The following is a 41,922-nucleotide window of genomic DNA, read 5'->3' as shown; positions in this document are numbered from 1 at the left end:
GATCGGCTGCCAGCTGCCTTGGCGTGGGGACCGTCAGCAGCGGCCTGTGATACTTGCGCCCGCGATTGCGTTGGATCGGCAGAGGAGCCCGAGTCAAGGTCGGCAGGCTGAGTCGGGCCGTCACCACCAGCAGGCTGCGACGACTGCATCCGCGACAGCAGCGCCTGCTCCGAGAGCAGGTCCTCGAGGCGGCTGCCATCGGGCCGCCGCATATCGCCCAGCTCGCCAGCTCCGCCTCCGAGCCCCCTCACCAGTCGGCCGCCGATCATGATTCCGGCGCCGATCCCGCTGTCGAGGAAGAGGAAGGCGAACACCTCGTCCGGATGACCCTGTCCTGCGTCATACTCGGCCAGAGCTGCGAGATTGACGTCATTGTCCGTGACGACCGGAGCGGGGAAGCGACGCCTAAGCGCCTCGCGAGCGAGCGCGGCTTCGCATCCCCGCAGGTCGGAGACGAGCATCGAGACTTCGCCTGTAGCGGAGACGACGCCAGGGATGGCGACAGAGACGCTGCCGATCTGCTCCCATTCCACGCTTGCCTGTGCCAGCAGTTGGTTGCACTCGGCCCGGATCGCCTCCAGCAACTGCTCCGGGTCGTCGGTCATGCTGCGGATATCCAGCTCCCGCTCGGCGGCTGGTTGCGCTTGCAGATCGGTCAGCAACAGGCGGGCACGATCAGCGCCGAGCTGGATGCCGATGACATAACGGTACGTCATGGCGAATCGGACGAGCGTCGGCTTCCGGCCCGGTCCGGCTTCGCCGGGTCCGATCTCCTCGACCAGACCATAGTCGAGCAACGACTTGACGGCAGCGGAGACCGTGGGCTTGCTAAGACCGGTTATGCGGCTGATCTCTGCGCGCGAGAGCGGGGCTTGCTGGAAGATCAGCTCCAGGACGCGACGTTCATTCAGGCTGCGGATCATCTGGGGGCTGCCGAGCGATTCATGCATGGGAGCGGCTCCTTTTTAAACGTATAATGTTGATTATATAGTTAGTAAGACTTCCTAACTAATTATAGGAGGGAGCAGGACGGTCCGTCAAGTGATAACGCAATACAAAAAGCTTCCACCCGAGCTCCAAGGGGAGCAGGGGTGGAAGCTGTGTCATTGGCTACTGTCTGCGGTGAACGCCAACCGATTCAAGCACATTGCCGAGAATATGAATCGGGACCTCGGTCGTCTTGACGACGCCATTGGCATATTCCACGGTGAACCGAATGTGCTGCGCCCCCTTGGGCAGCCCCTCCGTGACAGAGCTCCAGCGCTCGTCGTACAGCTCGCCGTCATACTGCAGTGTCGTACCCACTCGGCTGAGCGTCGTTGTCGTCAGCAGTCTGCGGCGGTCCAGGCCTTGCGTATCCAGGACAGCCGTGACGGTCCGTACCGGAGCAGGGGAGACGGTCGCCTGAAGGACGAAGATCTCGCCCGCATAGAAGTCCTTGGGCACCTCGACCGTCTCATGGCCAGCATCGCGGTGTCGCTCCAGCCAGAGCGGCGTGTGATGGACCTCGGCGGTGATCGAGAGCGGCAGCACAGTGATCGTCTTGCTCGTCGAAGCGGTCGCTGTGCCGTCAGATACGGTCAACGTCGCTGGATACGAACCAGGCGCGACGCCCGCAAGCTCCGGAGAGGCCAGCGTCGAGGTGAAGGTGGTGCCGTTCGGTCGCCCGATCCGCCAGCTGTAGGTAAGCCGATCGCCATCCGGGTCGCTGGAGCGGTCGATCAGCCGCAGTCGATCGCCTTCATATACCGGCTTCGGCGACCAGTCGAAGTCAGCGACCGGCGGCCGATTCGTGACGATCCGGAAGTACTTCGGCGCACTCCATTCGCCCCATACATAGCCGTCATAGGCGCGCACCTCGACGTACATGTCGACGTTCTCCGGCAGATCGACGGTCGGCACGTGGAACTTGTCGCTGCTGGCGATCTCGGCCGTGTTATACTGATGCACGCCGCCATAACGGTAGATCCGCAGCTGATACCTCGCTTGCTCATCGCCATCATCGTGGTAGTTCCAGGTCAAGTTTGGCCGCAGCTCCGTCAGGATCGTCGGACGATTCTGGTTGGTGCTGGACGGATTCGTGATGTTCGTCGTCGGTGGGGCATTGGCGATAGTGACGACCCGTTGTACGGTCGCCCGCAGACCACCCGAGTCCTCAACGACTTGACGGATGTAGAAGCGTCCGAGCGAGCTGAAGGTCTTGGTCCAGCTCGTCCGCGAGTTGCTCGCCAGCACCTCAGCTTCACCAGCCTGGTCTTTCTGGATATAGTACCAGTGCTTCAGATTCTCCCTCGCTCCGTCCTCCGCATCGTAAGCCGTCGAATCGAACGTAATCTCTACGCCCCGGAACGTATTCGTGTGGCTCTGCGTGAAGCCCGGCACTGGCGGCGTGTTAGGCGGCTCTCCGTCAAGGAACAGCTCCTGCTCGTACCAGTCCGACCATGCGCCGTACTCGTCTCGTACGCTCAGACGCAGCGTGTACAGGCCCGCATAGCTTGGCCGGCGCAGCTGGCCGTCGAACTTCTCGCCCTTCGGATCGATATATTCATACGTATAGCTCGTAATGCCGCGTGTCCGGCAATAGTCGATGCCGGTATTCTCCCGCGAGCAGGTGCCGTTCGGCAGATAGCGGTCCGGATCGTAGCTTGTATCCGTGTAAGTGACGAGATAATCCGCTGCCTGCTTGACCGTGAACTTGGCGATCGGCCTGCGATGGATCGTCACGAACTGCGTATACGCATCCGCCTGCTGAATGTACTCGGCAAAGGTCGGATCGGGATGCTTGTACCCTTCGGGGGTCGGATCGTCCTTGGCAGCGTACGTAATGGAATATACGCCGACTTTATCCAGACTTTGCCGTGGCGTGCTATACGTCCGTTCATGGTGGCTCGACCGTCCGGAGTAGCCGTCCCCGCTATCGAGGAACTTGTCCGGATCGGTGTGCACATAGGTCCATTCATCGTCCGCCTCAATGCGTTCATCCTTTTCCACATCGTCGAAGGTGGTCGTGTAGTTCAGCTTCTCACCGACCAGACCGATGTTGTCCAGCTCATTGTTTGCCTCGATTGGCACGCCGACGATCAGGTTGCGGAAGTTGGAGCCATAGGCGTTCATGAAGAAGCCGTACGTTCCTTCCTCGAAGGTGGAGTCGCTGACCTCGAATAACGGCAGTCCCTTGTACCGCACCTTAATTTTGTTGCCGCGTGTTGATACCTTGACGGTGCTGAATTCCTCGGCATTCAGCGCGATAGCGGCTGATCCGAGCTGCGTCCGTTGTCCGTTCACAATCTTGGACACCGCCATGCGTCGATCCGAGATTTCCAGACGGTACATGTTGCGATGATCTTGAGCCCGGAAGTTCAGACCGGATGGATTTAGCGTCATCGGATTGAGGAAACTCTGCTGCACATCAAAGGTATAATCCGCATTTTTGATTGTTGTGTCTTTCTTCAGCACTTGACCGATTTCATTCGACCCGTAAGGTCGCGTAGGCAAGCTTTGCTCCATCGCGTAGGTATAGACATCCATGTAAGAGCCACTTGTATCGGCAAGACGGGCCACATCATAGATTTCAGCCAAGCGGAGCACAAATTTTCCGTCATCCTTCAAGCCCAAGTCAAGGACGACATATTGGTACTTGGTCGTATACCCGCCATCACACTTATAGTTATAGGTGGGGTATTTATTAAGCGTGTCGAACTCCTTCAGTTTCGTTCCATGCTTGTCTATTACATGTACTTTTTTGAAGGACTCCACAGCGTAAATCGTGCCATCTCTTGAAACGGAAAACTCCACATCCACCACCGGGATCGAAGTATAGATGGAGCCGCCGCCCCACCAGCAGCTCCCTGTCCCTCCATGCGACTCGTTTGCGCTACGGTTCACTAGAATCGGATATTTCGTTTCTGTGCCTGTCTGTTTATTGACTGATGACACATGTTGATTGATGGTCCGTCTGTAGTTGGGGTAAGAATCTTTCTCCGTGAGCGTAGTGCGAACCGATTTGACAAGTACATCGTCATCTTCGTACAGCGTGTATGTTTCCGTACGAACACCGTCCCAGTCTGAAAAATCTGTCACAGGCAAGGTGTACGGTACGGCATTGGATACAGGGTCCAACGTCTCGATATCAAACCATTTTGTAAAGGTGTATGAGCTGTTACCATCCCATCGTTCGTTAAAGCCGATTTTTGTACCATCGGCGCTAATGGTCATGAAGCCACCGGAGGGTTGACCAGAATACATGTCCCTCCGCACCGCCAAGGAATACGGCATCTCATTGGATAAGCCTTGAACATTTTGGTACCGCGGTCCCTGATGCGTCCAACTGACTTCTCCATTTTGGTCGGTCCGGGTAATCTGACAATCGAAGTTATAGTAATCCCCGGAATCCGATGTCGAACTCAGCATGCGGATACACTTATACGAGTATGAGCCGCCTTTAATGTCGTGGGCGAGATACAAGCGGACGTAATTTCTATTTTGCGGTGTCATCTCGGTGCCCATCTGTTTCTCCTGCCAATACGTCCCCGCCGACGTTTTCAGTCTCCCACTATTATTATAGTCGTACTGACCGCTTATCTCTTCATACGGTACCCGACCAAAAATGAAGGGGACATTCTCGTCGCCCAATATGCCCGGCCTGACCAATGTGAGATCTCTTGGATTGTCCGCCCCCTCCCTTCGGAGGAGCTCATACCCTTCTATTCGTTTCGTCTCCGTCCTGACCACGCTCTCCGGCGCAGGCGATAGATACGGATTCAACGCTCTGCCTGCCGTAAAAGCGCCTCGGAAGGTGTTATACGTCAGGTTCAGCTCCTTATAGAGATCCAGATTAGGAGTCGCGAGCGTCGATCCTTGCCAGCTGTCGCCGAGTGCCATCAAGAGTGTATTTTCATTCGTAATATCGAATTGCGGCGGCTCCGGATTTTCGCCTTTCAACGAAAAGCCGACCGCTGGCATTTCATTGACGATTTCGAGGTAAAAGGAGTCCTTGTGCTTCAGTCCCCAATCTTCCTCGACTTCAATATCAAAACGATATTTACCGACTTTTAAGGGTTTGAAACTCCTTGATTCCCCGACTGACAAGACGAAAGGATGCGCCGGTTCATCATCGAAGCTGCCATCGTTATTGCTGTCGTAACGGTAACGTATCGTGCTGCGAATGATGATGTCGCCATCCGGACTCTCGGACGTATTGGTGATCTCGAACCCTTCCCGTAACGCTCGTTCTGGAAGTTCCAGCCGTGCAATTGGCGGCAGATCGGGCACAACGTTAATTTGCTTGACCGCCTTCATCTCAGGAAGGTTCCGTACGCCGTAGTTGTCGGTAACTTCGAGCTCGACCGTTTCTACGCCGACGTTGGGATAGGAGTCTCTTTTATTGGTCCAGTGATAGTCGCGGATCGTTCGTTCAGGTGCAGCATAGCTCAACTTCCCGTTGATGCCATCCGCAGGGATCGGTCGATTCTGCACGACGCGAGCCGGCACCGTAATGACAGGTGTAGGCTCAGGAGAGACGACGTTAAGCACCGCTGTGCGCGTACTGCTTGCCCCTCGGCTATCGATGGCCATCGCCGTAATTTGATGACTGCCTACTTGAGAAGTTAACAGATTCGTGAAGCCCATCAGCGTCGGATCTAACCCGTACTGATCGGGCAGGCCCCTGATCCATTCACTGGAGCTATCTCCGAATTGCCAAAAATAGCTGATTTCATCGCCATCTGGATCGTAAGGCATTCCGCCTCCGGGAATCTCAGGTGGCAAAGGATTGACGATGACGCGAAGATTGACTTGCTCCCCGCGCAAGACGATTTGCGCATCTGGCTCCCAGCCGTACAGATTGCCCGCCTTAAACCAGCCGATGTTGAAAATCGGCGGTCGGTTGGTGGGATCGCTGATGACTTGAACCGATTTGGTCATGCTACCCGTCAACCCGCAGCTCGTCGTGACATCAAGCGTTATCGTGATTGTGCCAAGCCCCATGCCATCATAGGGCGGCGTCAGCCAGAACGGCTGGCTCATGGCATTGGATGGACCATAGGACTTGGAGATTGCCCCTTGATTGAAGGTCCAGGTATGATCCCGGTAAGAGCAGCCTGCTCCTGTGACCGCAATGCTCGGCGTGAGCTTGTTCTGATCGCCGAAGTACATCGTCGGCTGCTTTTCGATATCAAAATCAACGAAAAGCCCAGGTGGTCCGGTTTGTTCTTTGTCATAGTAGAACACGACGTAGGCCGTCGGCTTGCTCGCGGTCAGCTCCAGCGTGAAGCTGCTCTTTCCGCTGATGGCCGAGGTCGGCCGACTGCTATACGAATAATTGCCCGCTGTCACCTTACCATGGCTCGTCTTGGAGAGCGCTGTTATCGAGCCCGGTAATTTCGAGACAAACAGCGTTTCTTCCTCCGTCAGTACTAAAGTTGTACTTGGCGCCGTTCGTACCATGTGATAGACGATGACTTTTCCAGCGCCTGTCGACGGTTGCGTCTTGCGGTCATAATAGAAGTTTACTTTGTAATCAAAGCCGCCGTTAAAGTTAAAGCCTGGCGGATCGGAAAGTGAAACGAGATTGCTGATCGAAGGTTCAGCTCCGGTTGTCGTCTTGGCATGACCTACGAAGGTGTAGTCCGGATGAACTTGGCGCTTGTACGCGTAGCTGTTTCCCTTCACCATCGTCTCGGGTGCCGGATTGGGCATCTCGGGGATACTCTTGCCGTCCCGCGTCATGTACTTGATGGTGGCCTTGTGGCCAGTATTACCGGATGTCGGCTCGTAATAGTAGTTGACGATGTATTTCTCGAAGCTGCCGTTATAGGTGAAGCTTGGGACGCCGGACGAGATTTGTTGGTCTTGAAGCTTCTTTTCATCGCCAGTATCCGTCTTCTTATAGCCGACATATTTATAATTGGCGTTGCTTCGTGGCGCAGACGGGTAGGACTGGCCCGCGATCATGTCACCACTTTTGTTCGTGAAGACGCTATTCAGCGATTGTCCCGAAGTAGTAAAATGACGAATTTCATATTGCCCATTCAGTTCAAATTCGAAGACAATCGGGAAATAATAGCGCAAGCCTTGTACATTGGGACTGCAGTAGGCGCAGGAGCCTCCTAGCCTTATAAGATCATATGGTTCTGTAGCAGTTAGGGTGCCTGTCATTTTTACATCAAGTGTAACGTTAGATGTACCTTCCCCTGACTTTGTAAAAGAAGGATTCGATGGATTTTTTCCAACCCACTTTTCGTACGTAAAGTAAGATACCCTTTCTGCCCTGGACTCTACAAAGTAGTACATATCAGTGGAATCGTTTGAAATGAAGTTCCTAACTTTCACGCTTTTTACAGTGCGACCTGGAAACGAGAAGGTATACGAATTATTAATAGGTACATTCGGTTGTCCAGGCTGATATGTCTGCCATTGTCCAGATGAATTGCTCCAGATATCAATATATGCAAAGCCTACTGCATACCTTTTGGTTGAGAAAGGTTTTCCCATTTCCTTCACAGGCTGAACACTCGCATTTCCTGGCGTAGAAGCATGGGCATACAGGAAGAACGAAGCGGACATTCCAACAATTAAGAAGGCGATGAGAAGTATCTGGATTTTTGATTTATAGAGCCATCTCACGTATTATTTCCTCCATTTGTTCTTAATTAATATTGCACCCTCAAGATCTTCCCCCAGCCCAATATAGTCTACCTTTTTGAGATTGAACCCACTTGGCGAAGGATGATTTCGGTTTCTGTCATATCTCTCATCCTTGAAGGTTGTATATCTGACTCTGATCCAATTATCAAAAGATTCCATAAGAAATGCATTTTCAGGTCTGGAACGAGCCTCCTCATCTTTTGCTAGTAAATAAGTTAACATTCCGGCTGAACCGGTGAGTGTTGTTGAAAATCTTAAGTATTCAGCATTAGTTTGGTCGTAAGCCATGTCCATTCTTAAATAGTCCACATCTCGAACTTTAAATGGCAAATCTTTATCTTCAATAACGTATGCTTGGGTATATTTTTTTCCTAAGAACGTCATCAAATACTCTCTATTTTTGTAGTAATGCTCATAAGGCTTAATATCCACCGGCTTCACAATATCGACCAACAACGGCACTTCCTTCGATCCAATCCACACAAACTTGTTCACGCCATCCCACTCCACCGCGGTCCCCAAGCCCTCACTCACCGCACGCAGCGGCACCAGGGTACGGCCGTTCTCGACCATGGCCGGCTGTGCCAGTGTCACCGCTGTTCCGTTGAAGGACGCCGCCTTCGAATTCATCGTCAGCTTCAAGGTTCGGTTGCCCTTGACGATCGTAATGTCCTTGCCGCTCACGGTCAGTTGACCGCCCAGCTTATCGGACACGAACCGGATCGGCACCAGGACACTGCCGCTGACCATTTTTGGCTTTACATCAAAGATAATTTTCCGAGCGTCGTATAACACTTCGATCGGCATGTCCGAACGGACGATTTTTGCCTGCGCTGCTCCAGCTGATGGAGCGAGTACGCCAGTAAGGAGTGTGGTTGTAACCAGTGCGGTAGCGATCATTTTTTTCATCATTATCTATTCCTCCAAGGGGTGTGGTTTTTAGTTCATTAGGTCAAACGTCCTATTCATAAATAATATCGGTGCGTATACCTCCTAACTGAATGCTATGAATGCTAGATATAGTCAGTTTAATGGGTGGCATTTGATAATGCTTAGTAATACTAAGTCGTGCCTTGATGACGTATGAAGGGTAGAGGCCACAAAAAAAGCACCCCAAAACAGCAATTACGCTGTAGAGGGGTGCTTCCCGTCCAAAGGCTAATATTGGTTTTAGTATAAGATATCCATGCTGATGGTGCAAGAAGAAATATCCATTCCTTCAAGTCGATGTCGTTCATATCAAGCCTCAGTCGGCTTGCTTGATCGCGCAGACACGCAGCCGTCGGTAGTCTGCAATCCATTGGCCTTGGCGATAATGCTCCGGGCGCAGCCGTTGCTCAACCATCTGGTAGATCGCTGCTTTGTCCTCCGCGTTGACGTCGTGGAAGAAGTCGTCGGCCATCATGTCCAGCCAGTCGCGGACGCCGCTCTCGCCATGCAACGGCGTCGGTCGGTCGAAGTGCTGGGCCAGCGTGACCAGGAAGCCTTGCTCCTCGAGCACGGCTGCATATTGGCCGACGGTCGGGAAGTACCACGGATTCCGTCCTTGTGGATCATAGCCATGTGTGGCCAGCGCAGCCTCAGTCGCTTCGACGAGAGCAGCGACATTGCGGTAGCCGCCGAACTCGGCGACGAATCGCCCGCCGATCCGCAATGCGCGCGCTACGGTCGCTGCGACTGCATGGGCGTCTTTCATCCAGTGCAGCGCCGCATTGGAGAACACGGCGTCGAAGTGTCCGTCCGGCTGATACGTGTATGCATTCTCGACGCTCAGACTCAGATGAGGGTGTTTGTCGCGACCGCGCGCGATCATCTCGGGCGACAGATCGATGCCGACCGCCTCTGCGCCAGCCGCCGCGATCTCGGCCGTCAGGTCGGCCGTCCCGCAGCCGATATCCAGCACGCGCTCGCCGGGCTGCGGCTGCAGCAACGAGAGTATGCCGCCCCCCATCTTGGAGACAAAGTCCAGCTTATCATCATACGTGTCCGCCTGCCATTGGTTATTGGAAGTCGAGTGAGTCATCTGCTTCCCCTCCTTTGAACTCAGTATAGCTACGCAGGACTTATATGTGAAATATATGGATCTAATATTATTTATAGTTTTGGGCTATAAGACGGCGAGCCTCACGCGACCATATTCTCTCCATGCTCTTATTTCCCCCAACAGTAGGAGTGGTGTAGAATGAAGGAGTGAAGTTCAGAAGTCAGAGCAATCAATCGGCATTGTAATCCTATGGAGGTGGCTAAAGATGAAAGCGCTATTTATCGGAGGGACAGGCACGATCAGCAACGCCATTACACGTCAACTGGCCGAGCAGGGCTGCGAGCTGTATGTGTTGAATCGCGGCAATCGCAAGGAGGGACTGCCGGACGGGGTGCGGGTGCTGGAGGCCGATATTAAGGACGAGGCGCGCGTGGCCGAGCTGGTCGCCGATCTGAAGTTTGATGTAGTGGCGGACTTTATCGCTTTTGTGCCCGAGCACCTGGAACGGGACTATCGGCTGTTCGCAGATAAGACCAAGCAGTTTATCTTCATCAGCTCCGCGTCCGCCTACCAGACGCCGCTCAGCGACTACCGAATCACCGAGGGTACGCCATTGTCCAATCCGTACTGGGAATACTCGCGCAACAAGATCGCATGCGAGGACTATCTGATGCGCCAATACCGCGAGCAGGGCTTCCCGGTAACGATCGTGCGGCCAAGCCATACCTATGACGAGCGCTCGATCCCGCTGGGCGTCCATGGCGCTCGCGGCTCCTGGTCCGTAGCGAAGCGGATGCTGGCAGGCAAGCCGGTCATCATCCACGGCGACGGCACCTCGCTGTGGACGATGACGCATAGCCGCGACTTCGCCAAGGGCTTCATCGGATTGATGGGCAACATCCACGCGATCGGCGAAGCGGTCAACATCACCTCGGACGAGTCCGTCACCTGGAATCAGATCTACAGCATCATCGCGGATGCGCTCGGGGTCGAGCTGGAAGCGATCCACGTGTCCTCGAGCTTCCTCGATGCATGCAGCGATTACGACTTCCGGGGCGGGCTGCTCGGGGATAAGGCGAACACCGTCGTCTTCGACAACGCCAAGCTGAAGCGGCTGGTGCCGGACTTCGTAGCGACGACGCGGCTCGATCAGGGGATGCGCGAGACCGTGGCCCACATCCTGGCTCACCCGGAGCTGCAGCAGGAGGACCCTGACTTCGATCAGTGGTGCGACCGCGTCGCTCAAGCGATGGAGACGGCTGTCCGACTGGTCAGAGGCTGATACGTCCCGCCCGGCTTAAGCCGTAAGAGCTGCCGCCGCGCGTTGCGTCTCCAGCATGTTGGCGTAGTCGCGCATCAGCTCGCCGAAGATATGGTCACAGGACCGCAGCAGCGCCGACTGCCGTTCTCGGCGTTTCGAACAAGTCGAGCCTCAGTTATTCGGCAGATGGGGGCCGTAGCGTCTTCTTCATCACCAGATGGGGGATACCCTCCTCCATGAATACCTCAGAGGCGGGATGGTAGCCCAGCTTGGCGTAAAAGCCCTGCGCCTGCTCCTGCGCGTGCAGCTTGGCCTCGGTCCATCCGTTGTCCAGCGCCATCTGTTCGAGCTCGGCGATGATCTGACGACCGAAGCCGGACTGGCGGTAGGCTGGCAGCAGGCAGATGCGCTCCAGCTTGGCGACCCCGGAGACCTGCCGCAGTCTGGCGGCGCCTACCGGCTGGCCGTCCGCGTAAACGAGCAGGTGCTCGGCTTCGTCTTCGTAGGCATCCAGCTCCTCCTCCTGCGGTACGCCTTGCTCCTCTACGAATACCGCGATTCGGATCCGGTAGGCCTCCTCGAGTTGGGCAGGCGTTGTGACACGTATGATTTGCATGTGGTCCATCCTTTCATCATACCAAGTGCGCGGGTCAGGCCCGTGCCAATAGCTTCGATTATAGGGTATACTGGGACAATAGAGAAGAGGCGCGACGCAGGGAGGTTGTGGCAGACCGATCTGGCCCGCCAGAAGGAGCAGGGATGATGGAAGTATTGGCGCTTGGATTGACATTGCTCGTCGCACTGGAGCATCTGTATATTATGGGACTGGAGATGTTCGCCTCAGGCAGTCGGACCGCTCAGCGGACGTTTAATCTGCCGCCGGAATTTCTGTCCGATCGACGGGTGAAGACGCTGTTTGCCAATCAGGGGTTGTACAATGGCTTCCTGGCGGCGGGTCTGATCTGGGGGGCGCTGATCGCCCCGGAGGCATATGCTTTCCAATTGCAGGTCTTCTTCCTCGGCTGCGTCATCGTCGCGGCGGCCTATGGGGCGGTTACCTCGAACAAAGGGATACTGATCAAGCAAGGCTTGCCCGCCATCGTGGCGCTTATCGTCGTGCTGCTGGCCGGTTGACTTGCTGACTTGCAAGGCGGGAACACGGCTCAGGTCCTTGATAGGTAGCCCCATAAGAGCAGAAGAGCAGAGGATTAAGAAGGTTTTCGAGTTATTGGGTAGACCTCAACAGGCATGCGGATCAAACCATTCGCCCCCAAGTGGGCGGCAGGTGGCGATCCGCATGCTTTTTTCTTCGGAATGATACGTATTACGCTGCCAAAGGACGTCGTAGTCGTTCACCTTGGCGGGACTGTTACGTCAAGCAGGCGATGTCGGGACTTGCGCACTGGCATCGCCTGTCTGCTATTGGCCGGCTACAGCCGATACACCGCGAACGGTTGGCCGTAGCGTGTCTGCTCGCTCAGCTCGTCGAGCGCGAGGATCAGCTCATCGTCGAGCTCCAGCTCGATACTGGCGAGATTGTCCAGCAGCTGCTCGGGACGGGTCGCGCCGACGATCACCGAGCCGACGACTGGCTGGTGCATCAGCCAGGCCAGCGCCAGCGCGCTCGGCGAGCAGCCCCGTTCGGTAGCCAGCTCGGCAACCTCGCGGCCGAGCTGCAGCGCGCCGTCTGACAGGAAACGGCCGAAGCCGGGGTCCGTGTCAGCCCGCGAGCCGGACGGGATCGACTCGGAAGAGAGGTACTTGCCGCTGAGGATGCCGCCGGCCAACGGGAAGTAAGGGATGATGCCGACGCCCTGATCCAGGCAGAGCGGCACCAGCTCCTGCTCCGGCGTCCGGTCGGCGAGCGAATAGCTCGTCTGCACCGATACATAGCGGGGCAGGCCGAGCCGCTCGCTGATGCCGAGCGCCTTCATCAGCTCCCAGGCGGCATAGTTGGACGCGCCGATGTAGCGGACCTTGCCGGAGCGGACCATGTCCTCGAGCGCTCGCAGCGTCTCCTCCAGCGGCGTCTCGGGATCGAAGGTATGGATCTGGTACAGATCGATGTAGTCGGTCTGCAGCCGTTGCAGACTGCCCTCGAGCTCGCGCATCAGATGATGGCGCGAGGAGCCGCGGTCGTACGGTCCGTCTCCTGTCGGCAGGCCGGCCTTGGTAGCGAGCACGACATGGTCGCGGCGGCCTCGCAGCGCCTCGCCGAGGATCGACTCGGAGGCGGTGCGGGCATAGATGTTGGCGGTGTCGAGGAAGGTGACGCCGTGCTCCAGCGCCGTATCGATGACGCGTCGGGACGTCTTGGCGTCGGCGCGCTTGCCGAAGGCGTTGGTCCCCAGGCCAAGCGCCGAGAGCTTCAGCCCGCTCCCGCCCAATCTGCGATAGTACATCTGGATCAGCTCCTTGTGTATGGTGTGAGATGTAGCTTATTATACTCGGTTGTCTGCGAGCAGGACAAATCGCAGCTTCGAGGAGGTATGACGTTAGATGTCCGCCTAGTATCGGCGATGCTGCATCACGTCAGACAGCCCCACCGGGGCCATAGCCGTCCAACGCATCGGAGTAACGATCCCGTGACCGTAGGCTCCGCTTTGAGGGCAGCCTGATGATTAAGCTTGCCTGGCTGACCAGTCTCTCATAAATGCTCGGCGCGTAGTCCATACTAGCCAGGGAATACAAGGAAGATCGCTAGAGGAGGAGACTAGAGGATGGCTGGCAGATTCAAGGACAAGATTATCGTCATCACCGGAGCGGGCTCCGGGCTGGGTCAGGCGGCGGCGCTGCGCCTGACAGGCGAGGGCGCGCACCTGTCGCTTGTCGATATCAAGATGGAGGGACTGGAGGCGACCAAGCAGCAGCTTGCAGAAGCAGGGGGAGCAGGAGAAATGCTCTTGCTGACCGCCGATGTCTCGGACGAAAATGCGGTGCAGCGGTACGTCAGCGAGACGATGGAGCGATTCGGCCGGATCGACGGTTTTTTTAACAATGCGGGCATCGAGGGCAAGCAGGCGCTCACCGAGGATTATGACAGCCAGGTGTTCGACAAGGTGATCGACATCAATCTCAAAGGCGTCTTCTATGGTCTGAAGCATGTGCTGCCGGTGATGAAGCAGCAGGGCAGCGGCTCGATCGTCAATACGTCGTCGGTCGGCGGCATCCGAGCTGTGATGAACCAGATCGCTTATGGCGCGAGCAAGCATGCGGTGGCCGGGATGACCAAGGACGCCGCGATCGAATACGCCGAGCATGGCGTCATCGTTAATGCAATCGCCCCGGGTGCGATCCTGACCGAGATGGTCATCGGCTCGTTCAAGCAGATCAATCCCCAAGATTGGCAATCGGCCGCCAAGGAATTCGTCAAGGACAATCCCGCCAAGCGGCTCGGCAAGCCGGAGGAGGTGGCGAGCCTGGTCGCTTACCTGCTCTCCGGCGAAGCGCCGTTTTTGACGGGGGCTATCATCCCGATTGACGGGGCCCAGTCTGCCAAATATTAAGCTGCAACGAAATGTAATGAAGCTGCAACTGAATTTTCAGCTTCCTTTAAGATACGGGGTCTATACTAAATATCGACCCCCCTTTATGATATATACTTGTTAGACCCGCAGCTTCTGGCTTGCGGGTCTCTTTCTGTTCATTGGATGTTGCGGGGTCTCTCTTTTCTTGGGTAGCGCAAGGCTTATCCGCCCAGGAGAAGGCAGATTGTGGTATGATGAGCAAAGGTTTTCAAGTATCGCCCGTTGTATTTTTCTCTAAAGGGGTGGTGTCATGTATTGTCCGTCATGCGGGTATGAGGTCGAACGGGATGCCCGGTTCTGCGGGGGCTGCGGCAGCAAGCTGATGCCGGCGGAAGCGGCGGCTGCCTCGGAGACCGTCGATTCGCGGCCCAGGTCGGAGAATGGCGCAGGCGGCGACTCGTCGCGCTCGCCCTCGAGCGGCGGCATGCTGCAGGATTTCGCCGATCGGCTGCATCGGGTGGCGGGGTTCGAGGAGCGAGTGGAGATCAAGCTGAAGGATATTTTCTCGGATACGTTCAAGCGTCATTCGGAGACCGATGCCGAGCGTCTGTTCATCGTTGGCACCTCGACGACGACGCCGACGATGGATCAGTTGATCGAAACCTGGCCCAAGCCATGGCTGTTTATGCGGATATTTATCGTCGCCATGATTGGCTTCCTCGGTTTTTATCTCGGGTTTATGTTTTTTGAGAATGCGAATCTCCTGCCGGGGCTCATCATGGTCGGCTCCTTCGTCGTGCCGATCTCGCTCCTGATCTTCTTCTGGGAGATCAACGCGCCGCAAAATATCCCGTTGTACCGGGTCATGTACTACGTCTTCATCGGAGGGATGCTGTCGCTTGTTATTGCGCTGCTGTTCTTCGAGACGGTCGGCAGGCTGGGCATCCATGCGATCATCGTTGGCGTCATCGAGGAGACGGCCAAGGTGCTGGCGGTCCTCTGGTGTCTGCGCAAGCGCCCGCAGGAGCATTATATTCTGAACGGTCTGCTCGTCGGCGCGGCGGTCGGCACCGGCTTCGCGGCCTTCGAGTCGGCGGGTTATGCGCTGCGGATGGGCGCGGGCAGCTTCAATGAGATGTTCACGACGATCTTCTGGCGCGGCTTGCTGGCGCCGGGCGGCCATATCGTCTGGGCGGCGCTTTCAGGCGCGGCGATCTGTATGGTCAAAGGCCGCAAGCCGTGGAGCTGGTCGATGCTGCAGGACCCGCGTTTTCTGCGGATCTTCATTATTGTTGTGGGGCTGCATGCGGCTTGGAACTCCAGCTTTAGCGCTACCCTGTTCCCGCTCAGCTATCTGCTGCTTACGGCTATCTCCTGGATTTTTGCTTTTGCGATGATCCACGCCGGTCTGCAGCAGGTGAGCCAGCTCAAGCAACAGTATATCAAGGACCGGGAGCAAGCGCTCGCGGACGGGCTGGGGGCGTCGGCAGCCTCCGGCGATATGCGGCAGGTGGATTACGAGCCTGAGCGCTCTGATGGCGTTGGCTGATCATTCGTTCGGCCTGGTAGCGGCCTCCTCTTGTGCTCGCAGCAGAAATTTGGGACAATAGGCGTGAATGCATCGGGGATGCGGCAGCGCTATGGTCGCTGGAGCTACCACCCCGTTCCGAAGAGAGGACTAGGATTTATGATGAACAAACCATCCATCTATGGACTGACGCAAGACCGGCTGAGCGCATGGCTGGGCGAGCGCGGACATAAGCCATATCGGGCCTCCCGGGTATGGGAGGCATTGTATAGAGAGCGGCATACGGCATTCGAGGACATGACGGATGTCCATAAGGACTGCGTGGCGCTGCTCGCCGAGCACTTCGTCATCTCGACGCTGGACGAACATACGCGTCAGGAGTCGGCGGACGGCACGGTCAAGTTCCTGTTCCGTTTGTCGGACGGCAATCTGATCGAGACGGTGCTGATGCGGCATAAGTTCGGCCTGTCGGTATGCGTGACAACGCAGGTCGGCTGCAATATTGGCTGCAGCTTTTGCGCGAGCGGGCTGCTGCCCAAGAGCCGGGACCTGACGGCAGGCGAGATTACGGAGCAGGTCGTCAAGGTGCAGCTCTATCTGGATGCAGCAGGCAAGGACGAACGGGTCACTCACCTCGTCGTCATGGGGATTGGCGAGCCGTTCGACAACTACGAGCATATGAGCGATTTCCTGCGCACGATCAAGGATCACAAAGGTCTGGCCATCGGTGCCCGGCACATCACTGTCTCCACCAGTGGATTAGCGGATAAGATTCGAGAGTTCGCTGACAGCGACCTTCAGGTGAATCTGGCGATCTCGCTGCATGCGCCGAACAATGAGCTGCGGACGCGCATCATGAAGATTAACCGAGCCATCCCGATTGAGAAGCTGATGGACGCCATCGACTACTACCTGGAGCGGACCAACCGGCGCCTGACGCTGGAGTACATCCTGCTCAAGGGGATCAACGATGGCGAAGCGCAGGCGCTGGAGCTCGCCGAGCTGATCGGCGATCGGCGGCCACTCGTCAACGTCAATCTCATTCCGTACAATCCGGTCGACGAGCACGGGCAGTACCAGCGCCCGGAGCAGGCATCAGTGCGGCAGTTCTTCGATGTCCTGAAGAAGCAGCGGGTCAGCGTCAGCGTCCGCCTGGAGCATGGCGCCGACATCGATGCCGCATGCGGCCAGCTGCGCAGCAAGCAGGTCAAGGCCGACCGGGATTCCGAGCGGCGAGGTGCTACAGTCAGCGGATAGACACACATCAAGATTCAGAGCGGCGCCTACCTTGTAGTGGGCGTCGTTATTTGTGTAGAGGGGGGAGTCTGTGAGAAAACGCCGATTGCATATCATGCTGGTGTATTGCGTAGTAGTTGTAATGGTTATGATTTTTATTCAGTCCTACTCGCCCACTGATATCGAGGTCACGCATTCGGCAATCGCGTATCCGTTGGATGATAAAGCATCGGCTGTAATCACATCCATTTCGGTTCATGGAAAGTATTATCAACAGTGGTTTCGAAAGAAAAGGTTTGAGGGACAGATTACGGTAGCTGATTGGCCTTACACGGAAGAGAATAACATGATGGACCTTTATGTTTCATGGAGCTCTGATGAAATGCACTTTGGCATAGCGACCTATGAGCGCAAAGCTGAATTTCGTGAAGACCCCATCAGCCCAGTACTTGTCTGGTTTGATGATTCATTCTCGCAAGTAAATATGCAGCTGATCGCAAATGAAGAATCGTATTTCGCTGCATCTGGTGTCGATACGTTGGAGCAGGCGGCGGCTATACACCAGACTATGTTGGCTATTATGAGAAGTAGTAGTGAATAAATACAGAAAATATTGGGACGGTACTAACGCTTGTGAGGAGCTCTGTTAGCTCTCAAGCGTTAGAATGGCAGAGGGAGCATTTTGCCCGCTAAGTCCGTGTGACGAGCGTTAGCAGTTAAGCCGACCCAATTCAGGACGTGGGAGCAATGTCATGGAACGTTTGAAGCAAGCAGCAGAGTTTGTAACGGTCTCTCTTGTCATCTTGGCCGCCATCTATTTGGCGCCCATCCTCACGACTAAGGAAATCGATGTAACACGTCAAGCTATCATATACAAAATAGGGGACGAAGCTTCAGCAGTAGAGACTGCGATTAAGATTAGAGGGGAACTTCACAAGCCCTGGAACAAAGTGGGGGAGTTCCGGGGAAGAATTATGATCGAAGAATTGCCAAATACCATAGCGTACGAGCTTAGTCCGTTGATGATTTATCATAAGGAGAAAGGCATGAATACTAGTGTCCTTTTTTACTTCAGTAATAGCAAGGACTTTCTTCAAAATCAATTATATGTATCCGGCATCATCCAGTTCGATAATAAGTTCTCAAAAATCATCATGTGGGTAACCCAAGACGGCGAGCGGTACGAAGTTGTGGCCGAAGCCAGAACGGTGGAGGAAGCCCTAGCGTTACGTCAGCAATACGAGTTGAAAGACTAATGTTGATCGAAATTGATTATTTCGCACACAAATGATCACGACGTATGGTATAGTGAAAAGAAAAAAAGGAAACGGTGCTATGACCAACATGCGCGAAGAACGAATCCTTGCTTTTCTGCAAGAGAAGTCGCCGCTGACGGTGGAAGAGCTGGCCGTGCTGCTGCAGGTGTCGGAGCCGACCGTGAGGCGCGACCTGGCTGCGATGGAACAGGATGGGGTAATTCTGCGGCAGCGGGGCGGGGCGTCACTGCCTGGACTGGGCTTTGAACCGCTGTTCAATCAGCGTTCCCGACACAACCAGGATGATAAGAAACGGATCGCTCAGTATGCGGCCAGTCAGATTGCGGAAGGCGAGGTGATTGCGCTCGACGCTGGGACGACGAATGCGGAGCTGGCCAAAGAGCTGCTGAAAATGTCCAATCTGACCGTGTTTACCTACTCTCTTCAAATTGCCTTTATTCTCTCCCGTAGCCAGCATAACGTCTACATCATCGGCGGCCGCTTCCGCAAATCGGAGCAGTCGATGGTGGGGACGCTAGCCAAGGAAACGATACGCCAGTTCAACTTTGACCGCTTCTTCATGGGGCTGGCAGGCTTTAATGCCGAGCAAGGTCCGACGGATTTTAACTTGGAAGAGGTTGAGATTAAGCGTCATATGATCGAACGATCAAAGAAGGTGATTGCACTGGCGGATGGCTCCAAATATGGCGGCGCCTCGCTGGTGAAGGTGTGCGACTACAATGAGATCGACGAGTTAGTGACAACGGCGATTCCGACTTCCGGCGAAGAGTTGGGCTTCCACGGCCGTTTAACGATTGTGTAGAAGGATTAGTTGAGTCTAGCTTGCTTAGCTGCACGGTGCAGCCAGGCAGGCTTTTTTGTTATGTTTGAGTTAGATAATATGACGTTACCGTCGTTGTGTCGGCATTGTGCCCGATTATATTTGATCAAAACTTGATTGAATAAAGATCATTATGTGATTATAGTTGACACATATTCAAAATCGTTCTATAATCGGAACTACTAAAGCTAGTTTGCCTAGCAAATGTGTTAGAATATATAACATAAAATTGGTGGGAGGCTGAAGTACGGATGACGACAAGCCAAGCGAGTCCGGAGCAGCGTGAGACCAACCGAACCGAGACCGTCCCGATTATCGACACGGACGTGCATGAACGGTTCGCATCGATCCAGGAATTGCTCCCTTACATGAAGGAGCCGTTCCTGAGCTACATGGAGCATTGGACGGGGTGGGGAGAGCTGAAGTATATTCACCCAATCGGCGGCTCCAAGCTCGATTCGCTGCTTCCGAACGGCAATGTGCCGGGCTCGGATCTGGGCGTGCTGCAGGAGCAGCTCATGGACAAGTACGATATTCACAAGGCGATGCTGACAGGATTGTTCTATCCGGCGACGATGGAGGCCCAGTTCGAGCTGGCGGCAGCGCTGGCCTCAGCCTATAACGATTGGATGGTCGAGCATTGGCTGGATAAGGATGAGCGTTTCCTCGGCTCCATTCACGTTGCGCCCCAGATTCCAGAGCTGGCTGTACGGGAGATTGAACGGATGGCCGATCATCCGCGCATGGTGCAGGTGCTGCTGCCGATCGGCACGGCGGCTTACGGCGATCCTTTCTACCACGGTATCTACGAAGCCGCCGAGCGCAAAGGATTGGTCGTCGCTATGCATCAGGGCAACTCGGTTCGCAGTCCATTCGGGCAGCCGCGCTACTATATCGAGTGGCATACGATTTTGTCGCAAGCGTTCATGGCCTCCGTCGTTAATCTGATCGTGAACGGCGTGTTCGACAAGTATCCGGGGACAAGGATTGCGATGCTGGAGGGCGGCTTCTCCTGGGTACCGTCGCTGATGTGGCGGATGGATCAAAACTACAAATCGCTGCGGCTCGAGGTTCCGTGGGTCAAGCGGCTGCCGAGCGAATATGTGAAGGAGCATTTCCGCTTTGCGACGCAGCCCATCGAAGACCCTGATCCGATGCACATGCTCAAGATGGTGGAGCTGATGGACAGCGACGAGCTGTTGATGTTCTCGACGGATTATCCGCATTGGGACTTTGACTCGCCGCTGCGTTCCCTGCCGACTAGCTTCAGCAAGGAGCTGAAACGCAAGATTTTCTACGAAAATGCCGCCAAGTTCTACGGATTGACTTAAGGTGGTCAGTGAATAGCGGGCCAAGCATTGTGCATTTATTTTATTCTGAATATTCAGAATAGTATGTCGGAGGATTGGGCTTAGCGTGTTTGAAAAGGAGGAAGCCGCAGGTGAAGAAGCATATCGTGTGCAGGGAAGAGGAGATGAACCCAGGGAGCAAGCGTTGTGTGGAAGTCGGCAAACGAGCTTTTGTGCTGGTGCGGACCCCGGACGGCAGTTACCAGGCTCTGCGGGATGTCTGCCCGCATCAGGGGGCCCGGTTGTCCGACGGGGAGCTAACGGGGACCAATCTTCCTTCTTGCGTGGGGGAATATGACTATGGGCGCAAAGGCGAGATTCTTCGCTGCCCCTGGCATAGGTGGGAGTTCGATGTCACCAGTGGCGATGCGCTGGTCGCGGACCGGCAGAGCCGGGTGAAGCATTACGAGGTGACGGTAGAGGATGGGTATGTGGTACTTCATTGTTAATCTGACTCAAAAGGAGAGAGATACCATGTCTGCGATGGCTGCCAAACACCTGCCTTCCATCCCGGAGGCGCGGGAGACCGCACTGGAATTCGTCAATATCGGCAAGGAATATCAACGGCATACCAAGGAGAAAGTGAAGGTCGTTCGGGAAGTGAATCTGAAGCTGGAGCGGGGCGGCTTTCTCTGCGTGCTCGGTCCAAGCGGCTGCGGCAAAACAACGCTGATGAACATGGTCGCGGGCTTCGAGGAGCCGAGCGAGGGTGAGATCCGGATGAATGGCAAGGCGATCAAGGGACCTGGCCCGGAGCGGGGAGTTGTGTTCCAGAGCGATACGGCCTTGTTCCCGTGGCTGACGGTGGAAGAGAATATCGCCTATGGCTTGAAGATGAAGCGGCTGCCCAAGGCCGAGATGAAGGAGCGCATTCACTATTGGATGAAGCAGGTCGGCCTGGAGCAGCACGGCGCCAAATTTCCCGGCGAGCTATCCGGCGGCATGAAGCAGCGGGTGCAGATTGCCCGGGTTCTGGCAGGCGATCCTGACATTCTGCTCATGGATGAGCCATTCGCAGCGTTAGATGCGCAGACGCGCACGTATTTGCAGCAGGAGCTCTCTGCACTTTGCCGCAAGGCCGGCAAAACCGTGCTTTTCATCACGCATGACATTCAGGAAGCGCTCCTGCTGGCGGATCGTGTCATCGTCATGGCCCGGGCGCCCGAGCCCAATATCAAGGCTGATATTCCCGTGGATCTCCCTTATCCAAGAGAGCGGATGACAGAGCCCTTCGCCAATCTGTACAACCGCCTGTTGGATGAGATCGACAATCCCTTCAAGGCCAGTGTGCATGTCCTATGACCTCGCGGCGGCCCTTAAGCTGGCGATGGCTGATCGGTCTGCTTGGCACCTTGTGCTTCCTCCTCCTGTGGCAGATTGCCGCCTGGCTGTCCGGACCTTCTTTTCTGCCGGGTCCGATCCGGGTCCTGCTGTTATTCTTTGAACAGATTCAAACGCGCGAGTATCTCGTAACCGTCGGAGCCAGCTACCAGCGCGTCATGTTGGGCTGGGGGCTGGGCAGTCTCTTCGGGCTTGTGCTAGGCATTGTGATGGGGCGTTACCGGTGGTTTGGCACGATCATCTATTCACCGATGCAGTTCTTCCGGGTGATCCCGGCGGTGGCGCTTGTGCCGATTCTGGTTATCTGGCTGGGCGTAGGCGAGACGATCAAAATTCTCATTATCGGTTATGGGGTGGCGCTTGTCGTCGCCATCAATATCGCCGAGGCGGTGCAGCGCGTAGCGCCTGCCCGGCTGCAGGCCGCCCGCTCCATGGGAGCGGGGCCGCTGCGGATCTTCTGGGGCGTACTCATCCCATCGGTTATCCCGGAAGCGCTCAAGGGCATGCGTGGCTCGCTCGCTTTTGCCTTCATGAGTATTGTCGGCATTGAGACGCTGGCGGCCCAGGAAGGTGTCGGTCAGATGATCTGGAGCGCCCGGGTGCTGCATCAGACGGATGTGGCCTTGCTCGGCGTGCTGACCCTCGGGCTGATGGGCGTGCTTGCGGACACGGTGGTGCGATGGGCGTTTCGAATCTTTGGCTATCGATTTATGTTGCGGGGGTGATGGAGATGAAGCTGCAATCCAAAAGCATGCAAGCCTTGCTGATCCTGCTGCCCTTCGCGGCGGCGCTGGCTCTCTGGGCGTCCATGTCCGCGATGGAGGTGGTGCCGTCCCTGTTCCTGCCGCCGCCTGTGCAGGTGTGGGACGCCTTCGTACAAATGCTGCAGAACGGTCTAATATTTGAAAGTCTGGGCGTCAGTCTGCTGCGGCTCTGCGCAGGATGGCTGCTTGGTCTGCTGCTCGCCACCTGCATCGGCTGGGCGCTCGGTATGATCGGATGGCTGCGCCGAGGCATTCAGCCGCTGTTGTTCCCGCTCCGGTTCGTCGAGCCGGTCGCCTGGCTCAGCCTGATCATTCTCTGGTTCGGCACGGGCGAGATGTCCAAGCTGATCCTGCTGACGTACGCTTCCTTCTTCGGATCATTCCTGTACATCATGACCGGGGTGGCGAGCATCGATGAGGTGAAAATCCAGGCCGCCCGCGCGATGGGGGCCAGCGGCTTCCGATTGTTCCGGACGATTATTGTCCCCTCCACAGTACCAAGCATCCTGGCGGGGGCGCGGATCGGCATGAGCTACAGCTTCCTGACGATCGTGACGGCCGAGATGATGGACGCCACGTCGGGGGTCGGCTACATCATCAAGTATGGCAGTGTGTATATGCGGATGGATCAAATCTTCGTCGGTACGATTCTCGTCGGACTGCTCGGGATCGCGATTGACTATACGTTCAGGCAGGCCATTAAGCGAATCGGCCGACGCTATTTCCTCGATCAGCTGTGATAGGTGCTTCTCATACAAAAAGAGTGGAGAGATGAGCAGGATGAAAATCAAACTGTACGTTGCAGTTATGGTGATGGCAGTGAGTCTGGTCGCGGCGGCTTGCGGCAACAGCGCGAGCACGGGCAGCTCAGGATCGACGCAAGGATCGTCTGAAGGCACGAATACAGTGAACAATGGCGGGACAGAGCCTGCTGTGGAGCTGCCGTCGCTGCGAATCTCCCGGGAATCCGGCCCTTCCTCGGGTCTGCTGTTCATTGCGGATGACCAGGGCTTTATCTCCGATCAGGGACTGGATTATGAGATTGTCTCGTTCGCCAATGGCGCGGAGGCGGTCGACTCTCTGCAGGCTGGACAGATCCAGGTGGCCTTCGGGGCAGCGGACACGTTCCCGATCCGTGGCGTCGATAGCGGCATCATCGGACTGACTGCAGTAAGCCAGCAGCCCGAAGCGGTCAGCATCGTCGTCAGCAGCGACGTCGAGGGGCCTGAGGATCTGAAGGGGCGGAGCATCGGGATCGTACCGGGCTCGGTCAGTCAGTATGTACTCGAAAATATGTACCTGGCCGATGCCGGCCTGACGCGGGATGACTACAGTGTGACGCAGACCGGACCAGCGGAGATGGTAGCCTTGATGGCGCGCGGCGATATCGACGCCTTTGCGCTGTGGGATCCGTTCCCGGCCAATGCGGTGAAGGCGCTCGGCGACAAGGTCAAGCTAATCACTACTTCCGGCGAGCTGGGCATCCCCAATACAACGTACCTGCTGGTCTCGAAGGACTCGCTGTCGGATGAGGCGTACACAGCCGCCTACGGCAAGCTGATCCGCGCACTGCAGCAGGCGCAGACGTTCCTGAAGGAGAATCCGGAGGAGGCGGGCAAGATCATTGGCGCCGCGACCCAGTTGACGGAGGAAGAGATGGCCGAGCGGCTGGCCCAGCTCCGGCTGGAGGTGTTCATGGACGATTCGGCCGTCGATGAGATTGAGAACTACAACGAGATTTTGTCCTCAACGGGTGCCATACCGGAGAAGATTGATATTAGCCAGGTACTGGATCAGGAATTCGTCAGCCGAATCGCGGACTAACCGCAGAGCAGACAAGGAGGGACGTCTCAGATGGCAAAACATCGCTTGGATCCCTCGCCCGAAACGGTGCATTGGGGCTATGTCGGCGGGGCGCAGGAGCCGGCCTTGGAGATTGAACCTGGCGATTCGCTCGTGCTCCGCTCGGTCGCGGGTTCACCGGATGATCCCGTGCCGGCTGCCTGGATTGCGCCGGAGCTGCGCAGCATCCATGAGCACGTGACGGATCGGGGAGCCGGGGTTCATATCCTGACGGGGCCGGTTGCAGTGAAGGGCGCCGAGCCAGGGGACACCCTCGTGGTGCGCATGGACCGGATTCAGATTGATGCGCCGTACGGTTTTAACTATATCGGTCCGATGTCAGGACTGCTGTACCATGCGTTTGACGAACCGGATACCGCCATTCTTACTTATAACGAAGATCGCAGCACGGCCCGGCTGGGCCGGTTGCGGCTGCCGACCCGCCCGTTCTTCGGCATCATGGGCGTAGCCCCGCCGGAGAGCTGGGGCCGGGTATCGAGCATTACGCCGGGCCGCTTCGGCGGCAACCTCGACAACAAGCAGCTGATTGCAGGCACGACGCTGTATCTGCCCGTTATGCGGGAGGGAGCGTTCTTCTATGCCGGCGACGGGCACGGCGCCCAGGGCGATGGCGAGATTGACGTAACGGCGATTGAGACCGCCCTGGAGGGGGAGTTTCACTTTGAGCTCCTGAAGGGCACGGATCAGCGCTGGCCGTATGCAAGACGCGGTCATCTCCTGATCAGCATGGGGCTGGAAGAGAGTCTGACAGGGGCGCTGGTGGCCGCCACCCGGCACATGATTGAGCTGCTGGAGACGCAATATGGCTTGTCGTACAAGGAAGCGTACCGCCTGTGCAGTCTGGCCGCCGATTTTCATATTACCCAGGTTGTCAACGGCGTCAAGGGTGTCCACGGGATGCTCGACACGTCGGTGATCGGTCCGGCGCAAGCCGACTGACCCCGGGCGTACGCAGATGTCCAACACCATGGAGGGATGAACACATGCTGTCACACAAAGATAACGAGCGCATCACCCAGGTCGGGGCAGGTACGCCGCTGGGCGCGCTATTCCGCAGCTACTGGCTGCCGGCGCTGCTCTCGGAGGAGCTTAAGCCCGGCGGGGCGCCGGTGCCCGTCAAGCTGCTCGGCGAGCGCCTGGTTGCTTTTCGCAACAGCGGGGGCAAGGTTGGGCTGGTGGGGGAATTTTGTCCGCATCGGGGTACCTCGCTGGCGCTGGGTCGCAACGACGATTGTGGCCTGACCTGTATCTACCACGGTTGGGCATTCGATACGGACGGCTCATGCACGAATATGCCTTCGGAGCCTGACTACAGCAAATTCAAGGATACGATCAAGCAGAAAAGCTACCCGATCCATGAGGCGGGCGGTCTGGTCTGGACGTACATGGGCCCCGCCGAGGAGCAGCCGCCGTTTCCCAACTTGATCTGGACCTCGCTGCCCGATTCGCACCGGATGGTCGCCAAGGTGTACCAGGAGTGCAACTATCTGCAGATTTGGGAGAACGAGATCGATTATATGCACGCCGCTTTTGCTCATCTGGCCTTGCAGGAGCAGGACATGAAGGAGGGGGCGCTCAGCACCGAGCTGGGCATCAATCCGTCGCATCCGCTCGTCACCTCCCGTAACCCGCTGTTGACGGTGGAACCGACCACCTACGGCTTCCGCAATATGTTCGTCGGGCAGTCGGGGGAGGAGGACCAGTTCATCCTGGAGGCGCCGATTCTGATGCCGAGCTTCGCCTACACCCCGCGGGTCAAGGAGGAGGATCATCTGTTCCACGCCTATGTGCCGATCGACGATCATACGACATGGTCCTATGATATCCACTTCACCCTGGATCGTCCGCTCAATCATGACACGCAGAAGGAGAGGCGCGGACTCTGGGTGGATGAGAATTACCGCAAGCTCTATAACAAGAGCAACAACTACCAGCAAGACCGGGAGATGATGAAGGCGGGCAATTTCTCCGGCATCGTCGGCATCAGCAATCAGGACCACGCCGTGACCGAGAGCATGGGACCGATCGTCGACCGTTCCCGCGAGCATCTGGGGACCAGCGATGTTGGGGTCATTGCGCTGCGACGGATGATTCTGAGGTCGCTCAAACGGATGGAGCAAGGCGAGAAGCCGCTGGGGCTGGACCCGGACATCCCGATGGACAAAATCTACAGCGAAGGCGTTATTGCGCCCAAGGGAGTGCCGTGGAAGGAAGCTTGCCCGCTGGACCCGGCGTTTGCTCCGGTCAAGAGCGAGAAGGCCAAGTCAGGGCAGGATAGCACGGTAGCAGAGACAATATAGAGACATGGCGCGGCATCAACAAGAGAAGGCGAGGTGGGCGAGCTGCCATCGTATACATTGGGGATCGACATCGGAACCACCGGGGTCAAAATTATTCTCCTCTCGCGGGATCGCATCGTCTATCAGACGAGTGTGGCGCAGCAGCTGCGTTCGCCGCAGATTGGCTGGGCCGAGGAGGATGCCGCTGAGTGGTGGCAGAATACGCTGACGGGTCTTCACAATATGCATGAACGTGTGCCTGACGCAGCTGGCGGCATCGTTGCAGTGGGGGTGAGCGGCATGGTGCCGGCGATTGTCCTGCTGGACGAAGCAGGCGAGCCGCTGCGGCCGACCATCCAGCAGAATGATGCCCGCGCAGTCGCTGAGATTGCAGAGGTGACGGAGGCGCTGGATCAGGACGCGTTGTTCCGGCGCACGGGCGGATATACGAATCAGCAGCATGTGCTGCCGCGGATGCTGTGGGTGAAGCGGCATGAGCCTGAAGTCTGGCGTGGCATCGCTACCGTGATGGGTTCGTATGATTATATCAATTACAAGCTGACGGGCGTTCCGGCGCTGGAGATTAATTGGGCGGTTGAGAGCGGCATGTACGATATACGCAGCCGGCGCTGGCTGGACGATTCGCTTGCGATGCTGGGTCTGCCGGAGACCGTGCTGCCGCCCGTGTATGAATCGCAATCGGTGATCGGCAGTATCAGTGCAGACGCGTCGGCGCTTACCGGTCTTCCGGCAGGCATCCCGGTTATTGCCGGCAGTGCCGACCATGTGGCTTCGACGCTGGCGGCGGGCATCACCGAGCCCGGGGAGCTGCTGATCAAGTTTGGCGGTGCGGGAGATATCCTCTACTGCACGGACGAGATTTGTCCGGACCCCCAGCTGTTCTTTGACTATCACGTCATTCCGGAGGCGTACCTGCTCAATGGCTGTATGGCTTCCAGCGGCTCGCTCGTGAAATGGTATGCGAATGAAATGCTGCAGGATTCGTCGCCGGAGCTATTCGCTACCTTGGATCAGGAAGCGGCTGCGGTCCCTGCGGGGTCGGACGGCTTGATCATCCTGCCGTATTTTCTCGGCGAGAAGACCCCGATTCTGGACCCAGAGGCCCGGGGCGTGTTGTTCGGCCTGACGTTATCGCATGGCAGAGGCCACATCTTCCGGGCCATCCTGGAGGCGGTCATCTACGGCTTCCGCCATCATCTGGATGTCCTCCGCGAGCTGGGCTGCGAGCCGACGCGCGTGCTGGCGACCAATGGCGGTGCCAAGAGCAAATTCTGGTGCCAGATTGCAGCTGATGTGCTGGGCGTCCGTATCCGCGCCTATCCGGCACACCCAGGGTCGGCGCTGGGCGTCGCTTTTCTGGCAGGCAAGTCGGTGGGGCTCATGGAGGAGTGGCGCGAAATTGACAGCTTCCTGACGGAATATCGGGACTACGAGCCGCAGGAGGAGCAGCGCCGCATCTACGACCGGGCGTACCAAATCTACCGGGAGCTATATCCGCAGCTGCAGCCGCAGTTTGCCCGTGTGAATGCATTATACAGCCAAGAGCAGCATGAGCTCATGACAGGAGGACATAGAGGATGAAGACATTGGGCGGACAGGTGGCCGTCGTAACCGGCGCGGGGAGCGGAATCGGCCGCAGTATTGCCATTCATCTGGCAGAGGCAGGCGCGACAGTGATTGCAACCGACGTGAACGGGGATGCTGCGCGCGAGACGGTCATGCTGCTGGCTGCTCCGGTAGACAAACCGCATACGTCGCGTGTGCTGGATGTTACGAACAAGGATCATGTGAGCGCGGTATTCAGCGACATTCATGCCGAGTACAGCCAGTTGGACATTCTGATCAACAATGCGGGCGTATCGACCATGAACCGCATCGAGAACCTGACGGAGCGGGAGTGGGATTTTAATTTTGATGTGAATATCAAGGGCATCTTCCTCTGTACGCAAGCGGCTTACCCCTATCTGAAGCTGCAGCCGACCTCCCGCATCGTCAATACCGCCTCCATGGCAGGCAAGCGCGGCGTCCCGCTGCTGGCGCACTATGCAGCATCCAAGTGGGCGGTGGTAGGCTTCACCAAGAGTGCGGCGATTGAGCTGGCTCCGGATGGGATTACAGTCAACTGTGTCTGTCCCGGCTATGTGAACACGGGGATGCAGAGCCGCGAGCTGCTCTGGGAGGCTGAGTTGCGCGGTATGACGCCGGAGGCGGTGCGCGAGGAGTACATTCGGATGACGCCGCTCGGCCGTCTGGAGGAGGCGGAGGACGTAGCCAAGGCTGTCGTCTTCCTCGCTTCACCGGGCGCGGATTTCATTACGGGCGAAGCACTGGACGTCACAGGCGGCGCAGATCTGTTATAGCCCTAGTGGGATGGCGGATTCAGCGGGCCAGAGAGGAGAAAGAGATGAACACAGACGCTTCGCGGTACCCCCATGCATCTAAACGCACCACGCTCTATGCCCGCTCCGGGATGGTTGCTGCCTCTCAGCATCTGGCGGCGCAGGCCGGGCTGGATATGCTGAAGAAAGGCGGCAACGCCGTCGACGCTGCCGTCGCCACGGCGGCTTGCCTGACGGTCGTGGAGCCATGCTCCAACGGCATCGGCGGCGACGCCTTTGCCCTCGTCTGGATGAAGGACCAGTTGCATGGCCTCAACGCCAGTGGTCCGGCGCCGATGGGCATCTCCGCCGCCAAGCTGCGGGCGCAAGGGCTTACCGAGATGCCGGTCTACGGCTGGACGCCGGTGACAGTGCCCGGTGCGCCTGCTGCCTGGGCGGCGCTCTCCGAGCGCTTCGGGCGGCTGCCCTTCGATGAGCTGCTGGAGCCCGCCATCCGTTATGCGGAGGAGGGCTACGCCGTATCGCCGACCGCAAGCAAGTTCTGGAAGAAGGCGTTCTATGAATATGAACAGGCCATCGAGGGCGAGCAGTATGCTACCTGGTTCAAGACCTTTGCGCCGGGCGGCAGGCCGCCGGAGCCTGGGGAAATCTGGGCTTCGCCGGGTCATGCGGATACGCTGCGGCGGATTGCGCGAAGTCAGGCAAGGGATTTCTACGAGGGCGAGTTGGCTGACCGGATCGATGCGTTCTCTCGCGAGCATGGCGGTTACCTGCGCAAATCGGATCTGGCGGCCTTCCAGCCGGAGTGGGTGACGCCGATCAGCAGCCGTTACCGCGATTGCGAGGTCTGGGAGCTGCCGCCCAATGGCCAAGGCATTGTAACGCTGATGTCGCTTAATATTCTCAAGGCGCTGGGCGAGCCGCCGGACGATCCGGCAGCGGCCTGTCACCAGCGGATCGAGGCGATGAAGCTGGCCTTCGAGGATGGCCTGTGGGCGATCACCGACCCAGCACAGATGCCGGAGGAGACAGTGAGCCATCTGCTCTCGGAGGCCTGGGCTACGGAGAAGGCTGCACGCATCGGCGAGCAGGCGCTGCTGCCCGAGATGCGATCGGTCCCTCGGGGCGGGACGGTCTATCTGGCGACAGCGGATGGGGAAGGCAATATGGTCTCTTACATCCAGAGCAACTATATGGAGTTTGGCTCAGGCCTAGTTGTGCCGGAAACCGGTGTCGGCCTGCATAACCGGGGGCACACGTTCACTCTCGATGAAGGACACCCCAATTGCCTGGCGCCGGGCAAACGGACGTATCATACGATCATTCCCGGCTTCCTCTCGCAGGACGGCCAGCCGATCGGTCCGTTCGGCGTCATGGGAGCCTTCATGCAGCCGCAGGGCCATCTGCAGGTGCTGCTGCACACGCTGGAGGAAGGACTGAATCCTCAGGCCGCCCTCGATGCGCCGCGTTGGCGCTGGGAGAAGGACCGGCAGGTGCTGATTGAGCCGGAGTTCCCGGCGGAGCTGGCCGAGGCGCTGCGCGCCCGGGGCCACGAGCTGGTCGTCTCCGAGCATGCTGGGCTATTCGGCCGGGGTCAGATCATCTGGCGCGATCCGAAGAGCGGCGTGCTCTGCGGGGGCACCGATCCCCGCACCGACGGGGTGCTGGCCACGTGGTAAGGCCAACGGTGCGAAAGGAGAAGGTAGCATGGCTGTACTACGGATGAAGGAACAGATCTTTGAGGTTGATCTGGTCGTCTTCGACAAGGATGGACTGCTCTTTGACGCCCGGTATTTCTGGCAGCGCCTGGCCGAGGCGCGGATGCGCGTGCTGCAGCCGCTGCTAGGGGAGGCGGTACTGACTGAGTGGTGCGAGCTGATGGGCATCACGCATACGGGTCTGACGGCGCTCGACATTGATCCCGGCGGGATCTTTGCCCTGGCGCCTCCCCAGGAGGAGATCATCGTGACCGCTTCGCTGCTCAAGGTATCGGCTGGCGGGGACTGGGGTGTCGCCCGAGAGCAGGTGGCGGCGGCCTTCCGGCAGTCCGACGAGCAGTTCGATCTGCAGGGGGCGCTGGAGCCGAAGCGGGGGTTCCCCGACATCTTTTGCCGGCTGCAGCGGGCGGCGATTCCGTTTGGCATTGCCACCTCGGATGACTATGACCGCACGATCCGCTCGGTTGGTCGGCATGTGCCGATCGAGTGGCTGACATGCATCGTCACACCCGTCGATGTGGAGCGCGGCAAGCCCCACCCCGATATGCTGGAGCTGATCTCGCGGACGACCGGCGTACCGCTGGCCCGGATTGCCATGATCGGCGACTCCTTCGTCGATGTGGCGATGGCGAGCGCGGCGGGCAGCATAGGCATCGGGATTCCCGATGATCCGGGCATGGCGGAGCGGATGTTGCCCTATGCGAGCGTGATTGTCGGGTCGCTGGACGACATCCTCATTGAATCAGCAGCAGTCCATATCTAAGTAGAAGGAGAGATTCGTATGAATTGGTTACAAGAGCTGGTCGGTGTAGACAAAGGAATCATCGCCATGTGTCATCTGCAGCCGTTGCCGGGTGATCCGCATTACGACGAAGCGAAGGGGATGGATTATGTGGTGGAGGCGGCCCGGGCCGACCTGCTGGCTCTGCAAAATGGCGGCGTCGATGCGGTGATGTTCTCCAACGAATTCAGCCTACCGTATCTGACCGATGTTCGGACCGAGACGGTGGCGGCGATGGCCCGCGTCATCGGCGAGCTGATGCGGGATATCCGGATTCCCTATGGCGTCAATGTGCTGTGGGATGCCAAGAAATCGCTGGATCTGGCAGCTGCTACGGGCGCGCAGTTCGTACGGGAGATTTTCACAGGCGTCTATGCCAGTGATTTTGGTTTGTGGAACACGAAGGTGGGCGAGACGATCCGGCATCAGAAGGCGCTGGGCGCCTCTAACGTCAAGCTGCTCTTCAATATCGTCCCTGAGGCGGCCCAATACTTGGCGCACCGGGATATTGAGAGCATTGCCCGCTCGACGGTGTTCAATAATCGGCCCGATGCCCTCTGTGTCTCCGGCCTGATCGCCGGCGCCGAGACAGATACGCAGCTGCTCAAGCGGGTGAAGGATACGGTGCCGCAGACGGTTGTGCTCGCCAACACGGGCATGCGACTGGATAATGTGGAGACCCAGCTGTCGGTTGCGGATGGCGCGGTCGTGGGGACCACGTTCAAGAAGGATGGCGTGTTCGAAAATGCGGTCGACGAAAAGCGGGTCAAGGCGTTCATGGATAAGGTTAAGGGCTTTCGCGGCTCGGCCATGACGCTGGCCCCGGCCTTGCCTTAAGATGGGCGCGGCAGGAGGCGGTCCCGCGATGGCGATGAAGCCTCGGACGCATGCAGGAACCGAGGTGGGCTCTGTGCAGCTGCGGGTGAGTGATATGGCGCGGTCCGAGGCGTTCTATACCGAGGTATTGGGGCTGCGCGTGCTCAACCGGTACCATGGCTTGACGCGGCTGACGGTGGATGGTATTCATCCGCTGATCGTGCTGGAGGAGATCAAGGATGCGGTGCAGGTGCGGCCGCGTTCAACCAGCGGTTTGTATCATTTTGCGCTGCTGGTGCCGACCCGCAGCGACCTGGGGCTCGTACTCCGGCAGCTGGCAGAGTGCAGGGTTCAGCTCGGCTCCGCAGACCATGATGTGAGCGAGGCGCTCTATCTGTCTGATCCCGACCACAACGGGATTGAGGTCTATTGGGACCGCCCGATGGAGCAATGGACCCAACTTGCGGGCGGTCAGATCTACATGAGCGCGGACGCGTTGGATGCGCATGGGCTGCTCCGCGAGGCTGAGGGTCGGGAATGGAACGGCATGCCGGCGGGTACCCGGATGGGGCATGTACATCTGCATGTGCGGAACCTCGCGGAGGCAGAGCGTTTCTATTGCGGGCTGCTGGGCTTCAGTGTGAAGCTGCGCTATGGCCCCTCGGCGCTCTTCGTGGCCGCGGGCGGCTACCACCACCATCTCGGCCTCAACACATGGGCCGGAGAGGGCGCGTCGCCGACGCCGGAGATGGCCCCGGGGCTCGCGAGCTATACCATCGTCAATCCGGATGTTCGCCACATCGAGAATCTCCTACTCTGGCTGGAGGCGGCGGGCATTGCGGTGGAGACCAAGGGCGATGGCTGGTATTTCCGCGACCCGAGCGGCATCGGCGTACGCTTGACGACGTGTCCGGTATTGTAATAACACAAGAGCCAGGCTGTGCCGATATCCGGTACGGCCTGGGTCTTTGTTTTGTGGAGTTGTTTTCAGCTATCCTCCCCCGCCAACAACTCGCCCAGCATACGCTTGCTGTTGTTCATGAACTGCTTGGTGACGATATAGTGCTCCGTTTCCTGCCAGGCTACGCGGCGGATGCCGTCTCCGTCCAGCTGATAGATCCAGGCGTCCGGGTAAGCCATCAGGATCGGGGAGTGGGTGGCGATGAGGAACTGCGACTGCTGTCCGACGAGCTGGTGCATGCGCGCCAGCATGGCCATCTGTCGGGAGGGAGACAGCGCAGCCTCGGGCTCGTCCAGTATATAAAGGCCTCTGCCGCCAAACCGGTGCAGGAAGGTGGCGAAGAACGATTCGCCATGCGACTGCTCGTGCAACGAACGTCCGCCATAGGACTCGATAATCTTCGGCGCACACGCGGCTTGCCGGTCCAGCTCCTCAATATTCGTGGCCAGATTATAATAGCTCTCCGCCCGGAAGAAAAAGCCGTCCTTCGGCCGTCTCGGACCCCGCACGGGCCGCAAATACTCACTCAGTTGTGAATGCGTGCGGGCCGTTTCAAATGTAAAGTTGCTCGTACCGCCCTCCGGGTTGAAGCCGAGCGCCACGGCGATCGCTTCGATGAGCGTCGATTTGCCCGTGCCGTTCTCACCGACCAGAAACGTCACCTTGGGATGAAGCGTCAGCGTGTCCAGCTCACGCACGGCATCCAGATGGAAAGGGTAACTCCGAAAGGACGGCACCTGCTCCCGCAGCAGCTCTACTCGGGATACATAGCCGGCATGCTCATACAAAGACATCATCGATCTCTCCTTCGGTGTAGATTTCCTTATTCCCTCTAGTATAGCACGCGGGTAGTAGATGACTTTAGGTGCTCCTGACAAAAAGAAAGCCGCCCTGCTGGGCGACCTTCTTAGTTAATAGTTAATTAATGCTCTTGCGGGATGACCGGTCCGGCGCCTGCGCCGGTGTTGCGGTCTTTGCGGTGGAACAAGCGATCAGTGCCTTTGTGCAGCAGCGGCAGGACGTATCTGTCAAGTCCGAAGCGTCCGGCATTGGCGCCGCCGACGAGGACGAGGACACCGAGCAGAACCAGCCAAGGGTTGGTGCTTACCGTACCGGCGAAGAGGAACATGAAGTTCATCATCAGTCCGAAGAAGGCAGCGGTAACGGTCAGTGTGCCGAGGATCAATCCGAGTCCGACGAGCAATTCGCCCCAAGGAATCATGACGTTGATCAGCTTGATGTTTGGCAGTGCGAAATTTTCAAGGAAGGCGTGGAAGGTCGGGTAGACGGCTTCTCCAGTAGCTTTATCCAGGACCGGGTTGGCGATGGCGTTGTTCAGGAAGCCTCCGGCGTCGAAGCCACCGGTAATTTTGTGCCATCCGGCAGTCAGCCAAGCATATCCAAGTACGAGACGGATTACTGTCAGGATACCGGCTGCCCATGTGTTGTTTCTCCAAAGTTTCATCATGATACTCACTCCCGATTTCATAGTTTTTTATTGGGTGTAGCTTTTTATCCTTCAACATTCGGTACGTTTCCTGAATGATTCGTGAATTTAATCACAAAGTCTGGTACAGGAACGGGACCGATCAGGCGGGCGATGTTTCCACCAGTTCTTCATGACCTTCACTCTCCCTTATGCTATTGCAACGAAGCAGTTGGTGATGTTTGTTACGCTGTGTGGTTGTTTCTTGCTGCTTCGTCTTCTTTCTGACCTCAGTATAACGCACCCCAAAAGGCAGGTATGTGATTTAAATCACATGCTCGATATTTTTTGAAAAAGCCTTGCGCCTTTTACGTTGGTCGGGGAGAAGGGTATAATGAGGCAAAGGACAACCCCCTAGTACCTAATCTGAATCTTATAGATAGTGAGGTCGATCATATGCACAAATTAGGTCGCAACGATCCGTGTCATTGCGGGAGCGGCAAAAAGTATAAAAAATGTTGCCTTGAAGCCGACGAGACCAATAACATTGCGCGTCTCGCGCCGCAGGCTACATCCGGGCCGGACCCGGAAACCGTACTGCGCCAGGAGCTCGTGTGGGCCAGCCCGCTCCATCAGCAGGTGGCCGAAACTTTTGAAAGCCATGCAACGGGCCGCTACGAGGAGGAGGAGATAGCCCAGATTGTACGGTTCTGGCACAGCTTTGCCTCGAACACGGAGCCTGTCATACGTAAAACGGGCGCCTTCGCGGCTGCGCTGGAATATATGCTGTGCGAGCTGACCCAAAATTACGTCCCTCAAACGGTGCTAGCGAAGCAATATGGCGTCTCTGCACCTACGATCTCGAGCAAAACCGATCAATTATCCGAGTATTATAATCAACAGGATGACAGTCAACTATTCCGACAGAGCTCAGCTAGCGAGCCTGACTTGTCGGAGGCCTTGCAGGAGCTGCAGATGCAAGTGAGCGCAATTCAAGAGGTGATCGCTGACCATGAGTTTGAAACGGAGGAAGAGGCAAAGGCTTTCGTACAGCAGCTTTTCCTAGACGGCAACCTGCCAGATGTGAGGCCTAAAGCAAGGTCTTCCGTCAAAGGCAAACGAGGAGCAAGCCTGCTGGAGCAAGCGCTCGCCGAGGAGAATCCTGGCAAGCGGTTTGATCTGGCCAGGCGGGCCATCGAGGCCGATCCCGATGCAGCTGAGGCGTATACCTTGCTCGGAGAGATGGCCCCTAACCTGCGGGTTGCCGCTTATTACTACCGTGAGGGCATGCTGGCCGCAGAGCGCCAGCTGGGTCAGGCAGACTTCGAAGAGCTGAAAGGTCATTTTTGGCTGGCTCACGAGACGAGGCCCTACATGCGGGCCAAGCTCGCCTATGCTCAGACTTGCGCCTCGCTTCTGAACCTGGAGGAAGCGATCCGCCATTACGAGGAGATGCTCGCGCTTAACCCCTCCGACAACCAAGGTGTGCGAGATCTGCTGCTGCTGGCCTATCTGGAAGTACATGACTATGAAGAGGCAATGCAACTCCTCAGCAGATTCGAAGGGGATGCGAGCGCCTGGTTTGCCTACAGTCGCGTCCTCGCCGAGCATGGGCTGGGCAAGTCCCCGGCGCGTATCAAGAGCTTGCTGCGCAAGGCTTTGGAGGCCAACCGCTTCATACCGGCCTATCTGCTGGGCAACAAGAAGATCCCGCAACAATCGCCAGACTACATCAGTCCCGGCGACCAGCGGGAGGCGGTCTATTATGCTCGAGCGAACTATCATCTATGGACGCTGCAGCCCAAGCTGACCAAGCTGCTGGCAGACCTGACCTAGCACGTAATACCGACCGGCGCTATCGCTTGTTGTTGTAGGCGTACATGGTCAGCGGCGCGAAGATGGCGACCAGCCCGGCGGCGATGGCGAGCACGATCATCACTTCGCCTCCGGCGACCGTGCCGTGGGCGAGACCGCGCACCGCATTGACTGCAAAGGTGACCGGATTAAGATCGACGACCGTCTGCAGCCAGCCGGGCATCGTCGAGGTGTCGACGAAGACGCTGCTGAGGAAGGTTAGCGGGAACAGCACCATCATGCTGATGCCCATCAATGCCTTCTCCGAGCGTACGATCAGACCGAGCAGCGTCCAGATCCATGAGAGCCCGAAGGCAAAGGCGAGCAATACGGCGACACCGAGGAGCAATCCGCTCAGGCCGCCCTCCGGACGAAAGCCAAGCGCGTAGCCGAGCCCGATCATGATCGCAGAGGCGAGCAGGTAGCGGACCATATCGACCAGCAGCGCCCCTACCAGCGCCGCCGGACGCCAGAAGGGCAAGGTGCGGAAGCGATCGAAGATGCCCTTCTGGATATCCTTGTTCAGATCGGTCCCGGTATACATCGTGATCATCGATACGGTCATGACGAGGATGCCGGGCAGGACGAAATTGAGATATTCGCCGGTCGATCCGGCGATTGCGCCGCCGAACAGATACGTGAACATGAGCAGGAAGATGACGGGGAATGCGGTGACGTCGAACAACTGCTCCGGTACATACTTGATCTTCAATAGAGCCCGCCAACCCAGCGTCAGACTGGCGCTGAGCGGGCTTGGCCGCGTGGGCCGCTGCCGCAGCGACAGCACCTGCTCGAGATCGGCCTGATTATCCGGCTTGATCAGCATGGGCTTCCTCTCCTTCCTCTTGCGCGGGCTTGCCGGTCAGCGTCAGGAATACCTCATCGAGACTGGGCTGCCCCATCGAGAAATCGCTGATCGGCAGCCCCTCCAGCACCAGACGGCTAAGCGCGGCGGCGGCTTCGCCGTGATCGGCGATCTGGGCGATCAGTCGCTGTGCCCGCTCGTCCGTCTCCACTGGCTGACCGGTAGTCTCCTCGAGGATGCGCCGCGCTGTGGACAGATCGCCGGCCACTTGCAGATGGACGGTAAGGCGGCCGGCGCCGACCATTGCCTTCAGCTCGCTGCTCGTCCCCTCGGCGATCAGGCGACCGTGGTCGATGACGCCGATCCGGTCGGCGAGCTGGTCGGCCTCCTCCAGATATTGCGTTGTCAGGAATACAGTCGTGCCGCTGAGCACCAGCGCCCGGATAATATCCCACACCTGGTTGCGGCTGCGCGGATCGAGTCCGGTCGTCGGTTCATCGAGGAAGAGCAGGTCCGGGGCGGTTACGATGCTGGCGGCGATGTCGATGCGACGCCGCATGCCGCCAGAGTATTTTTTGACCTGACGGTCGGCCGCCTCCTCCAGCCGGAATGCGCGGAGCAGATCCGTCGCGCGCTGCTTGGCCCCGTGTCGGGAGAAGCCGACCAGCCGCCCGATCAGGATCAGATTTTCCCGCCCCGACATCTCCTCGTCGACGGAGGCGAACTGGCCGGTCAGACTGATGCACTGTCGCACGCCGTCCCCGTCCTGCAGCAGATCATGCCCCATTACTGTCGCCGTGCCGCCGTCGGGCCGCAGCAGCGTAGCCAGCATCTTGATAGTCGTCGTCTTCCCCGCACCGTTGGGGCCGAGGAAGCCATAGATCGTCCCTCGCTTTACCTGGAGCGAGATGCCGTCCACGACCTGCTGGTCGCCGAACCGCTTGACCAGTCCGACCGCGTCGATGGCGAGCTCCCCTGTGGTCTGTTTTATCATGCGTTCCCTCCGTTTTGCTGAGATTGGATGCTATCTCCAAGTATACGATATGTCGGGGCGGAGGATTCTTTTCGATTGCGGGATTGGGGCTAGAGGTGACGCGAGACGTCGCAGCTCGCAGCACCCTTGCAGGTTAAGTGGAGATAAGCGCAGGTTATGCAGCGCGGGCTGCATCTCATCCCCTGGACGAGGTCTAGCTCAAGCAAGGGATGTATACTTTAGGAAGTGAAGGAGGGGTCCGTAGGTGAAGATCAAGATCGACATCAGCGATGAATACGACGAGCCGACGATCATCATCCAGGCGAAGGTGTGGAGCGAGGAGCTGGCGGCGCTGATGAAGCGTCTGCAAGCGCAGGAGCCGCAGCGGCTGGTCGGCGTCGAGGATGAGCGCTCGGTCCTGCTGGACCCCTCCGAGCTCGATTACGTGTATGCCGAGCAGCGCAAGGTGTACGCCGTTCGCAACGGGCGGCAGATCGAGCTGAAGATGAAGCTGTACGAGGTGGAGGCGCTGCTGCAGGAATATCGCTTCCAGCGGTTCTCCAAATCGGTCATCGGCAACCTCGATCAGATCGACCGCTTCGAGCTGGTGTTCAACGGCAATCTGTGCGTGCATTTCAAATCGGGGAGCAAGGAGTATGTCTCGCGGGGCTACGTAGCGGAGCTCAAGCAGCGACTTATACTCGGGGGAGGGGGCAGAGACGATGCTTAATGTACTGGCGCGCACGCTTGGCGGCTTGGGCTGCTCTGCTATCCTGACTTTTGTCGCATTGACCGGGCTGATGTTTGGAGAGATCGATGCGCCGGTCAAGCTGATCTGGCAGCATATGGCCGGCAGCATGATTATGGGCGTCACCTATGCCTGGAGCTCTTATATCTTCCAGTGTGATCGATGGAGTCCGCTCCGGCAGCTGCTCGTCCACTACATCCTGACGCTGGCTGTCTTCGCCGCCGTTAACAGCTGGACCGGCTGGGTGCCGCTTGAGCTGCCGTCGTTGTTGCTCGGCCTGCTCTTCTACACCCTCAACTATACGATCTTCTGGTTCGGGTTCAACTGGTATTTCAAACGGCAGGAGCGCGAGCTGAACCGTTCCGTGAACAAAAAATAAGGAGGGCTTGTCCATGACGTTTCTGTTGGAAGCAGAGAAAGTCGTCAAAGCCTACGGCTCCATCGAAGCGCTAAGGGAGGCTGATCTTCAGGTACGGGAGGGCGTCTGCTTCGGCTTGCTCGGACCGAACGGCGCGGGGAAGTCGACGATGATGAAGCTGATCACCGGGATCCTGAAGCCGGATCGAGGCAGCATCCGAGTATTCGGCCACGACAACGCTCAGCAGATCGATGCGATCCGCAGCCAGGTCGGCTATGTGCCGCAGGAGATCACGCTGCATGATGAGCTGAGCGCAGTCCAGAATCTGAGATTCCTCGGGCAGATGCAGGGCGTACGCGGTGCCGAGCTGCAGCGGCGACTCGACGAGGGGCTGGCGCAGGTCGGGCTCTCCGAGCGGACTCGGGACCGGGTCGGCACATACTCGGGCGGCATGAAGCGCCGGGTCAATCTGCTCGGGGCGCTGTTGCATCGGCCTCGGCTTGTCATCCTCGATGAGCCGACCGTCGGCATCGACCCGCAATCGCGCCATCTGATCTTCGAGATGATCCGGGAGCTGCGGTCGCAAGGCACGACGATTATATACTCCACGCACTACATGGAGGAGGTGGAGGCGCTGTGCGACGATGTGGCGATCATCGACCACGGCCGCGTGATCGCCCAGGACAGCCTGCGAGGATTGCTGGACCAGCATGCCTCGCGTACGATCTATGTCGAGGCGGACGGGCTGGAGCAGGCGCCTGCTGCGCTGCCCGGAGTCGGCGAGATCGCCGCCAAGGGGCGAGGCTGGCTCTTGCAGAGCGAGGAGCCGGTCGCGATCATGGCGCAGCTGGCGGCGCGATTGGCTGAGCAGGGCAAGCGCGTCCAGGCGCTGGAGCTGCAGCAGCCCTCGCTCGAGAGCGTATTTCTGAAGCTGACCGGGACACAGCTCCGGGATGGCGCATGAGCAAGAGGAAGGGGAGGAGCGTATGATTCGGACGATAGCAAGCAAGGAGATTGCCCTGCTGCTGCGAGACAAGTCGATATTCTTCTGGCTGCTGGGGCTGCCGATCGTCTTTATCGTCATCTTCGCGTCGATCTTCAGCAGCGCGGGGACGCCGAGCTACACTGTGCCTTACTATGATGCCGACAAGTCGGAGGCGTCGCAGCAGCTCCTCGCGACCTTGGAGGGGATCGACGGCTTCGCCCTGGAGTCGGATGCGGATCGCTCCCTCGAGGCGCAGCTGGCCCAGATCGCCGAAGGACGCAAGACGATGCTGCTCGTCATCCCGGAGGGGTACGGGGCGCGGCTTGAGAGCGGTCAGCAAGCGGAGATCGAGCTGCACCGAGACGCGATGCAGGATGCGGCGGCGGGTCCCGTGCTCGGCGTGCTGGAGGGCATAGCCGGACGCTATCAGGAGGAGCAGTTGCGGTCGGTGCTGACGCAGGTCGTGCCAGCGGATGAGCTCGAGTCGTTGCTGGCGTCGCCACTTGCGATCCGAGAGATCCGCGAGCAGGCGGCGCAGAGCGATACGATCGCGCAGATCGTGCCGGGCTATACGGTTATGTTCGCCTTCTATGCGATGATCTCGATGACGACGAGATTCCTCAAGGACCGCCGCTCCGGCATGCTCTCGCGCCTGCAAGGGACGACGATGAAGCCGTATCACTATCTGACTGGGATGTGGATCCCGCATATTGTGATCGTCTCCATCCAGGCGGCAGTGTTGCTCGCCTTTGGCCGGATCGTCTACGGGCTGGAGCTCGGCAGTCTGCCCGCTGTAGCGGCGGTCGTGCTGGCGTTGGCAATCTGCGTCACCGGCCTGGGCTTGTTGCTATCGATGGTAGCGAGCAGCGAGAATATGGCGATCGGCTTGGTCCAGGTGATCGCGCTGGGCGGCGCGATCCTCGGCGGACTGTGGTTCCCGTTCGATATGCTGCCGGCATTCGTGCAGACGCTTGGCCGCTTCACGCCGCAATTCTGGGCGCAGCAAGGAATGCAGGACGTGCTGCTGCGCGGCGCCGGTCTCGGCGACATCTGGGCCAACCTGCTCGTCCTGCTCGGCTGCGGGAGCCTTGGTCTGGCGCTGGCCGTGGCCGCGTTTGGCCGCTTTGCCCGGCGAGCTGTCGGCTAATGGGGGGAGCTTGCTGGTAGCTAAGCGTTAGCTGGGGGCTAAGCGTGGGTAGCGCGCTGGGAGCACGGTGGTCGGCTAGCATCTAGTTCTCGCTCCATTCTCGATTCGCGCATATGGCCTGCGTAGGTGCGATTCTAATACGGTCGCTGGGTTTGCGTAACTGCAATAATACCTCTA

The 41,922-nt window shown here is 58.0% G+C and carries 37 protein-coding genes; 27 read left to right on the top strand and 10 right to left on the bottom strand.

Translation table 11 applies throughout. The features are described from left to right. The 4 genes from PA598K_RS15815 to PA598K_RS15800 all read right to left on the bottom strand — a co-directional run. Positions 1–950, bottom strand: a 950-nt coding sequence (locus PA598K_RS15815; RefSeq protein WP_148091953.1) for an ROK family transcriptional regulator, incomplete at its 3' end; no start/stop codon positions are given. 160 nt (positions 951–1,110) lie between these two features. Continuing rightward, a complete protein-coding gene (locus PA598K_RS15810) occupies positions 1,111–6,951 on the bottom strand; it encodes a PKD domain-containing protein (protein ID WP_128657893.1) in 5,841 nt (1,946 codons plus the stop codon). Between the two features lie 675 nt (positions 6,952–7,626). Beyond that, positions 7,627–8,556 (bottom strand): copper amine oxidase N-terminal domain-containing protein, encoded by a 930-nt coding sequence (locus tag PA598K_RS15805; protein WP_128657892.1) that lies wholly within the window; start codon positions 8,554–8,556, stop codon positions 7,627–7,629. A 334-nt stretch (positions 8,557–8,890) separates the two neighbouring features. After that, entirely contained in the window at positions 8,891–9,667 is a 777-nt protein-coding gene (locus PA598K_RS15800; RefSeq protein WP_128657891.1) for a class I SAM-dependent methyltransferase, read from the bottom strand. 226 nt (positions 9,668–9,893) lie between these two features. Here PA598K_RS15800 and PA598K_RS15795 point away from each other — a divergent pair, with 226 nt between their 5' ends. After that, positions 9,894–10,910, top strand: coding sequence for an SDR family oxidoreductase (locus PA598K_RS15795; protein WP_128657890.1), 1,017 nt, complete (start codon positions 9,894–9,896; stop codon positions 10,908–10,910). Positions 10,911–11,064: 154 nt separating this feature from the next. On the opposite strand, the gene PA598K_RS15790 is transcribed toward PA598K_RS15795, so the two are convergent. Then, the gene (locus tag PA598K_RS15790; protein ID WP_128657889.1) at positions 11,065–11,505 is read right to left on the bottom strand and encodes a GNAT family N-acetyltransferase; all 441 of its coding nucleotides are present in this window, start codon (positions 11,503–11,505) and stop codon (positions 11,065–11,067) included. Between the two features lie 146 nt (positions 11,506–11,651). Between PA598K_RS15790 and PA598K_RS15785 the strand changes: the two genes are divergently transcribed. Next, complete coding sequence (locus tag PA598K_RS15785) at positions 11,652–12,023, top strand: DUF1304 domain-containing protein (protein ID WP_128657900.1); 372 nt, start codon at positions 11,652–11,654, stop codon at positions 12,021–12,023. Between the two features lie 296 nt (positions 12,024–12,319). Here PA598K_RS15785 and PA598K_RS15780 read toward each other — a convergent pair whose 3' ends face one another. After that, positions 12,320–13,291, bottom strand: coding sequence for an aldo/keto reductase (locus tag PA598K_RS15780; RefSeq protein WP_128657888.1), 972 nt, complete (start codon positions 13,289–13,291; stop codon positions 12,320–12,322). 318 nt (positions 13,292–13,609) lie between these two features. On the opposite strand from PA598K_RS15780, the gene PA598K_RS15775 reads away from it, so the two are divergent. The 20 genes from PA598K_RS15775 to PA598K_RS15680 all read left to right on the top strand — a co-directional run bounded on the left by PA598K_RS15775 (position 13,610) and on the right by PA598K_RS15680 (position 33,410). After that, on the top strand, positions 13,610–14,395 hold the full coding sequence (locus PA598K_RS15775) for a glucose 1-dehydrogenase (protein WP_128657887.1): 786 nt from the start codon (positions 13,610–13,612) through the stop codon (positions 14,393–14,395). A gap of 271 nt (positions 14,396–14,666) precedes the next feature. Then, positions 14,667–15,905 (top strand): PrsW family glutamic-type intramembrane protease, encoded by a 1,239-nt coding sequence (locus PA598K_RS15770; protein WP_128657886.1) that lies wholly within the window; start codon positions 14,667–14,669, stop codon positions 15,903–15,905. 141 nt (positions 15,906–16,046) lie between these two features. After that, on the top strand, positions 16,047–17,141 hold the full coding sequence (gene rlmN / locus PA598K_RS15765) for a 23S rRNA (adenine(2503)-C(2))-methyltransferase RlmN (protein WP_128657899.1): 1,095 nt from the start codon (positions 16,047–16,049) through the stop codon (positions 17,139–17,141). A gap of 70 nt (positions 17,142–17,211) precedes the next feature. Continuing rightward, positions 17,212–17,721, top strand: coding sequence for a hypothetical protein (locus tag PA598K_RS15760; protein ID WP_128657885.1), 510 nt, complete (start codon positions 17,212–17,214; stop codon positions 17,719–17,721). Positions 17,722–17,872: 151 nt separating this feature from the next. After that, a complete protein-coding gene (locus tag PA598K_RS15755) occupies positions 17,873–18,376 on the top strand; it encodes a hypothetical protein (RefSeq protein ID WP_128657884.1) in 504 nt (167 codons plus the stop codon). A gap of 79 nt (positions 18,377–18,455) precedes the next feature. After that, positions 18,456–19,199 carry a DeoR/GlpR family DNA-binding transcription regulator gene (locus tag PA598K_RS15750; protein WP_185602013.1) on the top strand — a complete coding sequence of 248 codons (744 nt, stop codon included), beginning with the start codon at positions 18,456–18,458 and terminating at the stop codon, positions 19,197–19,199. A 269-nt stretch (positions 19,200–19,468) separates the two neighbouring features. Continuing rightward, complete coding sequence (locus PA598K_RS15745) at positions 19,469–20,548, top strand: amidohydrolase family protein (protein ID WP_128657882.1); 1,080 nt, start codon at positions 19,469–19,471, stop codon at positions 20,546–20,548. Between the two features lie 110 nt (positions 20,549–20,658). Further along, positions 20,659–21,015, top strand: a complete 357-nt coding sequence (locus PA598K_RS15740) for a Rieske (2Fe-2S) protein (protein ID WP_128657881.1) — start codon at positions 20,659–20,661, stop codon at positions 21,013–21,015. Between the two features lie 25 nt (positions 21,016–21,040). Then, positions 21,041–21,868, top strand: coding sequence for an ABC transporter ATP-binding protein (locus PA598K_RS15735; RefSeq protein WP_128657880.1), 828 nt, complete (start codon positions 21,041–21,043; stop codon positions 21,866–21,868). After that, positions 21,865–22,632, top strand: coding sequence for an ABC transporter permease (locus PA598K_RS15730; protein WP_128657879.1), 768 nt, complete (start codon positions 21,865–21,867; stop codon positions 22,630–22,632). The genes PA598K_RS15735 and PA598K_RS15730 overlap by 4 nt, the downstream gene beginning before the upstream one ends. Positions 22,633–22,637: 5 nt before the next feature. After that, positions 22,638–23,411: an ABC transporter permease gene (locus tag PA598K_RS15725; RefSeq protein WP_185602011.1), complete on the top strand. Its 774-nt coding sequence runs from the start codon at positions 22,638–22,640 to the stop codon at positions 23,409–23,411. 40 nt (positions 23,412–23,451) lie between these two features. Continuing rightward, positions 23,452–24,495 (top strand): ABC transporter substrate-binding protein, encoded by a 1,044-nt coding sequence (locus PA598K_RS15720; RefSeq protein ID WP_185602010.1) that lies wholly within the window; start codon positions 23,452–23,454, stop codon positions 24,493–24,495. Between the two features lie 30 nt (positions 24,496–24,525). Then, the gene (locus PA598K_RS15715) at positions 24,526–25,473 is read left to right on the top strand and encodes an acetamidase/formamidase family protein (RefSeq protein ID WP_128657876.1); all 948 of its coding nucleotides are present in this window, start codon (positions 24,526–24,528) and stop codon (positions 25,471–25,473) included. Between the two features lie 44 nt (positions 25,474–25,517). Then, positions 25,518–26,834 carry a Rieske 2Fe-2S domain-containing protein gene (locus PA598K_RS15710; protein ID WP_128657875.1) on the top strand — a complete coding sequence of 439 codons (1,317 nt, stop codon included), beginning with the start codon at positions 25,518–25,520 and terminating at the stop codon, positions 26,832–26,834. 33 nt (positions 26,835–26,867) lie between these two features. Beyond that, positions 26,868–28,415, top strand: coding sequence for an FGGY-family carbohydrate kinase (locus PA598K_RS15705; RefSeq protein ID WP_128657874.1), 1,548 nt, complete (start codon positions 26,868–26,870; stop codon positions 28,413–28,415). After that, positions 28,412–29,194, top strand: a complete 783-nt coding sequence (locus PA598K_RS15700) for an SDR family NAD(P)-dependent oxidoreductase (protein WP_128657873.1) — start codon at positions 28,412–28,414, stop codon at positions 29,192–29,194. The genes PA598K_RS15705 and PA598K_RS15700 overlap by 4 nt, the downstream gene beginning before the upstream one ends. Positions 29,195–29,238: 44 nt before the next feature. Continuing rightward, a complete protein-coding gene (locus PA598K_RS15695) occupies positions 29,239–30,852 on the top strand; it encodes a gamma-glutamyltransferase family protein (protein WP_128657872.1) in 1,614 nt (537 codons plus the stop codon). A 28-nt stretch (positions 30,853–30,880) separates the two neighbouring features. After that, entirely contained in the window at positions 30,881–31,654 is a 774-nt protein-coding gene (locus PA598K_RS15690) for an HAD family hydrolase (protein ID WP_185602009.1), read from the top strand. Between the two features lie 18 nt (positions 31,655–31,672). Then, complete coding sequence (locus tag PA598K_RS15685) at positions 31,673–32,509, top strand: BtpA/SgcQ family protein (protein WP_128657870.1); 837 nt, start codon at positions 31,673–31,675, stop codon at positions 32,507–32,509. A 28-nt stretch (positions 32,510–32,537) separates the two neighbouring features. Next, on the top strand, positions 32,538–33,410 hold the full coding sequence (locus PA598K_RS15680) for a VOC family protein (protein WP_128657869.1): 873 nt from the start codon (positions 32,538–32,540) through the stop codon (positions 33,408–33,410). Positions 33,411–33,475: 65 nt separating this feature from the next. Here the strand turns inward: PA598K_RS15680 and PA598K_RS15675 are convergent, their stop codons facing one another. Then, entirely contained in the window at positions 33,476–34,243 is a 768-nt protein-coding gene (locus tag PA598K_RS15675) for an AAA family ATPase (protein WP_128657898.1), read from the bottom strand. 128 nt (positions 34,244–34,371) lie between these two features. Next, positions 34,372–34,917: a DoxX family membrane protein gene (locus PA598K_RS15670; RefSeq protein ID WP_185602008.1), complete on the bottom strand. Its 546-nt coding sequence runs from the start codon at positions 34,915–34,917 to the stop codon at positions 34,372–34,374. A gap of 414 nt (positions 34,918–35,331) precedes the next feature. On the opposite strand from PA598K_RS15670, the gene PA598K_RS37995 reads away from it, so the two are divergent. After that, a complete protein-coding gene (locus tag PA598K_RS37995) occupies positions 35,332–36,711 on the top strand; it encodes an SEC-C metal-binding domain-containing protein (RefSeq protein ID WP_260405435.1) in 1,380 nt (459 codons plus the stop codon). 19 nt (positions 36,712–36,730) lie between these two features. Here PA598K_RS37995 and PA598K_RS15660 read toward each other — a convergent pair whose 3' ends face one another. Continuing rightward, positions 36,731–37,555, bottom strand: a complete 825-nt coding sequence (locus PA598K_RS15660) for an ABC transporter permease (protein WP_128657868.1) — start codon at positions 37,553–37,555, stop codon at positions 36,731–36,733. Then, a complete protein-coding gene (locus PA598K_RS15655) occupies positions 37,536–38,528 on the bottom strand; it encodes an ATP-binding cassette domain-containing protein (RefSeq protein ID WP_128657867.1) in 993 nt (330 codons plus the stop codon). Before PA598K_RS15655 ends, PA598K_RS15660 begins: the two co-directional genes overlap by 20 nt. Positions 38,529–38,772: 244 nt before the next feature. Here PA598K_RS15655 and PA598K_RS15650 point away from each other — a divergent pair, with 244 nt between their 5' ends. Genes PA598K_RS15650 through PA598K_RS15635 form a run of 4 tightly spaced genes read left to right on the top strand, consistent with a single transcriptional unit; the run spans position 38,773 to position 41,745 of the window. Beyond that, a complete protein-coding gene (locus PA598K_RS15650; protein WP_128657866.1) occupies positions 38,773–39,237 on the top strand; it encodes a LytTR family DNA-binding domain-containing protein in 465 nt (154 codons plus the stop codon). Further along, a complete protein-coding gene (locus tag PA598K_RS15645; protein WP_128657865.1) occupies positions 39,230–39,634 on the top strand; it encodes a DUF3021 domain-containing protein in 405 nt (134 codons plus the stop codon). Before PA598K_RS15650 ends, PA598K_RS15645 begins: the two co-directional genes overlap by 8 nt. A gap of 13 nt (positions 39,635–39,647) precedes the next feature. Continuing rightward, a complete protein-coding gene (locus PA598K_RS15640) occupies positions 39,648–40,577 on the top strand; it encodes an ABC transporter ATP-binding protein (RefSeq protein WP_128657864.1) in 930 nt (309 codons plus the stop codon). Positions 40,578–40,599: 22 nt separating this feature from the next. Further along, positions 40,600–41,745 carry an ABC transporter permease gene (locus tag PA598K_RS15635; protein WP_128657863.1) on the top strand — a complete coding sequence of 382 codons (1,146 nt, stop codon included), beginning with the start codon at positions 40,600–40,602 and terminating at the stop codon, positions 41,743–41,745. Positions 41,746–41,922: the final 177 nt, after the last annotated feature.

This window comes from Paenibacillus sp. 598K, from assembly GCF_003851045.1.
Taxonomy (GTDB): domain Bacteria; phylum Bacillota; class Bacilli; order Paenibacillales; family Paenibacillaceae; genus Paenibacillus_D.
Note: the sequence above shows the minus strand (reverse complement) of the source record. Positions and strands in the feature narration are given on the sequence as shown.

What these genes read in the sequence shown, in the direction of transcription:
- PA598K_RS15810 (WP_128657893.1), bottom strand. Translation starts at nt 6,951, where the DNA reads ATGATCGCGGGCCAGTCCTACCCGTCTGCGCCACGAAGCAACGCCAAT.
- PA598K_RS15805 (WP_128657892.1), bottom strand. Translation starts at nt 8,556, where the DNA reads ATGATGAAAAAAATGATCGCTACCGCACTGGTTACAACCACACTCCTT.
- PA598K_RS15800 (WP_128657891.1), bottom strand. Translation starts at nt 9,667, where the DNA reads ATGACTCACTCGACTTCCAATAACCAATGGCAGGCGGACACGTATGAT.
- PA598K_RS15795 (WP_128657890.1), top strand. Translation starts at nt 9,894, where the DNA reads ATGAAAGCGCTATTTATCGGAGGGACAGGCACGATCAGCAACGCCATT.
- PA598K_RS15790 (WP_128657889.1), bottom strand. Translation starts at nt 11,505, where the DNA reads ATGCAAATCATACGTGTCACAACGCCTGCCCAACTCGAGGAGGCCTAC.
- PA598K_RS15785 (WP_128657900.1), top strand. Translation starts at nt 11,652, where the DNA reads ATGGAAGTATTGGCGCTTGGATTGACATTGCTCGTCGCACTGGAGCAT.
- PA598K_RS15780 (WP_128657888.1), bottom strand. Translation starts at nt 13,291, where the DNA reads ATGTACTATCGCAGATTGGGCGGGAGCGGGCTGAAGCTCTCGGCGCTT.
- PA598K_RS15775 (WP_128657887.1), top strand. Translation starts at nt 13,610, where the DNA reads ATGGCTGGCAGATTCAAGGACAAGATTATCGTCATCACCGGAGCGGGC.
- PA598K_RS15770 (WP_128657886.1), top strand. Translation starts at nt 14,667, where the DNA reads ATGTATTGTCCGTCATGCGGGTATGAGGTCGAACGGGATGCCCGGTTC.
- rlmN (WP_128657899.1), top strand. Translation starts at nt 16,047, where the DNA reads ATGAACAAACCATCCATCTATGGACTGACGCAAGACCGGCTGAGCGCA.
- PA598K_RS15755 (WP_128657884.1), top strand. Translation starts at nt 17,873, where the DNA reads ATGGAACGTTTGAAGCAAGCAGCAGAGTTTGTAACGGTCTCTCTTGTC.
- PA598K_RS15750 (WP_185602013.1), top strand. Translation starts at nt 18,456, where the DNA reads ATGACCAACATGCGCGAAGAACGAATCCTTGCTTTTCTGCAAGAGAAG.
- PA598K_RS15745 (WP_128657882.1), top strand. Translation starts at nt 19,469, where the DNA reads ATGACGACAAGCCAAGCGAGTCCGGAGCAGCGTGAGACCAACCGAACC.
- PA598K_RS15735 (WP_128657880.1), top strand. Translation starts at nt 21,041, where the DNA reads ATGTCTGCGATGGCTGCCAAACACCTGCCTTCCATCCCGGAGGCGCGG.
- PA598K_RS15730 (WP_128657879.1), top strand. Translation starts at nt 21,865, where the DNA reads ATGACCTCGCGGCGGCCCTTAAGCTGGCGATGGCTGATCGGTCTGCTT.
- PA598K_RS15725 (WP_185602011.1), top strand. Translation starts at nt 22,638, where the DNA reads ATGAAGCTGCAATCCAAAAGCATGCAAGCCTTGCTGATCCTGCTGCCC.
- PA598K_RS15720 (WP_185602010.1), top strand. Translation starts at nt 23,452, where the DNA reads ATGAAAATCAAACTGTACGTTGCAGTTATGGTGATGGCAGTGAGTCTG.
- PA598K_RS15715 (WP_128657876.1), top strand. Translation starts at nt 24,526, where the DNA reads ATGGCAAAACATCGCTTGGATCCCTCGCCCGAAACGGTGCATTGGGGC.
- PA598K_RS15710 (WP_128657875.1), top strand. Translation starts at nt 25,518, where the DNA reads ATGCTGTCACACAAAGATAACGAGCGCATCACCCAGGTCGGGGCAGGT.
- PA598K_RS15700 (WP_128657873.1), top strand. Translation starts at nt 28,412, where the DNA reads ATGAAGACATTGGGCGGACAGGTGGCCGTCGTAACCGGCGCGGGGAGC.
- PA598K_RS15695 (WP_128657872.1), top strand. Translation starts at nt 29,239, where the DNA reads ATGAACACAGACGCTTCGCGGTACCCCCATGCATCTAAACGCACCACG.
- PA598K_RS15690 (WP_185602009.1), top strand. Translation starts at nt 30,881, where the DNA reads ATGGCTGTACTACGGATGAAGGAACAGATCTTTGAGGTTGATCTGGTC.
- PA598K_RS15685 (WP_128657870.1), top strand. Translation starts at nt 31,673, where the DNA reads ATGAATTGGTTACAAGAGCTGGTCGGTGTAGACAAAGGAATCATCGCC.
- PA598K_RS15680 (WP_128657869.1), top strand. Translation starts at nt 32,538, where the DNA reads ATGGCGATGAAGCCTCGGACGCATGCAGGAACCGAGGTGGGCTCTGTG.
- PA598K_RS15675 (WP_128657898.1), bottom strand. Translation starts at nt 34,243, where the DNA reads ATGTCTTTGTATGAGCATGCCGGCTATGTATCCCGAGTAGAGCTGCTG.
- PA598K_RS15670 (WP_185602008.1), bottom strand. Translation starts at nt 34,917, where the DNA reads ATGATGAAACTTTGGAGAAACAACACATGGGCAGCCGGTATCCTGACA.
- PA598K_RS37995 (WP_260405435.1), top strand. Translation starts at nt 35,332, where the DNA reads ATGCACAAATTAGGTCGCAACGATCCGTGTCATTGCGGGAGCGGCAAA.
- PA598K_RS15660 (WP_128657868.1), bottom strand. Translation starts at nt 37,555, where the DNA reads ATGCTGATCAAGCCGGATAATCAGGCCGATCTCGAGCAGGTGCTGTCG.
- PA598K_RS15655 (WP_128657867.1), bottom strand. Translation starts at nt 38,528, where the DNA reads ATGATAAAACAGACCACAGGGGAGCTCGCCATCGACGCGGTCGGACTG.
- PA598K_RS15645 (WP_128657865.1), top strand. Translation starts at nt 39,230, where the DNA reads ATGCTTAATGTACTGGCGCGCACGCTTGGCGGCTTGGGCTGCTCTGCT.
- PA598K_RS15640 (WP_128657864.1), top strand. Translation starts at nt 39,648, where the DNA reads ATGACGTTTCTGTTGGAAGCAGAGAAAGTCGTCAAAGCCTACGGCTCC.
- PA598K_RS15635 (WP_128657863.1), top strand. Translation starts at nt 40,600, where the DNA reads ATGATTCGGACGATAGCAAGCAAGGAGATTGCCCTGCTGCTGCGAGAC.